The sequence below is a fragment of the Kroppenstedtia sanguinis genome, assembly GCF_050433445.1.
In the GTDB taxonomy this organism is placed as follows: domain Bacteria; phylum Bacillota; class Bacilli; order Thermoactinomycetales; family DSM-45169; genus Kroppenstedtia; species Kroppenstedtia sanguinis.
Window position 1 is genome coordinate 57,672 of sequence record NZ_JBNPXF010000011.1, and the last position, 42,196, is coordinate 99,867.

Annotated in this window: 34 protein-coding genes, 3 tRNA genes, 5 pseudogenes and 1 other annotated feature (1 of these 43 running past the window's edge); of the genes and pseudogenes, 33 read left to right on the forward strand and 9 right to left on the reverse strand. The window is 50.4% G+C overall.

Annotated elements, in window-relative coordinates; genetic code table 11:
- The 14 genes from JOD24_RS08545 to rplT form a co-directional block, all read left to right on the forward strand.
- A protein-coding gene (locus tag JOD24_RS08545; protein WP_429246745.1) for a glyceraldehyde-3-phosphate dehydrogenase crosses the window boundary here: on the forward strand, positions 1 to 70 show its final stretch. The gene continues 977 nt to the left of window position 1, outside the view; 70 of the gene's 1,047 nt are visible here — the last part of the coding sequence; its start codon lies beyond the left edge, outside the window; it ends in the stop codon at positions 68 to 70.
- Positions 71 to 232: 162 nt separating this feature from the next.
- Positions 233 to 730, forward strand: a complete 498-nt coding sequence (nrdR, locus tag JOD24_RS08550) for a transcriptional regulator NrdR (protein ID WP_380163036.1) — start codon at positions 233 to 235, stop codon at positions 728 to 730.
- Between the two features lie 92 nt (positions 731 to 822).
- Positions 823 to 2,340, forward strand: a complete 1,518-nt coding sequence (locus JOD24_RS08555) for a replication initiation and membrane attachment family protein (RefSeq protein WP_380163037.1) — start codon at positions 823 to 825, stop codon at positions 2,338 to 2,340.
- On the forward strand, positions 2,324 to 3,274 hold the full coding sequence (gene dnaI / locus JOD24_RS08560; RefSeq protein ID WP_380163038.1) for a primosomal protein DnaI: 951 nt from the start codon (positions 2,324 to 2,326) through the stop codon (positions 3,272 to 3,274). Before JOD24_RS08555 ends, dnaI begins: the two co-directional genes overlap by 17 nt.
- 59 nt (positions 3,275 to 3,333) lie before the next feature.
- Positions 3,334 to 3,409: transfer RNA gene (locus JOD24_RS08565), tRNA-Phe, on the forward strand.
- A gap of 8 nt (positions 3,410 to 3,417) precedes the next feature.
- Positions 3,418 to 3,492, forward strand: a tRNA-Gly gene (locus tag JOD24_RS08570).
- Between the two features lie 9 nt (positions 3,493 to 3,501).
- A tRNA-Leu gene (locus JOD24_RS08575) sits at positions 3,502 to 3,590 on the forward strand.
- A gap of 181 nt (positions 3,591 to 3,771) precedes the next feature.
- Complete coding sequence (locus JOD24_RS08580) at positions 3,772 to 4,461, forward strand: metal-dependent hydrolase (protein ID WP_380163039.1); 690 nt, start codon at positions 3,772 to 3,774, stop codon at positions 4,459 to 4,461.
- Positions 4,462 to 4,464: 3 nt separating this feature from the next.
- Positions 4,465 to 5,196: a thermonuclease family protein gene (locus JOD24_RS08585; protein WP_380163040.1), complete on the forward strand. Its 732-nt coding sequence runs from the start codon at positions 4,465 to 4,467 to the stop codon at positions 5,194 to 5,196.
- 164 nt (positions 5,197 to 5,360) lie between these two features.
- Positions 5,361 to 6,260: a sporulation protein YtxC gene (ytxC, locus tag JOD24_RS08590; RefSeq protein WP_429246746.1), complete on the forward strand. Its 900-nt coding sequence runs from the start codon at positions 5,361 to 5,363 to the stop codon at positions 6,258 to 6,260.
- 351 nt (positions 6,261 to 6,611) lie between these two features.
- On the forward strand, positions 6,612 to 8,543 hold the full coding sequence (gene thrS, locus JOD24_RS08595) for a threonine--tRNA ligase (RefSeq protein ID WP_380163042.1): 1,932 nt from the start codon (positions 6,612 to 6,614) through the stop codon (positions 8,541 to 8,543).
- Positions 8,544 to 8,605: 62 nt separating this feature from the next.
- Positions 8,606 to 8,722: a sequence feature (ribosomal protein L20 leader region), on the forward strand.
- A 56-nt stretch (positions 8,723 to 8,778) separates the two neighbouring features.
- On the forward strand, positions 8,779 to 9,282 hold the full coding sequence (gene infC / locus JOD24_RS08600; protein ID WP_380163097.1) for a translation initiation factor IF-3: 504 nt from the start codon (positions 8,779 to 8,781) through the stop codon (positions 9,280 to 9,282).
- Between the two features lie 21 nt (positions 9,283 to 9,303).
- Positions 9,304 to 9,501, forward strand: coding sequence for a 50S ribosomal protein L35 (gene rpmI, locus JOD24_RS08605; RefSeq protein WP_380163043.1), 198 nt, complete (start codon positions 9,304 to 9,306; stop codon positions 9,499 to 9,501).
- 47 nt (positions 9,502 to 9,548) lie between these two features.
- Positions 9,549 to 9,908, forward strand: coding sequence for a 50S ribosomal protein L20 (rplT, locus tag JOD24_RS08610; protein WP_380163044.1), 360 nt, complete (start codon positions 9,549 to 9,551; stop codon positions 9,906 to 9,908).
- Positions 9,909 to 10,000: 92 nt separating this feature from the next.
- Here rplT and JOD24_RS08615 read toward each other — a convergent pair whose 3' ends face one another.
- Positions 10,001 to 10,570, reverse strand: coding sequence for a GbsR/MarR family transcriptional regulator (locus JOD24_RS08615; RefSeq protein ID WP_380163045.1), 570 nt, complete (start codon positions 10,568 to 10,570; stop codon positions 10,001 to 10,003).
- A 431-nt stretch (positions 10,571 to 11,001) separates the two neighbouring features.
- On the opposite strand from JOD24_RS08615, the gene JOD24_RS08620 reads away from it, so the two are divergent.
- Genes JOD24_RS08620 through JOD24_RS08640 form a run of 5 tightly spaced genes read left to right on the forward strand, consistent with a single transcriptional unit; the run spans position 11,002 to position 16,245 of the window.
- The gene (locus JOD24_RS08620) at positions 11,002 to 12,138 is read left to right on the forward strand and encodes a betaine/proline/choline family ABC transporter ATP-binding protein (protein WP_429246747.1); all 1,137 of its coding nucleotides are present in this window, start codon (positions 11,002 to 11,004) and stop codon (positions 12,136 to 12,138) included.
- Between the two features lie 17 nt (positions 12,139 to 12,155).
- Positions 12,156 to 12,812 carry an ABC transporter permease gene (locus JOD24_RS08625; protein ID WP_380163047.1) on the forward strand — a complete coding sequence of 219 codons (657 nt, stop codon included), beginning with the start codon at positions 12,156 to 12,158 and terminating at the stop codon, positions 12,810 to 12,812.
- Between the two features lie 46 nt (positions 12,813 to 12,858).
- Complete coding sequence (locus JOD24_RS08630) at positions 12,859 to 13,764, forward strand: osmoprotectant ABC transporter substrate-binding protein (protein WP_380163098.1); 906 nt, start codon at positions 12,859 to 12,861, stop codon at positions 13,762 to 13,764.
- A 5-nt stretch (positions 13,765 to 13,769) separates the two neighbouring features.
- Positions 13,770 to 14,435, forward strand: coding sequence for an ABC transporter permease (locus JOD24_RS08635; protein ID WP_380163048.1), 666 nt, complete (start codon positions 13,770 to 13,772; stop codon positions 14,433 to 14,435).
- A 58-nt stretch (positions 14,436 to 14,493) separates the two neighbouring features.
- Entirely contained in the window at positions 14,494 to 16,245 is a 1,752-nt protein-coding gene (locus tag JOD24_RS08640) for a CocE/NonD family hydrolase (protein ID WP_429246748.1), read from the forward strand.
- Positions 16,246 to 16,321: 76 nt separating this feature from the next.
- On the opposite strand, the gene JOD24_RS08645 is transcribed toward JOD24_RS08640, so the two are convergent.
- A complete protein-coding gene (locus JOD24_RS08645; RefSeq protein WP_429246749.1) occupies positions 16,322 to 16,783 on the reverse strand; it encodes a pyridoxamine 5'-phosphate oxidase family protein in 462 nt (153 codons plus the stop codon).
- Between the two features lie 434 nt (positions 16,784 to 17,217).
- Between JOD24_RS08645 and JOD24_RS08650 the strand changes: the two genes are divergently transcribed.
- The gene (locus JOD24_RS08650; protein WP_380163051.1) at positions 17,218 to 17,670 is read left to right on the forward strand and encodes an Hsp20/alpha crystallin family protein; all 453 of its coding nucleotides are present in this window, start codon (positions 17,218 to 17,220) and stop codon (positions 17,668 to 17,670) included.
- Between the two features lie 196 nt (positions 17,671 to 17,866).
- On the opposite strand, the gene JOD24_RS08655 is transcribed toward JOD24_RS08650, so the two are convergent.
- From JOD24_RS08655 to JOD24_RS08680, 5 genes and pseudogenes are all read right to left on the reverse strand, one after another.
- Positions 17,867 to 19,072, reverse strand: coding sequence for a GTP-binding protein (locus JOD24_RS08655; protein WP_429246750.1), 1,206 nt, complete (start codon positions 19,070 to 19,072; stop codon positions 17,867 to 17,869).
- Between the two features lie 766 nt (positions 19,073 to 19,838).
- A complete protein-coding gene (locus JOD24_RS08660) occupies positions 19,839 to 20,987 on the reverse strand; it encodes a cytochrome P450 (RefSeq protein WP_429246756.1) in 1,149 nt (382 codons plus the stop codon).
- A gap of 135 nt (positions 20,988 to 21,122) precedes the next feature.
- A pseudogene (gene trhO / locus JOD24_RS08665) lies at positions 21,123 to 22,021 on the reverse strand (oxygen-dependent tRNA uridine(34) hydroxylase TrhO).
- Between the two features lie 221 nt (positions 22,022 to 22,242).
- Positions 22,243 to 23,872: pseudogene (locus tag JOD24_RS08675) on the reverse strand (MDR family MFS transporter).
- Between the two features lie 665 nt (positions 23,873 to 24,537).
- Positions 24,538 to 25,485 (reverse strand): bile acid:sodium symporter family protein, encoded by a 948-nt coding sequence (locus tag JOD24_RS08680; protein ID WP_429246753.1) that lies wholly within the window; start codon positions 25,483 to 25,485, stop codon positions 24,538 to 24,540.
- Positions 25,486 to 26,641: 1,156 nt separating this feature from the next.
- Here JOD24_RS08680 and ilvB point away from each other — a divergent pair.
- From ilvB to JOD24_RS08740, 12 genes and pseudogenes are all read left to right on the forward strand, one after another.
- Positions 26,642 to 28,363 carry a biosynthetic-type acetolactate synthase large subunit gene (ilvB, locus tag JOD24_RS08685; RefSeq protein WP_380163099.1) on the forward strand — a complete coding sequence of 574 codons (1,722 nt, stop codon included), beginning with the start codon at positions 26,642 to 26,644 and terminating at the stop codon, positions 28,361 to 28,363.
- On the forward strand, positions 28,360 to 28,869 hold the full coding sequence (gene ilvN / locus JOD24_RS08690; RefSeq protein WP_380163057.1) for an acetolactate synthase small subunit: 510 nt from the start codon (positions 28,360 to 28,362) through the stop codon (positions 28,867 to 28,869). The genes ilvB and ilvN overlap by 4 nt, the downstream gene beginning before the upstream one ends.
- A 130-nt stretch (positions 28,870 to 28,999) precedes the next feature.
- Entirely contained in the window at positions 29,000 to 30,007 is a 1,008-nt protein-coding gene (ilvC, locus tag JOD24_RS08695; protein ID WP_380163058.1) for a ketol-acid reductoisomerase, read from the forward strand.
- A 30-nt stretch (positions 30,008 to 30,037) separates the two neighbouring features.
- Positions 30,038 to 31,591 (forward strand): 2-isopropylmalate synthase, encoded by a 1,554-nt coding sequence (locus JOD24_RS08700; protein WP_429246754.1) that lies wholly within the window; start codon positions 30,038 to 30,040, stop codon positions 31,589 to 31,591.
- 27 nt (positions 31,592 to 31,618) lie between these two features.
- Positions 31,619 to 32,737 carry a 3-isopropylmalate dehydrogenase gene (gene leuB / locus JOD24_RS08705; RefSeq protein ID WP_380163060.1) on the forward strand — a complete coding sequence of 373 codons (1,119 nt, stop codon included), beginning with the start codon at positions 31,619 to 31,621 and terminating at the stop codon, positions 32,735 to 32,737.
- Positions 32,738 to 33,196: 459 nt separating this feature from the next.
- On the forward strand, positions 33,197 to 34,549 hold the full coding sequence (gene mgtE, locus JOD24_RS08710) for a magnesium transporter (RefSeq protein ID WP_380163061.1): 1,353 nt from the start codon (positions 33,197 to 33,199) through the stop codon (positions 34,547 to 34,549).
- Between the two features lie 335 nt (positions 34,550 to 34,884).
- A pseudogene (locus JOD24_RS08715) lies at positions 34,885 to 35,202 on the forward strand (cob(I)yrinic acid a,c-diamide adenosyltransferase); the annotation flags it as partial.
- Positions 35,203 to 35,590: 388 nt separating this feature from the next.
- Positions 35,591 to 35,839: pseudogene (locus tag JOD24_RS08720) on the forward strand (cob(I)yrinic acid a,c-diamide adenosyltransferase); the annotation flags it as partial.
- A 458-nt stretch (positions 35,840 to 36,297) separates the two neighbouring features.
- Positions 36,298 to 37,053 (forward strand): MerR family transcriptional regulator, encoded by a 756-nt coding sequence (locus tag JOD24_RS08725; RefSeq protein ID WP_380163063.1) that lies wholly within the window; start codon positions 36,298 to 36,300, stop codon positions 37,051 to 37,053.
- Positions 37,053 to 37,700 carry a GAP family protein gene (locus JOD24_RS08730; protein ID WP_380163064.1) on the forward strand — a complete coding sequence of 216 codons (648 nt, stop codon included), beginning with the start codon at positions 37,053 to 37,055 and terminating at the stop codon, positions 37,698 to 37,700. Before JOD24_RS08725 ends, JOD24_RS08730 begins: the two co-directional genes overlap by 1 nt.
- 19 nt (positions 37,701 to 37,719) lie before the next feature.
- The gene (locus JOD24_RS08735; RefSeq protein ID WP_380163065.1) at positions 37,720 to 38,031 is read left to right on the forward strand and encodes a hypothetical protein; all 312 of its coding nucleotides are present in this window, start codon (positions 37,720 to 37,722) and stop codon (positions 38,029 to 38,031) included.
- A gap of 348 nt (positions 38,032 to 38,379) precedes the next feature.
- On the forward strand, positions 38,380 to 39,159 hold the full coding sequence (locus tag JOD24_RS08740; RefSeq protein ID WP_380163066.1) for an ABC transporter ATP-binding protein: 780 nt from the start codon (positions 38,380 to 38,382) through the stop codon (positions 39,157 to 39,159).
- 91 nt (positions 39,160 to 39,250) lie between these two features.
- On the opposite strand, the pseudogene JOD24_RS08745 reads toward JOD24_RS08740, so the two are convergent.
- A pseudogene (locus JOD24_RS08745) lies at positions 39,251 to 39,535 on the reverse strand (YusW family protein); the annotation flags it as partial.
- A 154-nt stretch (positions 39,536 to 39,689) separates the two neighbouring features.
- Positions 39,690 to 40,025, reverse strand: coding sequence for a hypothetical protein (locus tag JOD24_RS08750; protein ID WP_380163067.1), 336 nt, complete (start codon positions 40,023 to 40,025; stop codon positions 39,690 to 39,692).
- A gap of 764 nt (positions 40,026 to 40,789) precedes the next feature.
- Between JOD24_RS08750 and JOD24_RS08755 the strand changes: the two genes are divergently transcribed.
- Entirely contained in the window at positions 40,790 to 41,896 is a 1,107-nt protein-coding gene (locus tag JOD24_RS08755; RefSeq protein ID WP_380163068.1) for an LCP family protein, read from the forward strand.
- Positions 41,897 to 42,196 lie beyond the last annotated feature (300 nt).

The window sequence follows — 42,196 nt, forward strand, 5'->3', positions numbered from 1 at the left end:
AGTCAAGTGGGTGGGGCGCCCTTTTTTCGATAAACAGGAAAAGGTTCAACTCCGGGAAGTGATGGTCTGATCCTGGATGATGTACAGCCGCTTTCCGGTTCTTGCCGGAGAAGCGGCTCTTATATTACGAAGGGGTGGGAAGTGCAGTTGAGGTACAAACCGGGTGGTTTGTGATATAGTTAGAAAGATTCGTTGATTCTTCAAGGAGGATCAAAGCGGGAGGAGTGCATCGATGCGCTGCCCATATTGTCATTTCATAGGAAGTCGGGTGTTGGACTCCCGCCCAGCCCACGAAGGGAAGTCCATCCGGCGTAGACGCCAGTGTGAAAGCTGCGGCAGGCGTTTTACTACATTTGAAATATTGGAAAAGAAACCCTTGATTGTCATCAAGAAAGATGGTGGCCGAGAAGAATTTAATCGGGACAAACTTCTGCGGGGGTTGATCCGCGCTTGTGAAAAGCGGTCGGTTCCGATGGAACGCTTGGAAGAACTTGTCGACGATGTGGAGCGGAGCCTGCGGGAGAGTAATGAAACGGAGGTACCCACACGGGAAATCGGCGAGTATATCATGGAACGACTCGTGGATGTCGATGAAGTGGCATATGTCCGGTTTGCCTCGGTATATCGGCAATTCAGGGATATTACCGTTTTTGTAAAAGAGTTGGAAGAGCTGTTAAATCGCTCCCGCAACGAGAGGGATAGGGAAAAGAGAAAATCGACAGAGGAATAAGCCCGATATTCGACTCGAATCCAGTTTGTGAAGGAATGTTTCTACTGGTACAATAATAGTCCCTTTGCAGAACGGATGGGAGGCGGGTGTCGATGTCGATGATCTGGAATGAATGTACCCCCCGGGATGGCTGGAGAAGTCGGAGTCGGCGTCCGATCCAACCAGTGGATCCTTTGGTGTTGGTTCATCTTTACCAACCGCTGGTGGGTGCGGTGGCAGTCAGTCTCTATCTGACCCTCTATAGTCAATTGCCCCTGCATCGGTCGGGAGTCTCCCGGCAACATTCCCACTTGGATCTGATGAAACTGTTGCAACTTCCGCTGGGAGAAGTGCTCAAGGCGCGGTACCGGTTGGAGGGAGTCGGTCTTTTGAACACATTCCGGACACAGGAGACGGGCAGACGGATGTTTTGCTATGAAGTCGTCGCCCCTCTGTCTCCGGGCTCTTTTTTTCAAAGTGATGTGTTGAGCATCTCCCTGCTGAATCGTTTGGGGAAAGATCGTTTCCGCAGTCTCTATGAAGAGATGGTGGAGACTGGAGAAACCGACTTTCCCCAGATAGACCGGGAGACAGAGGTGACACGATCTTTCCAACAAGTTTTTGGCTCCTTGTCCCCTGCGGAGATCCGCTCGGTGACTGAATTAGAAGGGGATCTTCCCTTGTCGGTGATGGCAGGGGAGGAGGGGCAGGAGGAAGGAAAGCCACCAGTGTTCTCGGCAGAAGAAGAAGGGGACGACCTATCCATGGTTAAGGCCCGCTTGCAAAACCTGTTGGACAGGGGAGCCTGGACGCAACGAGTAGAAGAACAGGTGCTGGAAATCCGCTTCCTTTATCAGTTGGATGATTGGGATTTGATCCGGGCATTGCAAAACCCTTATGTCACCCAACAGGGGAAGATTGATGTGGAACGTCTCCGTTCGTTTATTCGCAGTCAATACCGGATGCGTTTCGGCAGTTCACCGGTGGTGGTGGATCGGGAGAAGATCAAAAGGGGAGAAAACCGGAAGGAAGAGCCCTTGGCCCCAGACCCCCGAAAAAACACAGGGGAGCTATCTGAAGAAGAGCGCCATTTTCAATTGTTGGAGCGTCTTTCTCCGATTGAACTCTTATCTCGCTTTCAAAATGGCAAGCAAATCCCACGGGCGGACCTGGAATTGGTGGAGGATCTGTCTCGGAATTATGGTCTTCCTCCCGGAGTGATCAATGTACTTCTGGAATATGTACTCTACTCTCACGACTATAAATTGCCGCGACCGCTGGTGGAAAAAATCGCTGGCCATTGGGCTCGCAAACAAGTGCGTACCGTGGAAGAAGCGCGACAGATGGCGAGCCAAGACCTGAATTGGGACTGGAATAAGCAGCAAGGAACGGCATCCCGTAAAAGAACTTCCCGGTCCGGAAAACGACAAGCGCAAGAGAAAGAACAACCCCTTCCCCGAGCAGTTGCCCAGGCGATGGAACAGAAACTCAGCAGGGAAGAATACTTGCAGGAGTTGGAGACGGACCCGGAGGCAGTCGCCCAAATTCAAGCCAAACTGAGTCGCATGAATCAACGGATGAGCCAACGAATGAAGGAAAAGGAGGGTAAACCGGATGGAACGAATCGATAAGGTAGTAAATCCGCTCAAAGGCAGGATCGCCCAACGATTAAATCTGAATCCGGATCAAGAGCTGGATCGATTCCTTTCCCATCCCGCCATCCGTTCTTTTCAACAAAAACATCCCGAAGTTTCGAGGGAGCTGTATCGTCGTTCGCAGATTCATTTGCGACAGATGGTGATAGAACGGGAACAGTGTGATCGGTGTCCTGGGCTGGATCGGTGCCCCAACCTGATGAAGGGGCACCGCCCTGATTTACATCTTTATAGCGGGTACTTGGAACTGAGATTGGCCCCCTGTGAAAAGCAAATAGCCCAGGAGGAGGAGCGGAAACGGAAAGAACTGATCAAAAGCCACTACATCCCCAAGGATATCCTAAATGCAACCTTTGAATCGATTAATCCATCCCCCAAACGGATACAAGCCATTCAAGCGGCGATGGATTTTTGTGACCGATTTGCCTCATCAGGACATTCGGAAAAGGGACTTTATCTCTATGGTCCCTTCGGGGTGGGGAAGAGTCGGATCGCGGGGGCCATGGCGCAATACCTTGTCAGGTACAACATAGACTCTTTGATGGTATACGTCCCGGATTTTATTCGGGAAGTGAAGGATTCGATCCGTGATGGGACGGTGCAACAGAAGCTGGATGCACTAAAGAAAGCTACAGTTTTGATTCTGGATGATATCGGGGCGGAGAATATGACACCTTGGATCCGAGATGAGATTTTGGGAGCGATCCTGCAGTACCGGATGATGGAAAAGTTGCCGACAGTGATGACCTCCAATCTGGATTTAAACGAACTGGAAGAGCATTTGACCTATTCGGAGAAAGGGGGGGCCGAGCGGTTGAAGGCGAAACGGATCATGGAACGAATCCGGCACCTGGTGGATGTCTACTATGTGGGTGGTCCCAACCGCAGGGAGGAAAATCCCTCAAATTAATCCTTGCTTCCCGGTGTATATCATGGTATAATCTTTTTTGTCGCAAGTTAATTAGTAGTGGTTCGGTAGCTCAGTCGGTAGAGCAGAGGACTGAAAATCCTCGTGTCGGCGGTTCGATTCCGTCCCGAACCACCATCGTACGAGCGGATGTGGCTCAGTGGTAGAGCACCGCCTTGCCAAGGCGGGAGTCGCGGGTTCGAATCCCGTCGTCCGCTCCATTTTTATATGCCGGGGTGGCGGAATTGGTAGACGCACGGGACTTAAAATCCCGGGGTGGAGATCCACCGTGTCGGTTCGAGTCCGACCCTCGGTACCAAACTGATCTCGATTGATGCAAGAGACCGTAACAGGAGCGGTCTCTTTTTGTTTTCAGAAAAACCGTCGCCGGACTCGTCAGATACTTAATGTTCGTGTAAAATGGTTTTATACAGGTGAGAGGAAAATGCCGGAAACCGATCCCGAGGGCCGGTTTTTTTCTTAGCCTGGAGACCAAACATATGTTGGTAGTCATTCCGAAAGGAGGAAGTAAAGTGACGGGCAATACCCATCTGTCACTGGGATTGACAGCGGGAGCGGTGGCTGTAGGTGTCACGGGTACAGGAGGTCATGTCTTGGAAGCAGCGGGAATGGTGCTGATCGCCTCCCTAGGCTCCCTCGTGCCGGATATCGATGAGGATAACAGCATATTGAACAACCTGCTGTTCAAATCGATCCGTTACCGGTCGGCCGCCTTGGCGATTCTGGGCACTGTCTTGGCTCTATTTGCACTACTTCAGGGGATGGACTGGTGGATTTTCTTTGCAGGGGTCTATGTAGCCGGGGTGGCGTTTCTTCCCCACCGCAGTTTTACTCACTCATTAGTATCTATGGGCATTGTCACTTGGATCACTTATCTGGCTCATCCTCCCTATGCCGTGGCTATGGCTCTGGGATACTTTTCCCACCTCCTGGCAGATGCCGTCACGGTTGGAGGCGTTCCCTTCTTCTGGCCTTGGAAACAACGAATCGGTCTGAAAAATCTGGGAGTGCGGATTCGATCCGGGGATACGATTGACAAAGTGACAGGGAAAATCTCGATGTATGGAGGATGCGTTGCTCTGATCTGGTTGTTTTTTCAGGAGACTTCCTTTGATCCCTTTTTTAGCTCCTTCGATACGGTGAAGGGCTTATTCGGCTGGGGCGGATAAGAGATGATGAGAAAAAGAAACAGTCAGAAGTGGCTTCTCCTTGGGTTGTTGCTCCTGCTTCTGCTAGCGGTCGGGTGTCAGAAGGAGGAGTCGGAGGGAACCGGTGCAAGGGTGGAAGGATTAAAACCCCCGGCCCAAGCCTTGGAAGAAGGAGAAGTGGTTCGTGTCATCGACGGGGATACAGTCGTCGTCGAGACAGATGGAAAAAAGGAAAAGGTTCGGTTGATCGGTGTTAACACGCCGGAGACAAATCACCCAAAAATCGGTGTGGAATATTACGGGAAGGAAGCCTCCAAGTATACGAAGGATCGCTTACATGGAAAGGATGTCCGGCTGGAACTGGATCAGGAGAAACGGGATCGGTACGGCCGTTTGTTGGCGTATTTGTGGATGGAAGATGAACTGTTTAACGCCACGCTGGTCCAAGAAGGATATGCTCGGATTATGACTGTGCAGCCCAATGTGAAATATGAGAAAACCTTCCTTCGCTTGGAGCGAGAGGCGCGAAAGCAGGATGTGGGACTTTGGCAGAAGGAAGGTGCTAGGGTAGCGGAGAAGAACGGGCAGAGTGGAGATTGCGTGGGGAAAATCAAAGGAAATGTCAACCGGCAAGGGGATCAAATTTATCATACACGGATGAGCCCTCAATATGATGAAACGAAGCCGGAACGATGGTTTTGCACAGAGAAGGAAGCAGAGGATGCTGGTTTCCGCGCACCGGGCAACGCCTCCTGAGAAGTCCTTCTGAGGCGTATCTTGTAAGGCCATACTTCAGGCTGGATCTTGTTTTGACAAACCAGGCGGGACCGAATCATCAGGCGTACCATGGTTGGACGTATACCTTACAACCGCCTCCCATATACTAGATTTAAACGATGGACAAAGCGGGGGGCGGAGGAATGGTCGCTTATCAGATCTCGGTTCCGGGACCGCTGACATCACGGGAAGCCGGACAGATGCGCGAACTGTTGAAAAAACAGGCCGCCCGTTTGGAACGCTCCCATTCCGGTTTCAGCTGTCAATGGGAGGAAGTCGGCAAGGGGACTCGTACCGTTTTTTATATCCATAATTGGGAAGAGGATGATTCGGAGCAGACTTTGCGTCATTCTCTGGGCAGAGCGGTAGCGGATTATTATTTGACTGTAAATGAGCCAGATTTGATTCACTGGATCATCACCCAGGAATTTAAGTACCGAAACCCGGGGGAATCCAGGGAGATTGAACGTTATGCTTATCACCTGCTGGATGATTCCGAGTCGGAAGAGCCTTCTCACCAAAGAAGAAAATATCGGATGGCTCGCCAAATCGCCAGGTATTTCTTCAGCCATCAGGATTTAGCTGTCGATGGATATTTCCAATTTCGCATGAAACGGTACCGGGAGATTTTGCGAAAGTTGGTAGAGCATGCGATTGACGAGTATTTGCTTGATCAGGAGTATCGGGAGTTTATCGATCTGCTCCGCTATTTTGTCTCTATCCAGCAACCGAAAGTACAGCTGGTGCATGTCATCCATACCGACACCCGAAGATTTCGTCTTCTCGATGGGGAGGGCCGGCCTCTAGAGATGGACCAGATGGATCATACTGTGGAGGAGTTGATGGATCAGGTCTCCTCCCATGAAGATCTTATTGTCAGTACACTGTTGACAGTGGCTCCAGAACAAGTGATCCTACATACACGAAATCCGGAGGAGAATGTCATCCGCACCCTGAAACAGGTGTTTGAAGAGCGGATGGTGATCTGTAGCGGCTGTTCCGGTTGCCGGCAAGGGAAAGACGGTTTTGCTCCCGAAGGTTGACGCGAGTAGGCCTCGGCGGTATAATTACAGCAATTCACGGTCCGAGGTCGAATCGGATCTGGCGATGATGAGGATACCGTTTGCCGCTTATGGTTTTTCAGAGAACAGGGGCCACCGGCTGCAAGCTCCTGAACCCTCTGGGCGGAAGGACGACCCCCTCTGAGCTGCGCCGGGAACACCCTGGAAGGGTTAGTATCGGTTGCCGGTTCTGCACACCGTTATCGTGCCGCGAGGGCTGTGTCTCCCCCAAGAGACTACAGCTGAATCAGGGTGGAACCACGTGTGTCTATAAACACTCGTCCCTTTACAGGGATTGGGTGTTTTTTATTTTCCCGTGAGGAGTGAAGTGAAATGAGCAGGTCCATTCAACTGCCAGACGGATCGATCCGGCAATTTGATGAGGAGAGAGTGACGGTTCAGGAAGTAGCAGAATCGATCAGCCGCGGACTAGCCAAAAAAGCGATCGCCGGGCAGATCAACGGGAAGACGGTAGATCTGTCCCGGGAAGTACCCGACGGAGCCCAGGTACGCATCTTCACCCTGGAGGATGCGGAAGGGCTGGAGGTATACCGCCACAGCACGACCCACTTGATGGCTCAGGCGGTCAAGCGGCTGTTTTCTGGCGTGAAGCTGGGGATCGGTCCGGTGATCGAAGACGGATTTTACTATGATATGGATCTGCCCCAGTCGCTGACAGCAGAGGATCTGCCTAAAATTGAGGAGGAGATGCGGAGGATCGTCAAGGAAAATCTTCCGATTGTGCGGCGGGTCGTTACTCGGGAAGAAGCGCTTCGAATCTACGAGGAGGCTGGGGATGAACTGAAATTAGAGTTGATCCGTGAGCTTCCCGAGGACGAGGAGATCACCCTGTACGAACAAGGGGAGTTTTTCGACTTGTGCCGAGGTCCCCACGTTCCCTCCACGGGCAAATTGAAGAACTTCAAACTGTTGAGCGTGGCTGGGGCCTATTGGCGAGGAGACTCGGAGAGACCGATGCTGCAGCGGATCTACGGCACGATCTGGCCCAAGTCCTCCCAGCTGGAAGCCTATCTTAAACGGTTGGAAGAGGCTAAGGAGCGGGATCATCGTAAGTTGGGTAAGGAACTGAAGATCTTCGCTCTGTCCCAGGAAGTAGGCCAAGGACTCCCTCTCTGGCTTCCCAACGGGGCTACGATCCGCCGTGTAATTGAACGTTACATTACCGACAAGGAAGAGCGCTTGGGGTATCAGCATGTGTACACCCCTCACTTGGCTAGTGTGGAGCTGTATAAGATCTCTGGTCACTGGGATCATTATCACGAGGACATGTATCCTCCGATGAAAATGGACAATGAAGAGTTAGTTCTGCGACCGATGAACTGTCCTCACCATATGATGATTTACAAAAACGATCTGAAGAGTTATCGCAATCTGCCTGTCCGGATCGCTGAGCTAGGGATGATGCACCGTCACGAAATGTCCGGGGCCCTGTCCGGACTGCAGCGGGTCCGAGCGATGACCTTGAACGATGCTCATATTTTCTGCCGCCCCGATCAGATCAAATCGGAGTTTATCCGGGTGGTACAGCTGATCGAAGAGGTTTACCGCGATTTTGGGATTCAAGATTTCTGGTATCGCTTGTCTTACCGAGATCCCGAAGATAAGAAAAAATATGTGCAAAACGATGAGATGTGGGAAACCAGCCAGCGGATGCTTCGGGAAGCGATGGATGAAATGGGCGTCAACTATGTCGAAGAGGAAGGAGAAGCCGCTTTCTACGGACCTAAACTAGATGTGCAGGTGCAGACTGCTCTCGGAAAAGATGAAACCTTGTCCACAGTTCAGATGGATTTCCACCTGCCTAATCAATTTGGCCTGGAATACATCGGCGAAGATGGCCAAGCCCATCGCCCAGTGGTGATTCACCGGGGGATCGTCGGTACGATGGAGCGCTTTGTCGCTTTTCTTTTGGAGTATTACAAGGGTGCGTTTCCCCTCTGGCTCGCTCCGATCCAGGCTCGGGTGATGACTATCACCGATACCTTCCAAGACTATGCCGCCGGGGTGGTGGAGCGCTTGCAAGGGGCTGGGATTCGGGTGGAACTGGACTCCCGCAGTGAAAAGATCGGGTACAAGATCCGAGAGGCCCAGTTGCAAAAGATCCCCTACACCCTAGTCGTCGGAGAAAAGGAAGAGCAACAGGGAACTGTGGCTGTACGCCGTTACGGTCAAAAAGACCAAGGCGCCCAGAGTGTAGAGACCTTGATCCGGGAGCTACAACAAGAGATTGAAGCGAAGGTGTGATATCGCAGAGGTCTATAGCCCACCCCTTGACGGGGATCGATGGACGTGGTAAGATTCATTTGATATTCAAGCAGAAGCGCCCGCTTCTCACCTGATTGACGCCCAGGCAGTTGACAGGTCTTCAGTTCTGTAGAACGGGATGACAGGTGTGGGCGCTTTGCTCGCACCTTTTTGGTGTTTCCACATTTACACAAATCTCCTTCGGAGGTGGCAGGTTATTAGCAAAGAACAGCAGCTGGTGAACGAGGCCATTCGTGCCCGTGAGGTGCGTCTGATCGATTCCGATGGCAACCAACTGGGTATTCAACCGCTCCGGGAAGCTCTCCGTCTGGCCCAGGAGGCGAATCTGGACCTAGTCAATGTCGCGCCCAAGGCGAAACCACCGGTTTGCCGGATCATGGATTACGGAAAATACCGCTATGAACAAAGCAAGCGGGAAAAAGAGGCCCGGAAGAATCAGAAGACTATCCAGATCAAAGAGATTCGCTTCAGTCCTTCGATTGAAGAGCATGACGTCAACACCAAGCTTCGCAACGTCAAGAAGTTTTTAAGCCATGGGGACAAGGTGAAACTCACCATTCGTTTCCGAGGTCGGGAGATCACCCACCAGGATATCGGACGCAGGATTCTCAACCGCATGGCGGAGGAAGTGAAAGAGATCGGGGATGTGGAGCGCCATCCCAAGATGGAAGGCCGCCATATGATTATGATCCTGTCTCCCAAGAAGGATAATGCTTGATCAGTCAGGAGGAACCCATCGATGCCGAAAATGAAGACCCGCCGCGCAGCGGCCAAACGTTTCAACAAAACCGGTACCGGAAAAGTGAAACGGAATCACGCTTACATGAGCCACATGTTGGAACATAAGCCTCAGGGTGCAAAGCGCAAGTTGCGCAAAAGCACCACGATGAGCAAATCCGATGTAAAGCGCATCAAGCAGTTGATCGCTTACAAGTGACACATCATCTGATCTTATAAACGCGCTGAATTTGGAGGGAACTAACCATGGCACGTGTCAAAGGCGGGACGGTGACTCGCCGTCGTCGCAAAAAAGTCCTGAAACTAGCCCGGGGATACTACGGTTCGAAGCATACCCTGTTTAAAACAGCAAAACAGCAAGTCATGAAGTCGCTGAGTTATTCCTACCGCGACCGGCGTCAAAGAAAACGTGATTTCCGTCGGCTCTGGATCACCCGGATCAACGCGGCTGCCCGTATGAACGGCCTCTCTTACAACAAACTGATGTACGGCTTGAAACAGGCAGGCGTGGATATTAACCGCAAAATGTTGGCTGATCTGGCTGTCAACGACCAAAAAGCTTTCACTGAGCTGGCCGACCTGGCTAAAGGCAAAGTGAACGCCTGATTTTCACCCCCCGCTTCCATTTTGGATACGGGGGTTTTTCACTTGGGTTCAAATTCAACTTCCGACCTCGTCCGCCTCTACAACCTGTACCCTCAATCCAAATCCGAACCATTCTTTTTTTTGTCGGAGGCCTTGGGAACATGCTGAAATACTTCCCCGCTTTCGAAGAACTCCGTCAAACGGTTCAACCAATCATAATAATCCAGCCACTCCTTGGTTTCCTTTAACAATTCATTGATCTTTTGTTCCGTTTCTTCATCCAGCTCTCCGGAATCCTGCATTTCAGCCAATTTGCGGGATAAAATAAGTCCGAACTTTCTATTCTTATTAATCAGCTTCATCCATTGGGAAGTGAATAGAGAAATAAATGTCTGATAGTAATCCGACTCCACATTGTACAAATCTTTTCTGACCCCTTTTTTAAATACCTTTTCTGCGAGATTGAGGTCAGTCAGTTCCCGGATGACTTGGCTCATGCGAGCTTTGCTCATACCGATTTCTACAGATAATTCATCGAGTGTCATAGGTTGTCGGTTGATATAGATCGTTCCGAGTACCCGCCCCAATGTGGATGAAACTCCAAAGGTGTTCATATTGTCAGCAATTCTCTCCACAAACTGCTCTTCCACATGTTGAATCTCGTCAGGCCTTCCCACAAGCACCCTCCTTTACCTCCTTGCTTTGAGCTTCGAGACCAATGTAGCATATTTGTAATTGAATCCTGAAGTGAGATTTTTGGAGTATCTCCATGGAAAGCGGAGAAACTGTAACTGTAATCCATATAAACAATGTTAAATAAATATTTTATAAACGAAACACATTATATGTCCAGTATCTAAGTTTTATACATCAAACTACTTACTTTATACTGAATTATAATGAAGGTTGGTGGGGAGACAGTCACACGCACGGGTCCATCAAGATATGAAACGACCCGACAACCTCATTGGCAAATGGGATAAGTGAACATGGAATCGAAACCCCAGAGGGGAGGATCTTCGGATTTTGGAAATGAGTGTATGAAGAACATTGAGTGGAAAGGATTGAAATAACGGCTTCATCTGTCGGTAATCCGATGTGGAGGTGGCTTTATTTGCTTAAGTTTGACCATGTGACTAAAGTGTATTCCGGTGGGAAGAAAGCGGTTGAAGATTTAAATCTGGAGGTTGAACAAGGGGAGTTTATTGTTTTTATCGGGCCGAGTGGTTGCGGGAAAACAACTACTATGAAAATGATCAACCGCTTGATTGAGCCTACAGAAGGAAGTATTTATATCAAGGAAGAAAACATTCTGCAAAAAAATCAAGTGGAGCTCCGACGTTCCATCGGGTATGTCATTCAACAGATCGGCCTGTTTCCGCACATGACGATCCTGGAGAATATCTCTCTGGTCCCCCGATTGTTGAAATGGCCGGAAGACCGCCGGAGTGAGCGAGCTGAAGAGCTATTGAAGCTGGTCAATATGAGTCGCGAGTATCTATATCGCTATCCCCATGAATTGAGCGGCGGCCAACAACAGCGGATCGGGGTTTTGCGATCCTTGGCAGCGGATCCGCCCCTGATTTTAATGGATGAACCCTTTGGGGCGTTGGATCCCATTACTCGGGATTCCTTGCAGGAAGAATTTAAAAATCTGCAACAGTCCCTTGGCAAGACGATTATCTTTGTCACTCATGACATGGATGAAGCGCTGAAGTTGGCGGATCGAATCGTCATAATGCGAGAAGGGAAACTGGTTCAGGTCGGTACTCCCGATGAGATTTTGCGGAATCCTGTCAATGAGTTTGTGGAGGAGTTTATCGGGAAAGAACGCTTGATCCAAGCGAGACCCAATATTCAAACCGTGGGACAAGTCATGAATCCCAATCCGGTATCGATCACGATGGAGCAGTCTTTGTCCGCAGCGATCCAGTTGATGAAGGAGCGCAGAGTGGACACGCTGTTGGTGGTGGATGAACAGAATGTACTGCAAGGATACATCGATGTGGAAACCCTGGATCAAAACCGCAAAAAAGCACAGCAAGTTGGAAATGTGTTGAAGACTCAATTCTATGTGGTTAAAAAAGGGGATTTGCTACGGGATACCATACGGCAAATCCTGAAGAGAGGGATGAAATATGTCCCCGTGGTCGATGAGGAAAAACGTCTAGTCGGGATTGTGACCCGAGCCAACCTGGTGGATATCGTCTACGATTCCATTTGGGGTGAAGAAGATACACCTGAACAATAGGAGGGAGGAAGCAGGGCATGGAGGCTATAAAACAGTTTCTTGCTGAAAACGGGAACGAATTGTTGCTCAAAACCTGGGAACACCTATATATTTCCCTCATTGCGGTTCTGCTCGGCATCCTAGTAGCGATTCCGCTGGGGATCCTGTTAACGCGTACGCCAAAGGCAGCCGGATGGGTAATGGGAATTGTGAGTGTGATTCAGACGTTCCCCAGCCTCGCCATATTGGCTTTTTTCATTCCTATTCTCGGAGTCGGGACGGTTCCTGCGATCGTGGCATTATTTCTTTACTCGGTTTTGCCTATTTTGCGGAACACCTATACCGGGGTTCGAGGGGTGAACCAGGGACTGCTAGAGGCGGGCCAGGGAATGGGCATGACGGGTTGGCAACGGATTCGCTATGTGGAGGTTCCATTGGCGATCCCGATCATTATGGCCGGGATTCGGCTGTCAACAGTCTATCTGATCGGTTGGGCGACCTTGGCCTCTTTTATCGGGGCGGGGGGACTGGGAGATTTTATTTTTAACGGGTTGAACCTGTTCCGAACGGATTACATTGTTGCTGGAGCGATACCGGTCACGCTGTTGGCCCTTATCACCGATTTTCTCCTCGGCTCTCTGGAAAAATGGGTCACACCCAAGGGGGTCAGAGATTCAAAAGAAGCCGTCGTTTAGAGAGGAGGGAGCATCCAAGGTGCGGAAACGGATTGGAAGTTTATTGATGGTATCGGTACTATGTCTGTCACTTGTCAGCGGGTGTTCGTTGCCAGGGTTGAGTGGACCCTCTCGCAACACGGTGAAGATTGGTACATTAAACACGACGGAATCCGCTATTGTGAGCCATATTGTTCGCCTCATGATTGAAAAAGAGACGGATTTGAACGTGGAAATGATTGAGAATCTGGGATCCTCCACGGTTCAGCATCAAGCGATCACCAGTGGAGATGTGGATATTACCCCCACACGCTATACCGGGACGGATCTGACTGGAGCATTAGCGATGGAGCCGGAAAAAGATCCGAAAAAAGCACTGAAACAAGTTCAGAAGGAATTTAGCGAACGCTTTGACCAGACTTGGTTTGATTCCTATGGTTTTGCGAACTCCTATGCTTTTACCGTTACCCGGAAAAAGGCGGAAGAAGAAAACTTGAAAACCGTGTCGGATTTAGAGCGGGTGGCTTCCAAACTGAGTTTGGGGGTGGACAGCAGTTGGCTGAAACGAAAAGGAGACGGCTACGAGGGATTTACCAAGACCTATGGATTTAAATTCAGCCGCACCTTCCCCATGCAAATCGGACTGGTCTATCAGGCAGTGGGAAGTGGAAAAATGGACGTGGTCCTCGCCTACACCACCGACGGACGGTTGAAGGCTTTTGATTTGGTCGCCTTAGAAGATGAAAAACGGTTTTTTCCGCCTTATGACGCTTCACCGGTGGCCCGGAATGATGTGCTGAAAAAGCATCCCGAAATCCGAGGTATTTTGGAGAGGTTGGCAGGTAAAATCGATACCGACACCATGTTGGAGCTGAACTATGAAGCGGATGTCAATATGAAAGAGCCGGCGACGGTCGCCGAAGAGTTTCTGGAGAAACACGATTACTTCGAGCATAAGCCATCTGGGAGGTGAGATCCTTGGAAACGATCCATGGAGTGTGGACCTATTACTCCCAAAATGCAGGCTATGTGTGGGAGCAATTTTACCGGCACTTTTTGATGTCCGCATACGGGGTTATATTTGCAGCTATAGTAGCTATTCCCGTAGGAATCATGATTGCCCGTTATCATCGGTTGAGCGGCTGGGTTTTGTCCTTGGCCAATATTATCCAAACGGTTCCGGCATTGGCGATGTTGGCTATTCTGATGTTGGTGATGGGATTGGGAGCTAACACTGTGGTGGTTGCACTCTTTTTGTACTCCCTGTTGCCGATTATTAAAAATACCTACACAGGGATTCGCAATGTAGACCATACCTTATTGGAGTCAGGAGAAGCCATGGGGATGACCAAGTTCCAAATCCTGCGGATGGTGGAATTGCCCCTATCTCTGTCTGTCATCATGGCCGGTCTCCGAACCGCCCTCGTAATTGCCATCGGGATTGCCACGGTGGGAACGTTTATCGGAGGTGGGGGTCTGGGTTCGATTATCGTGCGGGGAACCAATGTGACAGACGGGACCGTCATTATCCTGGCAGGAGCGATTCCCACCGCGCTGATGGCTGTGCTAGCGGATATCATGATGGGTTGGCTGGAGCGTCGGCTGTCGCCGGTAGATACCAAAGCGATGAAGAACTCCGCTTGATCCGAAACCACTTCAACGAACAGGGTGAGGGAAATTGCAAAGACAGAGGGGGGTGCATGTGATCTCATCCAACGTGATCTTGGAGAAAAACGTTCCTTGTATCCTACGGGATCAAACCGTGCTTTACGCCGACATTTATCGACCGGACCAACCGGGAACCTTCCCGGTGTTGTTGACCCGGTTGCCGTACAGTAAAGACCTTCCTATGTTTTCACACCGTTATCTCGATCCCAACCGGCTGGTCGGAGAAGGCTATGTGGTCATCATTCAGGATGTTCGGGGTCGATATCAATCAGAAGGGGAATTTCGCCCCTTTCAAGGTGAGGCGGAAGACGGATATGACACGGTGGAATGGGCTGCTTCGTTGCCGTACGCTTCAGGAAAAGTGGGGATGTTCGGTCTTTCCTACTACGGATTCACACAGTTGATGGCAGCAACGGAGCGTCCCCCACATCTGGGCGCTATCTTTCCCGCGATGACCCTGAACGATCTGCGAAAGGGGGTCTTGTTTCACCAGGGTGCTTACGAATTGGGCCTATGGGAAACATGGATCGTGGAATCGATGCTCCCGGATCTCATCAAAAGGAAATACGGGGACACTCCAGCTTATACACAATCCATGACCCGAATGGCACAAAATTATAACCGGATCGAAGGGTGGGATCGGAACGCACCCCTGGATGCATGGCCCCTTGTCGAAGAATTGGGTGTGGAGGAATTTTTCTCGGAGTTGCTGAAGCATCATGTGGAAGACGATTTTTGGGAAAAGACTAGTTTACAAGGCAAGTACGGGCAAATCCGAGTCCCGGCTTATCATGTTGGCGGGTGGTACGATTGCCTGCTGGGTCCCACGTTGGAAAATTTCAGGGAATTGCAGGCAAAGGGCGGGGGTTTGGCGAAGCATCATCAAAAATTGCTTATCGGACCCTGGGGTCACGGCGATTTCAGTTCGGTGGTGGGTGAACGTTCTTTTGGTATCCAGGCTTCCGGCGATGGGATCGATCTTCAGGAAGATCTGAACCAGCTCCATCTTCGTTGGTTTGATTACTGGCTGAAAGGAATCGAGACCCAGGTGATGGAGGAGCCCCCGGTGAAAATCTTTGTCATGGGGATCAACCGGTGGCGAAATGAAGAGGAATGGCCTTTGGCCCGTACTCGGTATGTACCTTATTACTTTCACAGTGCAGGCAGTGCCCGCACCCGGCAGGGAGACGGAGGCCTGTCGACGGAGAAGCCCGGGGATGAGCCCTGCGACAGTTTCATATACGACCCGGGAAATCCGGTGCCAACACAAGGAGGAGCCACCTTATATGCCGGAGTAAACACGATGGGCCCGCGTGATCAAAGGGAGATCGAGGAGCGGGAGGATGTACTCGTCTATACATCGGAACCCTTAACGGAGCCCCTGGAGGTTACAGGGGATGTCCAGGTGATTCTCTGGGCGGCCACAGATGCGAAGGATACGGATTTTACCGCTAAGCTAGTGGATGTGATGCCGGATGGGAGGGCTTACAATCTGACTGACGGCATCCTTCGCGCCCGCTATCGAGAGGGAGTCCAACCCGCGGCGGACTTAAATGGGGAAGTGGTGGAGTATTCAATCGACTTGTGGGCGACCAGCAATGTGTTTCTTCCAGGTCACCGCATCCGGATCGAGATCTCTTCCAGTAACTTTCCCCGTTTTGATCCCAATCCTAATACGGGAAAAACTCTGAAAGAGAGCAAGGAGATCCGGAAGGCCAAGCAAAGGATTTATCATTCGGCAAAGACTCCTTCCCATGTTCTGCTACCTGTGATCCCAGTGCAATGATTCTGAAAGGAACCCGCCCGGCAAATGCCGGGTGGGTTCCTTTCCTTCGGGGAAGAAGCAGCATTCTTCTCTGATCTTAGGGGTGTTTTGTCATCGATGCCGGTTCATAGGATTGATCCCGGAGGACAACGGTTTCAGGTTGGATTCGGATCAGGACGTTGCTGTCATCCAGGTTTTGAAACCGGGGATCCCAGGACTCTTCATCGGGACCCAGGTAGCGAGAGAGCAAGCGGGTGGCGATCCCGGTATCGAAGGGTTCTACCGTGGCCTGTCCCCGGATGCCGGCATGAAATACTTGGCCGCTCTCCCGGTGGAATTGGACAATCCCCACAGCGCATCGTGGATCTTTCCGGATCCGGTCCGGAAAGCTGTCCGTGGATGGAATACCGATGATCCATAAATATCCCCCCTCCCAATGAAACCAGACCGGGGAATTCCGGGGACCTTCTTCACAGACTGTGGAGAGGTGAGCAAATAGCGGCTGGGCAAGGAAATTCTCTAGGTCAAAACTGTGTTTCCGATCGCGGATGATTTTCATACCTAAACTCCTCCTCTAGGAAAAGATGTTTCCCCCTTCTCCAACTCAGGAAGATTTCCTTTGAAGGAAAGTAGGTATTCTCCGGTCTGGTAAACAAGATCTATCCCGGCAGTTGGATGACAATATTTGAGGGAGAGTGGGATTGTTTCTTATTCCACCTAAATGGAAGTACCTGAGGTGCTAAGGTCGATGGAGTGGCGCCCGATTTTCTCTCCTGAAATAGGAATGATTAGTTAGCACGCCGTTTTAACTTCCGATAATAGTACGTTACCGGAAGTTAGATTATTCCCACCTGAAAGCAGAGGGTGTCTGTGTGATCATCAGATGGCGGCGACACGGGTCTACTCGGGAAGATGATCAAAAGGACGAATCATAGATTTTTCTCTGTTGATGCATAATAAAGGGGACCTTGTTGAAGAAGGGAGTTGTTGTAAATGCGTTTTTTGGAGCGACATGAGGGTCATCCCGATTCCTTGAATCGGTTTCGCCATGAGTTGGACCGTTCTTTTCAGCGGTTTTTCAATGAACCGCTGTTTCCTGGAGAAGGGTTCGGAGGACAGGGATTTTTACCGGCTCTGAACGTGGAAGAAAAGGCGGATCACTATGAGATCCAAGTGGAAATCCCGGGAATGGAACCGGATGACGTGGAGATTGAGGTGCAGGGAAACACCCTGGTCATCCGGGGTGAACGGCGGGAGGAACGGAAAGAAGAGAACCGTTACCACCTGGTGGAAAGCCGTTACGGGACCTTTCAGCGGTCTTTTACTTTACCGAACAACGCGGATATGGAAAGGATCACTGCTGACGCTGAGAACGGGGTTCTCCATGTTTATGTGCCGAAAGACCAATCAAGGGAGCCACGGAAGATCCAGATTAACAAACATTGATGAAGGACAAATGGTGGCCGTCAAATCGGAGGTGTCATCTGTTTGAAAAATTTTTTCTCACCTCCTTTTTGATGATGAATAAAAAGCCTGTACCCCCAAGGGTTCAGGCCGTTTTCATTTAAATGGTGAGGAAAAAACGATGCCGGGAGCGGGTTTGGCTCTGGCGGATTCCCGCTTTCAGAACACCGGATGATGATCACACTTCCGCTGCCGCTTCCTCCGCCCGGGGAAGAGGATCGGTGAATCGGCTCCAGTCTTGCTTCATTTCCTCCGGCGTCAATAGACAGTTATCCAACGAGGCCTCCAACTCTTGCCGGTCGATCCCGATGCCGATCCATACCAGCTGGGTCAAACGATCGCCCCAAACGGGATCCCAATCGTCCTTCACCTCGGGTTGCTCCTGAAAGATGACGGCTTTCTCCGCTTCGGGCAGGGAGGCTACCCAATAGGCGAATGGACCGATCTGGATCGAAGGCCCGGCTTGACTCACCTGGTAGGCGGCTTCGCTACCGTTGGCCACCCAGGCGATCCCTTTTGAACGGACGACCTCCTCCGGCCACTCCTCCATCCAGCGGTAGAGACGTTCGGGGTGGAAGGGGAGGCGCCGTTTGTAGACAAAGGAGGAGATGCCGTATTCCTCGGTTTCCGGTGTGTGTTCTTCCTGTTCCAGCTCTTTCAGCCATCCCGCCGACTGGCTTGCCTGTTCAAAATCAAACAAGCCAGTGTTAAGGATTTCTTCAGGCTCCACTTGTCCCTTTACCGTGTGAATAATCCGGGCCTCAGGGGCCAGTTTGCGGAATAGTTTTTCCATCTGATCCAGCTTCTCTTTTGGTACCAGATCGCATTTGTTGAGGAGGAGCACGTTACAGAACTCGATCTGATCGATCAGCAGGTCGACCACATCCCGGATATCTTCCTCGCCGGCAGCTTGCTTTCGGTCGAGGAGGGACTCGCCGGAGGAGAAGTCGTGCCAGAAGCGGTTTGCGTCCACCACGGTCACCATGGTGTCCAGACGGCAAAGGGAAGTCAGATCGATGCCGTTTTCTGTATCTATGTAAGAGAAGGTTTGCGCCACTGGAACCGGTTCACTGATCCCCGTCGATTCGATCAGGATGTAGTCAAACTGCGCCTCCTGGGCCAAGCGCTCCACTTCAATCAGCAGATCTTCACGCAAGGTGCAACAGATACAGCCGTTGGACATCTCCACCAGCTTCTCCTCTGTGCGGGAGAGGCCTCCTCCTTGTTTTACCAGGTCGGCATCGATATTCACTTCGCTCATGTCGTTGACGATGACAGCAACTCGGATCCCTTGTCGGTTGTTCAGGACATGGTTGAGTACCGTCGTCTTCCCTGCACCGAGATAACCGCTTAATACGGTAACCGGGATTTTCCCCTTTGTCATTTTTGATTCACACCTTTCTGAATTGGGTAGTACAAAACGTAATCATTACGCTTTGTAATTGGCCAACCCAGTTTATCCAATGGATCGTTTCTTGTCAACGATATTGTTTGAAATATGGATTCCAGCTCCCTTCTTGAAGAGATGAGTCTTGGGTTATATTCGTATCAGGCGTGTTGATTCACCCTATTTCAGGTAGGAACTAAGGGTCGGAATGGTGGGAGGATGAAGAGCCTTTGCGTTCTTTGCAAGAGATTGTAGCCATTCCACCATCCCTGTCTCCTCAAGCAATTTTTAGGATGGGGGCAATGGAAAGAGCGAAAAGATCGTTTCATTCCATCAGTGGTTAATGAACAGCCCTGTATTGTATCTATTACGATTTACAATAGGAGGTCAAGTGGATACTCACATGGCCCCCCTCGAAAGTCGAATCAAGAGAAGGGTCCAGACGATTCAGCTAACCGTATTCATCACCGGAGTTTGTTCCTGTCCGGCCCGGATACAATGAAAAAACGATGATCAATTGGTGACCATCGCTTTTTTAGGCGTGTTGATGAACCCTATTTTAGGCAGAAAATAAGGTCGGGATGGTGGAACGGTGAAGAGCCTTTGCGCTCTTGACAAGAGATCGTAGCCGTTCCACCATCCCCGTCCCCTCAAGCCATATTTTGTGATGAGGCAATGGGAAGAGCGAAAGGGTTGTTTCGTTCCCATCATCCACTTTAATCAACAGCCCTGTCGCTTTTTATATAATGTTCTCCGGACTGGATCATCTCCGCCTAAAGGTGACCGGCAGGTTGGGGACGCCGTAGACGATGGGACTGTGGATTCCCTCCAGCACTGTCTCTGGTCGGATTCGGATGTCGGAGAAGCGGCGGAGCAATTCCTCCAGAGAGATCACGGCCTCCAGACGGGCGAGGGGGGCACCGAGACAAAAGTGAACCCCGTGGCCGAAGGCGATGTGGCCTCTGGAATCCCGGTCGATATCGAACCGATCGCCGTCGGGGAAGTGATTATCGTCCCGGTTGGCGGAAGCGATCCAAGCAAAGACGTACTCTCCCTTTCCCAGGGTCTCACCACCCAGTTCTGTATCCGTGGTCACCCGTCGGGACATCCCTTTCACCGGAGATCGGTGGCGAAGGACTTCTTCCACCGCGTGGGGGATCGCCTTCGGCTGTTGCCGCAGCCGGTCTTCAATGGGGGGCTCCTCGTCAAAGCAGAGAAACGCATTGGCGATCAGGTTAGTCGTCGTCTCGTTGCCGGCGACAAGGAGCAGAGCGCAGAAGCCGAGTAGGTCCATGTCGGAGAGGTGTTCTCCCTCGGTTTCAACCGCCAGCAACCCGCTGATCAGGTCTTCTTGGGGATGCTGGCGGCGTTCCTCCAGCATCTGCAGAAAGTACTCGACCATCTCTTGCTGCACCTGGTTAAAGGAAAGGGCTTTTTCCTCCAACTGAGGTCCTTCTGCAGCCACCACCACATCGGACCACAGCTTGAACCTTTCCCGGTCTTTCGGCGGCACCCCCAGCAGTTCCGCGATCACAATTACGGGTAAGGGATAGGCAAAGTCCTGCACGATGTCCATCTCTTCCCCGTGGATTTTTTCCAGCAGCCCGATGGCGATTTCCCGGATCCGGGGTTCCAGGCGGCGGATCGCCCGGGGTGTGAAAGCCTGAGAGACGAGAGAGCGGAGTTGCCGGTGGCGGGGTGGATCCAGCTGGAGCATGCTGGCACCGAATACATTATCGGTGGAATCTCCGGTACAGGAGGAAAAATAGCGGTAATCCGACAGCACCCGTTTTACATCCTCATAACGGAACACATGCCAGACGCCCGTCTCCGGATCCTTCCAGACGGGTCGATGTTCACGCATCTCACGATACCAGGGAAAGGGGTTGACTTCCTTCCAGATCGTCGTCATCTTCAAAACGGTTCCCTCCTTATGATGAAGCCGGTTTAGAGGTTCACCCCATCTTACCATGAAGTAATGTGATAAATAGAAAAACCCATCCAAGGACGGGTTGAATGTATCGAATAAATCTGGAAGGCGGGGGGATCAGGCGTGCCTCTCCTCCTTCTGGATCGTCGTCTTACAGGAAGGGGAACAATAGCCCCGGTGTTCCTCTTCGCAACTCGGGCAACAGAGATGGAGCCTGTGACAGCGGTCGTTGGCGCAGTTGATATAATTCTCTGTCGGTTGGCCGCAGTGAAAACATTTGCCGACGATGGTTTCCTCCACTTGGCTGACCGGCACCGACAGGCGTTCGTCAAAAACGAAACATTTCCCGTCGAAACCGTCCCCTCCCACCTCCGGGTCCTTTCCATAGGTGACGATTCCCCCCTCCAGTTGGGAGACATCTTGGAATCTTTCTTCCAGCATGAAGGCCGTCAGTAGGTGAGGATTTTTTTGTCTTTGTATGAGGCCAGATTCTCTCGAATCCAGTCAGGAAATTCGCGGAAAAAACGGACATCGGGGCGGATGGCGTTCTTGAAATGGCCGAGATCATACTCATAATCGGTGCGACCATCCAGGATCAGCACATCCTCGGCATGCATCGCTTCCCGGAATTGCTCGGGAGTCAGACGGGTTCCCGATTTTTGGTTGGGGTCCAGATCCTTTGGGACACGGAAGGTGACCAATTCCGCTTTGTGGCGGACATGCATCTTTTTAAAAGCATGGCTGTCGTGGGGATCCACTTTAAACACCATTTCTCGGAAGCGGGGGTCTGCATGCATCGTTTCCATGTAAGTCTCTGTTGCTGAAAGGGTGCCGGATACGGTGCCGTTAATCCCCTCTGCTGCCACCAAGATCCTTCCCTTCAAGCCAAGGTCCCGGCAGAAAGCAAGATGCTCTCTCGCAAAGCTTTGTGGATCTTCGATGGGGACATACTGATAATATAATAAAACCTGATAGGCTCCTGGGAGAGCTTCGGGGTTGGTTTTTGATATGTCCATCCTCATCCTCCTTCGCAACACTTGTCATACCTCCGATTGCGCTCGGTAGGTTTTCAATCTATTGTACACCAGGATCCTGTCTGAAGGAAAAGAGATGTTTTTCTCGGAAGGGCGTTCCAAAAAAATTAGGCGTGTTGATTCGCCCTATCACTTTATGGTTCATCAACAGCCCTGAAAAAAATAACTCCTCCCTGGCAACGATGCACTGGGAGGAGAGAGGATCAGTTTTGCGGTTGGAGGTCGGTTCGGGTAGAAGTAGAATCCCGCTTGGTGTCCTCCTTCTCTTCTGAGGGGTCCTGGTTGCTGGTCCGAAGTGGGATCTCCGGAAGGAAGAGGGTAAGGAAGGCAACTAGGATCATGACACCCATTCCGGTGAGAAAGACTCCGGAGAGTCCGAAACTCATAGCCTCCCGCAGAAAATGGATGATATGGTCAAACAGTCCGCTCATCCCCGATGGAAACTGAGAGCGCAAGTGTTCCAACTTTTCCGGGGAGAGAAGGATTTGGGGATCCAATCCCTTCAATTTACCCGTCAATTCAGAAGCGTGGCTGGTGGGGGACTGAGTCAGTCCTTCCGCCAATTTGCTTTCCATCCGGGAAGACATGATACTTCCCATCACGGCAACCCCGATTGTCCCCCCCCATCTGTCGGAACAACTGAATGGAAGCGGTGGCTACCCCTAAATTGTTGTGGGAGACGGCATTTTGTACGGTGAGGTTGAAGATGGGAAAAGCCATTCCCAGGCCGAGTCCGGTGATGATGAGGTTAACGACGGCCATCCGATTGGAGGTGTCTGCATCCATGGTGCTGAGGAGGTACATCCCCATCGACATGATGAGTGCCCCTATCAGAGCCAGTTTTTTATATTTGCCGGTACGGGTGATCACTTGCCCCGTGATGATGCTGGCAAAAGTCATACTGAGAGACATGAACATCAGAACAAAACCGGATTTGGAAGCGGAGGTTCCTATCACCCCTTGGATAAAAAAGGGCATAAACATAATGACACAAAACATGCTGACGCCAATCAAGAAACCGATGACATTGGACAAGGTAAATATCTTGTTTTTAAAGAGATTCAAGGGAAGCATTGGATTTTCAGTCCGTTTTTCAATCAGGATAAAGACGGCCAGGGCGACGATGGAAAATGCAAACAGGCCCAAAATCTCGAAGGAGGTCCAAGCGTAATCCTCCCCGGCCCAAGTGAAGGCGAGCAACATCGGGATCATGGTAAAGATCAGGAAAATTGATCCGAAGTAGTCGATTCGTTTTTTTTCGCCGGTCTCTGTATTGGGGAACAGGCGCAGGATCAGGAAGAAGGCAACCACACCGACAGGCAGGAAGATCCAAAAAACCCAATGCCAGTCGAAGTGATCCACGATGTATCCTCCCAGGGTGGGCCCCAGAACACTGGAGAGACCGAAGACGGAACTCATCAAGCCTTGCCAGCGTCCCCGTTCCCGGGGAGAAAACAGGTCCCCGACAGCAGAGAAGGCCGTGGACATGATCATCCCACCGCCAAAGCCTTGAATCCCCCGATAAATGATCAGCTGAATCATAGTATTGGAAGTTCCACACAGGAAAGATCCTACCATAAAGATTCCCAATCCGGTCAAGATAAAGATCTTACGTCCGTAGATATCCGACAGTTTCCCCACCAGAATGGCGGTGACACTGGATGCCAGCATAAAGATGGTGAACACCCAGTTGAAATACTCCATCCCTCCCAAGACGGTTACGATGCGGGGTAGTGAGGTTCCCACAATCGTCTGGTTCAGACTGGCGAACAGCATAGATGCCATGATCGCCAGCATGATGATCACTTTCTTTCTCTTATTTAAATGTTCCATGCTTCTTCCACTCCTCTTTAGGCCTGCAATCTTTATATCTATATATTTAGTTACTGGATAGTTTCTGAAACCGTCGCAGGGAGGTTTCCAATTATTGTGTCGTTGTCAGGCGAGTTGATTAGCCATATTTTAGGTTGGAAATAGGGTCGGGATGGTGGGACGGTGAAGAGCCTTTGCGTTCTTTGCAAGAGATCGTAGCCGTCCCACCATCCCTGTCCCCCCTCAAGCGATATTTTACGATGGGGACCATGGGAGAGCGAAAGGATCATTTCGTTCCCATCCATTTTGTGGTTAATCAACAGCCTTGTGTCGTTGTAGGAGTTAAATCTCTGATGGGGATCCCCCACGGTAAGGATTCACTGGAAAGGAGATGCTCTACATTTTTACAAAAAAAACCACCCTGGGTCGGGTTGGCGGAAAAATTGATTCATATACCGAAATATTAATGAATCGAATTAAATTTGTCAACAGACCTGTCCCTTCCCTGAGTGAGATTTAGGATCTGGATGTACAAGTTGATCCAGTCGAGCAGAAGTAGCTAAAGCCAGGAAGGGATTTCCCATTTCGTTCCGTTGTTCTTGTAAGTCAAAGTCACTCCATGGGAAACCCGACCCTCCCCTCCAGTGTTTTTCACCCCGCTTCCCTTCATCGCCCTTTGGGAGGGTCTACGGTGTCTGTCCGGATTTTTCCCGTCCTTTGCGGGACCAGTAGGTGGCCAAGAGAGCGCCGGAAATATTATGCCAGACACTGAAAATGGCTCCAGGCAGAGCGGCGATTGGATTCAAGTGGGCCAAGGCGAGAGCGACAGCAAGGCCGGAGTTCTGCATGCCGACTTCGACGGAGACGGCCCGGCTGCGGGGCTCATCCAGCCGCAGAACCCGGGGGCACCAGTAACCCAGGAGCAGGCCGAGTCCGTTATGCAGGATGACCGCCAGGACGACGGGAAGCGCTGTTTCCCTCAGGCTGTCAGCGTTGAGTGCCACCACGGCAGCCACGATGATGACAATGGTGGTGACGGAGATCAGGGGGAGAGCTTCTGTGGACCGGTGGACGGTGACGGGGAAGAAACGGCGGGCCAGCAATCCCAGTATGATGGGCAGGATCACCACCTGGAGGATAGTCAGGACCATGGATCCGGGATCTACCGGCAACCAAGAACCGGCCAACCACCAGAGAAGGAAAGGGGTGAGTAGGGGGGCTAGCAGGGTAGAGATGCTGGTCATGGTGACTGACAGGGGAACGTCCCCTTTGGCTAGATAGACGATTACGTTGGAAGCGGTCCCGCCAGGACAAGCTCCTACCAGCATCACTCCGGCAGCCAGTTCCGGGGACAATCCCAAGGAAGTGGCGATGATCCAGGCGGTGGCGGGCATGATGATGAATTGAAGGCAGACTCCCGCCAGGACTGGTCCGGGCCGCTGGAAGACGAGTCGGAAATCCTCCCCTTTCAGAGTGAGCCCCATTCCAAACATGATGATTCCCAGAAGAAGATTGATGGCGGGGCCGATCCACCGAAAGATTTCCGGAAACATCCAGGCGATGCCGGCGAAAACCAGAACCCAGAGGGCGAAAGACTGCTGTGCAAAGCGACTGGCTCGATTCCAACGCTGCAAGAGGATCCCTCCCTTTTCTCGACGGAATAAATGAAAATCAGGGCGATTGATTAACTAGAAAATGGACGGTGGAAGGGAGTCTCATGTGCTACCAAAACGACCTTATGATACTTCCGTCTCGGCTTTGCCCCTACCCAACGGTTAGATTCGGAACGGATCGTCTCCACTTCCTTGTAGGGTGGAATCGGTGCGTGGGTGAACACGATCTCCCCATCCGGATGTATGGATAATCAACGCCTGATAAAAAACATGAATTGGATTGTGACAATGTTTAAAAAACACTATACACTGTTTCACAATCCCTTTGTCAAGTACAAACAGGAAGATTCTTATGGGCAACCTTCATCCTTGTGTTGCTGACTTCCCGGCTTTGCCCCTGCCCGATGACTAGATTCGGCGCGGACCGTGGGCGAACCCCGATCACCTCACTTAAAATATGGATAATCAACACGCCTGATTTCGCCTGGTTTCTGGGGTTTTCAGCGGGGCTATCCCCGAATCTTGAATTGCGAATAAAAAGGTGGTTGACAATGAAATCGATACCTGATTATAATAGCACCTAAATAAATTGAATCACGTCACGCACGTGTAGGAGGATGCCTAGGGTTCCACCCGTCCATGACGGGGTTTGCGACCGAGTGGCATCAACACCGGCTCTCCGGTGTACACCGTGAGGATAAAAGCCTCTGCGGCAGGTCCTGCCCGCTTCCAATGAAAACGGGTTTGATCTGTCCGGAGGTTTTGTTTATATCCGAAGTGATTTATTTCAGAAAAAAGTAATATCTTAGGACAAAGGCTATGAAGAGGCATTCGCCCCCGTTCCCGTGTCACAGAGAATTCCGGAAAGCTGAGACCGGAATCGCGGGAGGGTTGGCGATCTCACCTTGGAGCCGTGCGTCGAAAGGGGAGATCTCCTGAGTAGAACGTATCCGGTCATCGCCGTTATCCGATGGAGTGAACCCGGTTTTGCACCGGGACACTCACCAAGGCCATCCGCCGCGAGGCGGGGGCAACCATTGGGTGGTACCGCGAAACCTTTCGCCCCAATCAACCAAGGTCGTAGTCACGAAATTTGTGTCTGCACGGGTTGATAGGCGAAAGGTTTTATTTTTTCTATGAAGGAGGTTGCGGAAGTAACATGGCCCAACGGTTGGCGATGCCAGCAGAGAAAGGTGAAGAATTGACACAGTCGCAGCAGGAATACTCCGGTTCCGAAATTCTACTCCGATGTTTGATCGAAGAGGGAGTGGAAGTGATTTTTGGCTATCCAGGTGGGTCGGTGTTACCCATTTACGATTCCCTCTACCACGGAGCTGTAAAGCATCTGTTGGCCCGTCACGAACAGGGAGCGATCCATGCCGCTGAGGGATATGCGAGGGCGACAGGAAAAACGGGAGTCGTGATCGCTACCTCAGGTCCTGGAGCGACCAATCTGGTGACTGGCATTGCCAATGCCCAGATGGATTCCATCCCCTTGGTCTGTATCACCGGCAATGTGAGCCAGGACCTGATCGGAACCGATGCTTTCCAGGAAGCAGATATCACCGGGATCACCATGCCGATCACCAAACACAGCTACCTGGTCACCGATGTCCGAGATTTGCCCCGGGTGGTGAAGGAGGCTTTCCACATCGCGTCCACGGGACGACCCGGCCCGGTCCTGATTGATATCCCCAAGGATGTATGCAATGCAAAGACCGGTTATCACTATCCTGAGGGAGTGCGGATCCGAGGCTATCAGCCCAAGACGGATCCCCACCCCCTGCAGATCACCCGACTGCACCAAGCACTGGCTGAGGCGAAAAAGCCCTTGATCTTGGCGGGAGGTGGGGTGGTCACCTCTGGAGGGGAGCAAGAGTTGATCGCCATCGCTGAGACCGCCCAGGTTCCCGTGACGACAACTCTGATGGGGTTAGGGGGGTTCCCCAGTCAACATCCGCTGTGGCTGGGAATGCCGGGAATGCATGGCACCTACGCCGCCAATCATGCTCTTTTGGAATGTGATCTGTTGATCGGGATCGGGGCCCGTTTTGATGACCGGGTGACCATGGGGCGCCTCGACAAATTTGCCACCGGCGCCAAGATCGCTCATATCGATATCGATCCGGCAGAGATTGGGAAAAACGTGGATACCTATATCCCGATTGTGGGAGATGTGAAAAAATCCCTCACCGCCGTCCGAGATGGACTTCCTCGTTCCCAGTCGGAAGATTGGGTGAAGCAAGTGCAGGGTTGGTACCGAGAATATCCGTACCGATTCCAGGATTCTGATCAGGTGTTGAAACCCCAGTGGGTGATTCGCCACCTCCATGAAAGCACGCAAGGGAACGCGATCGTCACCACCGATGTGGGTCAACACCAGATGTGGGTAGCCCAGTATTTTCCCTTCGCTAAGCCCCGTTCCTTTATCACCTCAGGAGGACTGGGGACGATGGGATTCGGGTTCCCCTCTGCGATCGGGGCCCAACTGGCCCATCCGGAAGCCACGGTGATCAGTGTCACCGGAGACGGGGGATTTCAGATGACTTCTCAGGAGTTGGCAGTCATCGCCCAGGGGAACATCCCGGTCAAAGTGGCGATACTTAACAACCATTGTTTAGGAATGGTTCGGCAATGGCAGGAGGTTTTCTACAAAAAACGATATAGCGAAGTGGATCTAGCTGACAGTCCCGATTTTGTCAAACTGGCGGAAGCCTACCATGTGAAAGCTTGGCGGGCAGAGACCCAGGAGGAAGCCGTCCAGGCATGGAAGCAGGCGTTGTCCGATCCCGGACCCGCTGTCGTCGATTTTCGCATCCATCCCGAGGAGAATGTGTATCCGATGGTAGCCCCCGGAACCGGACTAGATGAAATGATCATGGGGGAGGAGGAGTCATGAGACATATCCTGTCTGTGCTAGTCAATGATCAACCTCGGGTGTTGGCTCGGGTTGCCGGACTTCTCGGGCGGCGCAATTTCAACATCGAAAGTATCAGTGTCGGGGAGTCGGAAGAACCGGGTCTATCCCGGATGGTAATTGCTACCCGAGGAGACGAACAGACCATGGAACAAGTACAGAAACAGCTTCACAAGTTGGTGGACGTGATCAAAGTTCAGGATCTTCACGATCAATCGGCAGTGGAGCGGGAATTGTTGCTGGTCAAGGTGGGTTCCGGCCCAGGGACGCGGATGGAACTGAGTGGAATCATCGAACCCTTCCGCGCTTCCATCGTCGATGTGGGATCGCACAGTTTGATTATACAGGCGACGGGGGAACGATCCAAACTGGATGCTCTGTTAGAGCTTTTGCACCCCTACGGAATCAAAGAGGTGGCTCGAACCGGGGTGACAGCACTTCCCCGCGGGGCAAACAAGGCAAGTATGGCCCTTACCGCCGGAGGTTAACTCCCTGGTGTGAATGAAAGGAAGAAGGAAAGTTTACACCCTGATCCTTCAGTACGATCCCGCTAAAAATGACGAAAGAGATCGGCGGCTTCTGTCGTCAACAATCCCTATTTTTTGAGGAGGATGAATCATGGCAAAAGTGTTTTATGGTAACGATGCAGACCTCGGATATCTGAAGGAAAAAACAGTTGCAGTGGTAGGATACGGTAGCCAAGGACACGCTCAGGCCCAAAACCTGCGGGATAGCGGGATTCATGTGGTGATCGGCCTGCGCAAGGGCCGCTCCTGGGAACAAGCGGAACAGGATGGTTTTGAAGTTTTGCCTGTGGATGAAGCGGTGAAACAGGCGGATGTGGTTCAACTCTTGATGCCTGATGAAGTGCAGGCCCAAGTTTATAAGAATCAGGTAGCCCCCCATCTAAAACCGGGATCGGCCTTGTTCTTCTCTCACGGATTCAACATCCATTTCGCTCAGATCGACCCACCGAAAGATGTGGACGTGGTTTTGATCGCCCCCAAAGGGCCAGGTCATCTTGTGCGCCGGGTGTATGTGGAAGGTTTCGGAGTGCCGGCTCTGATTGCTGTTCACCAGGACGCTTCAGGGAAGGCTCAAGCATTGGGACTCGCTTATGCTGATGGAATCGGAGCCACCCGAGCCGGCGTGATTGAGACCAGTTTCAAAGAGGAGACAGAGACGGATCTCTTCGGGGAGCAAGCCGTTCTCTGCGGCGGAGTCAGCGAGTTGGTGAAAAACGGATTTGAAACTCTAACCGAGGCGGGATATCAGCCGGAGATCGCCTACTTTGAATGTCTCCATGAACTGAAACTGATCGTGGATCTGATGTACGAAGGGGGGCTGGCGGGAATGCGTTATTCCATCAGCGACACTGCGGAGTACGGGGATTACGTAAGTGGTAAGCGGGTCGTTGGTGAGCCTTCCCGGGAGGCGATGAAAGAGGTCTTGCAGGAAATTCAGGACGGTACCTTTGCCAACAAGTGGATTCAGGAAAATAAAGAGGGAAGGACGGAGTTCAACCGCATCGCCAAAGCGGAGAAGGACCACCCGATGGAACAGGTAGGTGAGAAACTGCGGAAGACTTTTTCTTGGCTGAATGAAAAGGAAGCAGTAAAGCCCTGAAGGATTATCGAGAAAAGGGAGGTTGCGGCAATGCGAAGGGTCCAGTTTTTTGACACGACGTTGCGGGATGGGGAGCAGTCCCCAGGTGTAAATCTGAATGCAGAAGAGAAGGTGGCGATTGCCCTTCAACTGGAACGGTTGGGGATCCATGTGCTGGAAGCCGGTTTTGCCGCGGCCTCTCCGGGAGATCTGGAAGCGGTTCGCCAGGTGTCGCAAGCTGTCAAAGGGGCGACGGTAGTCTCCCTCGCTCGGGCGGTACCGGGAGATATTGAAAAGGCCCGGGAAGCCCTGCAGGGGGCGGAAAACCCAGGAATTCATATCTTTCTCGCCACTTCACCCATCCACCGCAAATACAAGCTGAATATGACCCGGGAGCAGGTGCTGGAGAAGGCGGAGAAGGCCGTCCAGATGGCTGGAAAATACTTCTCTCATGTGGAGTTTTCCATGGAAGATGGGGGGCGAACCGAGAAGGAATTTCTCTGCCAAGTAGCGGAGCGAGTAATTCCTGCTGGTGCGGATGTGATTAACATTCCCGATACGGTGGGTTATCTCACTCCTGCAGAATATGGGGAGATCTTCCGGTATATGAAGGAGCATGTCCGCGGGATCGAAAAGGTGAAACTCTCTGCCCATTGCCATGATGACCTGGGGATGGCAGTGGCCAACACCTTGGCGGCGATTGAGGCCGGAGCGGAACAGGTGGAGGGAGCGATCAACGGGATCGGCGAACGGGCAGGTAACACTGCTTTGGAAGAAGTGGCGGTGGCCTTGGCTACTCGGGAGGATCACTATCAAGTAGCAACCGGGCTTCATCTGAAGGAGATCGGAAAAACGAGTCGCCTGGTGAGCAAACTGACCGGGATGCCAGTTCCGGGAAACAAAGCAGTAGTGGGTGCCAACGCCTTTGCCCATGAGTCGGGGATCCATCAGGATGGGATGCTGAAAAACAGTTCCACCTATGAGATCTTGCGACCGGAGACGGTGGGGGTGGACTCGACTCAGCTGGTGTTGGGCAAACACTCGGGACGTCACGCTTTCCAGGATAAATTGCAGGAGATGGGTTATCGTCTTTCGGAGGAGAAAATCGATTTCCTGTTCAGCCGCTTTAAAGAGTTGGCCGATCGCAAGAAACGGGTGGAAGAGGAAGACCTGATTTCCCTGGTGGAAGAGAAGTGGGGGGGAGAAGAAGAGATCTTCACTCTGGAAACCGTTCAGATTTCTTATGGCAATCGGTCTGTTCCCACAGCATCCGTGCGAATCTGTGACCACCGCCACCCACAGGCATTGCAAGAGGCGGCCTGTGGCAACGGTTCAATCGATGCGATTTTTAAAGCGATCGACCGGGTGACGGGAGAAGTGATGCATCTGGAAGATTATAAGATCACTTCTGTCACCGACGGGAAGGATGCCCTGGGCGAGGTTTTTGTCAAGCTTCGGCAAGGGGATTACGCGGTTCAGGGACGCGGGGTCAGCACCGATATACTGGAAGCTAGCGCCCGCGCCTATATCCACGCAGTCAACCGATGGGTGAGCCGGTCGACTGCAGGGGAAGGGAAGGCGGTCTCGGTATTCTCCGGGTCCTGACCTGGGATAAAAGGAGAGGTGACAAGGATGGAAAAGAAACGAAAGATAGCCGTTCTGCCCGGGGACGGAGTCGGTCCGGAGATCGTGGAAGAAGGGGTCAAGGTGTTAAAACAGGCCGGGGAGCAGTTTGGATACCAATTCCATCTCAACTTCGGCTGGATCGGTGGCTGTGCGATCGACCGTATGAAACAACCCTTGCCCCCAGAGACGCTTCGCGTCTGCCAAGATGCGGATGCGGTCTTGTTGGGATCTGTAGGTGGGCCTCGCTGGGACTCAAATCCACCGGAACTGCGACCGGAGAAGGCGCTCCTCTCCTTGCGCAAAAAGCTGGAACTCTTCGCCAATCTACGTCCCGCCAAGCAGTTCCCCGGATTGGAAAACAGCTCCTCACTCCGGGCGGAAGTTCTGGAAGGGGTGGACCTGTTGGTGGTGCGGGAGTTGACCGGAGGGATATACTTCGGAGACAAATTTACCGAGGAGACGTCCCAGGGATTGCAAGCCACCGATACATTGGTTTACCGGGAAGATGAAGTGGAGCGAATCCTGCGGAGAGCTTTTGAGCTGGCCCAGGGCCGCCGTAACCGAGTCACTTCTGTCGATAAAGCCAATGTGCTGGAGAGCTCCCGACTGTGGCGAAAGGTGGCGGAGCGGGTGGCTAAGGAATATCCCGACGTGGAGTTGGAACATATGCTGGTAGATAACTGTGCCATGCAGATGATCCGCCAACCCGCCTCCTTTGACGTGATTGTGACTGAAAATATGTTTGGTGATATTTTGAGTGATGAAGCGGCCATCTTGACCGGATCGATCGGGATGTTACCTTCCGCCAGTCTGGGAGAAGGAAATCGCGGGCTGTATGAACCGGTACACGGTTCTGCTCCTGACATTGCCGGAGAAGGGGTTGCCAATCCTGTGGCCACCATTCTTTCCGTGGCGATGATGTTTCGCCATTCCTTCGATGACGAAGAGGCGGCTCAGGCGATCGAAACTTCCGTTACCCAAGTCTTGAACAGGGGGGGCCGGACCATGGACGTGGTTGCAGTGGGAGATCTGGCTCTTTCCACGGATCAGTTCGGGGATGAGGTCGTAGAGGAATTGAGAAAATACCCACGGGAATCCAAGACATCGGTGGAAGCCACGATGTGACGAACTCTTGTAATAGAGTGAGGATGGTACTCACCCTTGCGTTCTTTGCAAAAGATCGGAGCCGTCCCACTGTCAGCCCCCCGCTTGCTGAAAAACCAGTTGAAGGGGCGCCAGAAGCGTGGTGAAAAATCTTTCATAGGGAGAGTGGAGGTTTCATATAGAGTACTTGGGCTCGCCGAACAACGGAATGAAGGCAAAAACCCATCCTTCCCCCGCCAAGATCGATGGTAATCACAACGTTTCTAGACACTTTAGTGGTTTCTCGTCTGCCCTTGCCTGACTGAAAAATAGGTTCAAGTTGCAACCCCTGCGGAGAGAAATTTTCCGCGGGGGTTTTCTGATCTCAGCTGGGTTCCTTTACAAAGGGAAGTAATTCTCACAGTTCTGACCCATAATAAAAAGGTGAATCGACTCACCGGCCTCTTCAAACCCGAATTCCAGTGGCGGAGGAGAAACATCATGCAGACGGATTCATTACATCGAGAGATCTTGGAACTTTTACAGGGGGAAGGGAAGGAGGTGCTGATTCAGGAATGGGCTGGCTCTCTGCAGCCCTACGATCTATCGGAAATACTGAACCGACTGGAGCACGGGCAGCAGTTGCAGTTGGTGTCTAAAATACCAGAATCGCTGGTGGCAGAAACTCTGGAATACCTGGATCCGGAGCAGCAATATCGGATTCTGCACCATCTGGATGAAGGGATCACAGCCCGGTTATTGAGACAGATTCCCAGTGATGCGGTAGTCGATATGCTGTTGGCGATTCATCCTTTGCAATCCGCCCGTCTGTTGGATCTTCTTCCTAGAGACTACCGGGAGAAGATTGATACGTTAATGACCTTTCCCGAAGATACAGCCGGAAGTCTGGCTACAGTGGACTATATCTCAGCGCGGGAAGGATGGACTGTGGAGGAGGCATTACAACATATCCGCAAAGTGGGTGGAGAAGCGGAAATCATCTCCTATGTTTATGTAGTCAATAAACGGGGGGAATTGGTCCAAGTCGTCTCATTGAAGGAGATCATCCTGGCCGATCCGGGAACCCGATTGTGGGAACTAATCGCCGGGGATGTGATTTTCGTCTGGGCGGACACTCCCTCGGAAGAAGCAGCGAAAATCCTCTCACGTTATGATTTTGTCGCGTTGCCTGTGGTAGACAGACACCATCGAATGATCGGGATGGTCACGGTGGATGACCTGATGGATGTCATCCGGGAAGAGGCCACGGAAGATATGCAAAAGCTGGGGGGAAGTCAGCCGCTGAGTGAACCTTATTTTAAAACCACCGTTTGGAGTCTGTTCCGAAAGCGGATCGGTTGGCTGCTGCTCTTATTTATCGCCGAAGCTTACACGGGTACAGTGCTACGCCATTATGAGGAGACGCTGTCGGAGGTGATCGCTTTGGCTTTTTTTATCCCCTTGCTGATCGGGACCGGGGGAAACACGGGCTCCCAAACAGTTAGCACTCTGGTGAGAGCATTAGCAGTGGGAGAAGTAGAATTTAATGATCTGATTCGGGTACTGCAAAGAGAGCTGTTCGCAGGGCTGTTACTCGGATTGTCTCTCGGGGGAGTGGCGTATCTGCGGGCCCTGATGTTGGGTGTGGAATTTCAGCTGGGCCTTGTCGTGGCGCTCTCTGGCTTTTTCATCGTGATCTGGGCCTCGATGGTGGCGGCAGTCCTGCCGCTGATTCTCCATCGGCTGAAGGTGGATCCGGCGGTCGTCTCAGGACCTTTAATTACGACTCTCGTGGATGGAACCGGATTGTTCATCTATTTCACCATAGCCCGATTGATCCTGCATCTCTCCTAAAGAGGATCAACTCTATCTTGGTTATAATAAAAGTTGAGGTACCTCTAGATAAAAAGCCCCTGTTTAATTAGTTACATGTCTATAAAAAGCGCAGAGGAAACGATCATTCTTGGCAAGGGAGAAACGGCGAAAGGACATGAATATCACTATTTTTCGGTGACAAAAAGCGCTTCTTTTTCACACGTATATCACGTGCAAGGGCTCAGGGGAGAAAAAGAAGAAGGATTCTACTTGCCAAACGTTGCAGCCGGATTTATTCATCTTCATTTTGCAGCAAATACGAACATGCCACAGAGGTTTGTACAATATTGTTTGGATTATAAAGGAGGATCGGCATGGAAAAAGCAAATCGAAAAAACGGAAAAGGGTTGACTCTCGTCTATACCGGAGAAGGCAAAGGAAAGACAACAGCCGCATTGGGGCTTGGGCTCCGAAGTACAGGAAGAGGAATGAAAGTAAGAATTTTTCAGTTCATTAAATCACCGCAGCGGACATACGGGGAACAACTTGCTTTCAAAAAATTGGGCGTGGAAATGACGCAGCTTGGCGTTGGCTTCACATGGACGAAAACACCGGAAGAACATCGGGAAGCGTTGAAGGAAGGCTGGCCCAAGGCAAAGCAGGCGGTATTGAGCGGGGAATATGATGTGGTTCAGGGCTGTTGATTAACCAGAAAATGGGCAGCGGAAGGGAGTCGTGTGCTGCCAAAGCGACCTTTGCGCCATGGGCACTACAATTTGAAGTTAAGGATGCGCCACAGGCACTACAATCTCGATGGGCTGAAGCCCTGGAATAAAGGTAGCACCATAGGCACTACAATCCAAAGGAGCTGAAGCTCTAGATGAAGGTTGCCATCCTACCCAGTGGAGAATCTGGAGGGAGGGCGTTTAGGGGCAACATCTTCCCTGTGTTGCTTCCGTAAGGCTTTGCCCCTGCCCGATCGGAAGATTTGGAGCGGCCAGATTTCACTTCCTTGCCGGATGGCAACGGTCGCGTGGGTGAACATGATCTCCCCACCCAAAATATGGCTAATCAACACGCCTGGATGTGGTTATTTTAGATGAACTCAATAATGCATTGGCGATTGACAGATTTCCGATTGATGATGTTTTGCCGCTTCCGGAAGTAATAGATGTAATCAAAAATAAACCACCCCATGTTCATCTTGTCATTACAGGCCGGAATGCCAAGCCGGAAATAAAAGCATTAGCGGATCTGATATCCGTCATTGAACCGGAGAAACATTATTATGATACTGGCGTACAAGCTGTGAAGGGATTGGAATTTTAAAATTTGGACGGTTAAAATAGGCAAGGTCGGTACAAAGTGATCGACGCTGTACGGCCCTTTATTTTGGGTATTTCACCCTTTCATTTTTCACTTCTTGCTCATCCTCTGGATGAGCTTCTTTACTTTCAACGGCAGCCGTATTTTTGGGATCCGGCACAGCCCGCCATCAAAACAATGAGTAAGAAAATAAGACTCCGATCCGATATACGACTGTCCGGTTATCCTTCCTTTCCCAGAAAACAATTTCGATTCATCATTAATAAACCGCATCAACCGAAACAGGCTTGCAGCGACAATTCCATTATAGCCTCAGGATGTAGGGAAGTAAGGGCGTTTTGATTTCATGTATCCGTTTGTTTTTTCCAGAAAAGGTTCTTTTATTTAAATGATGATTTGTCTATTGAAAGTGACGTTACGTCATCTTGTATACTGAAATCAGTAACGAGGGGGGGTATAGAGTGCTTTCCATTAAAGAGGTCAAAAAACGGACCGGGGTAACGGTCCGGACGCTGCACTATTATGATCAAATCGGGTTGCTGCTTCCGGCGGACAAGACGGAAGGAGGGCACAGGCTTTATGGTGAAAAAGAACTGATCAAGCTGCAGGAGATTCAATTTTTAAAATCACTGGGCTTCAGTCTGAGCGAAATCAAAGAGATGCTCTCCAATGAAAGGGATTGGAATAAATGTTTGCAAGATCAATTGGCGTATGTATCCAATGAAAAGCAAAAGCTGGAACAAATTGAATTAACCTTGCAGGGGTTATTAAACGAAATGGCCATCGATGGCGAAGTTGATCTGTTGAAAGTTCAGCACTTGATTCAACTATATACAAAGGATCCCCATAGCAAAGAAATATACAGGAAGCAGATGTTTGACGAAACGGAAATGGAGCTTTTGAAGCGGCTTCCTAATGTCAATCGAGCGGATCCTGATACGTTGGAATGGGTTTCTTTGCTTGGCCAATTAAAGAATCATATGGATAAGGGCCCGGAGGCACCGCAGATCCAAAAAATCATCAGGCGCATGTTTGAAAAGCAGGAGGAATTGTTTTGGGAACATGATGAATTTCTTGAAAAACTCTGGGCGGTCAGAAAATCTCCGGAAGCGTCGCAAAAGGCCGGGTTTTACCCGATTGAACCAGAAGTGCTGGATTTTCTGGAAGCAGCGTCAAATATTTATTTGAGCAAAATGAAGGGGAAAGGTGATTCCTGATGAGTATAGCCTTATTGCTATCTGTAGGAGCATTGGCATTGCTGGATACACTCAGCCCGACCACTTTGGGCGTTACCGTATACATGCTGCTTTCGGAGAGAGACAAGGTTGCGGGCAGGCTGCTTGTCTATTTGACCACTGTTGCCAGTTTTTATTTTATGGTCGGTGTTTTTCTGATGTTGGGGCTGGATACGGTAACGGATGCTTTTTCCGGCCTTGGAAATAATGCTTTATTGAGCCGGATCATGACCATTCTCGGATTGGGCCTATTGATCGGCAGTTTTTTTATCCCAACAAAACAGTCCGCTCCCAAAGTGCGCAAACCAAAGAGTAAAAGCAGCTTTGCGATGGTGGCGCTCGGATTGACCACCGGTTTGGTTGAAGTGGGCACGGCATTGCCCTATTTTGCAGCCGTTGGCATCATGACGGCCGCTCACTTGCACCCGCTGGAGTGGCTCCCCATGCTGGCAGGCTATAATGTGATCATGGTCCTTCCAGCGTTGATTTTGATGTCAGGGCACTTCTTGTTTAAAGGGCGGCTCCAGGGACCATTGGAAAAAATTAGACTCTCCATTGAAAAAAATTCGGGGTCCACGCTTTCATGGATGATGACCATCGCAGGCTTGATTTTATTAATCAATGCGTGAAAAAGGGAGGCTTGTCAACGTGAAAAAGATATACATCTTTTTGTTTCTGTCCGTTTTGTTATTTTCCGGATGCACAGCGGGCGGCGGAAGCAAAGTCGAAACGGCTGATCTTAAACATACCGAAGCGATTTATATCGACCATGGCAGTACCAACGTTCACATAAAAGGCACGGATCAATCCAAATTGGAGGCATCCCATCAAAAACCGATTATCGAGATGAAGCAAGGTAAAAAAATATCCATCCATGTAAAGAAAAGTAAGTTTCATATTGGCCCAAAAATCAACTTCAATAAAAAGCTTCATGTGAACATTCCAAAGGATTATCGATGAACAGGAAAGAAGCACGGTCACCTGATAAAGTTCATTAAGAAAGGAGAGAACGATTATGAAAGGGCTCCAGCAAATGATTGACAGCATAATTATATTGGGGAAATTTAGACTACAGAAAATAATCAATCCAATAGTTGTCTTCCTAATACCTTGTAATAATACAGATCCATGTAGTATAAAAGAAATTAATTGCATCAGATCACGCGTGTTGATTAGCCATATTTTACGATGGTGGCAATAGGAAGAGCGAAAGGGTCAATTTTGTTTCCTCCACCCACTTTATGGTTAATCAACCGCCCTGGTATTAGATCATTAGAAGAAATTGTTGCTGGGGAAGGATAGATAGCATTGGACAAAATAGTAGATATGCAGCATGTTTCATGGAAAAGGCAAGGGGAAACGATTTTATCGGATATCAGTTGGGAGGTCTTAAGAGGGGAACACTGGGCAATTCTTGGATTGAATGGTTCTGGAAAAACGACATTATTAAATATGATTAACGGTTACATTTGGCCGACGACGGGAAAGGTTAGTGTATTAGCGGAACAGTTTGGAAAAACGGATATTCGGGAATTACGAAAATCGATTGGCTGGGTCAGTTCCTCCCTTCAAGAAAGAATAAAGGGGTCAGAAACCGTCGAAGATATAATCGTTAGCGGAAAATTTGCTTCCATCGGATTATACGAAAAACCTGCTAAAGCAGATTTTCGCAAGGCATATCTGCTTATGGAGCAACTGAACTGCAGCCATTTGCGAGGGAGAACCTATCAAACGTGCTCACAGGGAGAAAAACAAAAGCTCCTTATCGCACGCGGACTAATGGGAACGCCGGATTTACTTATTTTGGATGAGCCAACAAACGGTCTTGATTTTATTTCCCGTGAGGAGCTAATGTCTTCCGTCAGTCGATTAACTGTACAGGAGAAAGCACCAACAATCCTGTTTGTAACCCATCATACAGAAGAAATATTACCTGTTTTCACGCACACCCTATTATTAAAGCAGGGAACAGTCTATGCGAAAGGGAAAAGGGAGGAAATGTTAACCGGCGAGCATTTATCACGTTTTTTTGATTTGCCTGTCCAAATTGACTGGAGTAACGACCGGGCGTGGATGTTGCGAATTTAAAAGCAAAAAGGTCTTCAACAAGGAAGACCTTTTTGCTACTTTCTGTCCTCAAATTCAAGTATCGTATTATCTTTAAAGGTAATTCGACTTCCAATTGGGTGTAATCATCTGGAAGGTCAAACGCTTTTAAGACCTGACTAATTGCATGGTCTTTTTTCGTGTCTTGAGTAATTTTTTTGAAGGCCTTTTCAGTCTTTTCATAAACATTATTCACTGAATCCTCTATTTTTGCATCAATGAACGCAGAGTTGTGCTCCCGTTCAATTTCTGTCTCATATTCTTGATTCTTGCTATAGCCTATTTCCAATTCGATATCAGTATAATCCAGGTGACTCATTTTTTCAGACATGTCTGTATTGCTATCGTTGCTATTCATATCGCTTGAGGGGATGGGATGGTGGGACGGCTAAATTCGTGGAATTTTTATATCAAGATAATCGATGAGGTTAAAAATTCGGTACCACCTAAAAAAACCCGCCCATCTCACGCATCAGGCAGGGGGAAAATGAATCTCTTCCTTATTATACTGATTAACCTGCTTCCATCCCTCCCACCCCATTGCGGATCTCCCGGTGGGAAACCGACTTTTCCTTAAAGTACTGTTCCAGATCTTCTTGCACCAGAGGCAGTGGGGAGAGTGTGTTCTCTTTGCGGGCGTGGCGGGTCATCTCCAGCAAGGATTGATAAAAACGGAGATCTTCCCAAGAGTAATCAGGGACTCGCTCCAGGGAGGTGAGCAGATGAACAGCTTGCTGCAGTTCCTCTTCCACCTGGTCCACCAGGTCCATGTTCCAGTATTCGTAGTTCAGGGCCTCCAAAGCATTCCAACCGAGAAAGTGGGGGAGACGTCCATGGTTCTTTGGCAATCTGATCACCCTCCTTTTGTATAGTTATCATATCGGAAAGCGATCTATATTGATACAATTATTCGCGATATAATATATAATTTAAATTATCAATATCATTTTGGCATGAAAACTCTCCCTTGGTTTTTCCTTCCTCCAAAATCTCTCTCCTGCTCTTCATTGCGGGCGGCTCCCCAGAGGGGTTTAGATGCTATTGCAGAGCCGGAAGGAAGACCTTGAACCACAAAAATACGCCTATTCCTGTGAAGGAAAGGCGTTAAGGAGAGCGTTAGCCGCTGATATAACTGTAGATCAATCCCACGATCAAAGCCATGTACAAAAAGAGACTCCAACGCATGGGATTCAACAGAGTCCCCTCCATCCGTCCGATGTGGTTTCATCTCCATTATATCACCAGGGGCAGCTTCTGTTGAAGGGTGGAAAACAAACCCTTGAATCAGTTATTTTTCCATGGTAAGTTCAAACAGTAAAATGAAGCAGTCTGAAGTCCACAATCCACTTCCTTTGTAAGCGTGAATACTTCTTAAGATCTATACGAACTGCAAATTTTCGATGATCTCTCTCAGGCGGACAGGCTATTTCTGAAGAACAGTATTGTAAGTCGTATGTCTTCTATGGATAATGGGAATATAGAGTGAAAACGTGTGTCATATAAAATTTTCAGTTAAAACTGGCTATAAAGATAAAAGGAAGGAGGCATGAAAGCCCTTCTTCCAATTGTCTGAATCCAGAAGAGGATCCAAGCAAGGGAGGTGGGGGTGCCTGTGAACGACTCACGACTTGATAGGGTGCGAAAGCAAAAGAAGAAAAGGCGTTGGGTTTGGATTTTGATGAGCTGTTTTTCAGTTGCACTGATCAGCTCCAGCTATTTCTTTTTCCAGGTGTGGGGAGCGATGGATCACGCTTTCGATCCGCTGGAACGGAAAAAGCCTGCCAAACGGAGTCAGGAGGTTACGATGGATCAGCCTTTCACTGTCCTTTTGATGGGGGCGGATGGGAAGAAGGGTGATTGGCGAACTGACAGTCTGATGCTGGTCTCGATCCATCCCAAGAAAAAGTCGGCCAAGCTTTATAGCATTCCTCGGGACACCTATACAGAGATTGCCCATTCCAACGGGGTGAAGACCAAAATCAACGCAGCCCCTTATTACGCCCGGTTGGCTAATGTGGACCTGGAGACCAACGTAGTGGAAACCGTCGAGAATTACCTCAATATACCCGTGGACTATTTTGTGAAAATCGATTTCCATGGATTTATCGAAGTGGTAGATGCCTTGGGCGGTGTGGATGTGGATGTCCCTTTTAATTTCAATATGCGTCTCTTCTATAAATGGTATACCTTTGAAAAGGGGCCAGCTCACCTGGATGGGCATGAGGCACTAGCCTACGTCCGCATGCGCAAGTCCGATCCTCAGGGAGACGCTGGACGGACGGCACGTCAGCGAGAAGTGATGCAAAATTTGGCCGGTCAGGCCGCCAGCCTCAACTCTGTAACTAAAATCAATGAGATTATGGAAGCTTTGGGCAATAACTTGGGTCACAACCTGAAGGTATCTGAAATATATAAACTACAGGCCACCTACCGAAGCATTCCTAAAGAGAATATGGAGACTTTGAAAGATCGGGGCTATGACTCCAACGAAGAGAACTCGCGGGGAATCTGGTTTCACTATGTCAACGATGAAGAACGGTTGCGTCTCAGTCATATCTTCCGCAAACATCTGGATCTCCCATTGGAAACCCTGGATGGACAGAAGTTTGAGGGGATTAGTCCCGCAGATGAAGAGAAGCATCAAGGAAGTGAAAACAACGGCGATCCACTGGGGACATCGGATGAAACTTCCGAAGTGACAAAGGAAGCCGGTCAATAACGAATCACAATCTAGAAATCAAGCCATCGTCTCGGGATGATGGCTTTTTTTTTATCCGATTCTCCAAGCAAGGTGAAGAATCATTACACTGAACCAGTGTCTAGATGGACCAGTGAGAAGGAGATCCTTGATCTTATAAATATGGAAAATCAGGGCTGTTGATTAACCAGAAAATGGGCGGCGGAAGGGAGTCGTGTGCTGCCATAGCGACCTTTGCGCCATGGGCACTACAATTTGAAGTTAAGGATGCGCCACAGGCACTACAATCTCGATGGGCTGAAGCCCTGGAATAAAGGTAGC

Coding starts and splice junctions, on each gene's coding strand:
- leuB (WP_380163060.1), top strand. CDS start 31,619: ATGGAAAAGAAACGAAAGATAGCCGTTCTGCCCGGGGACGGAGTCGGT.
- JOD24_RS08630 (WP_380163098.1), top strand. CDS start 12,859: ATGGTATCGGTACTATGTCTGTCACTTGTCAGCGGGTGTTCGTTGCCA.
- ilvC (WP_380163058.1), top strand. CDS start 29,000: ATGGCAAAAGTGTTTTATGGTAACGATGCAGACCTCGGATATCTGAAG.
- ytxC (WP_429246746.1), top strand. CDS start 5,361: ATGGTCGCTTATCAGATCTCGGTTCCGGGACCGCTGACATCACGGGAA.
- JOD24_RS08730 (WP_380163064.1), top strand. CDS start 37,053: ATGAGTATAGCCTTATTGCTATCTGTAGGAGCATTGGCATTGCTGGAT.
- JOD24_RS08700 (WP_429246754.1), top strand. CDS start 30,038: ATGCGAAGGGTCCAGTTTTTTGACACGACGTTGCGGGATGGGGAGCAG.
- JOD24_RS08555 (WP_380163037.1), top strand. CDS start 823: ATGTCGATGATCTGGAATGAATGTACCCCCCGGGATGGCTGGAGAAGT.
- dnaI (WP_380163038.1), top strand. CDS start 2,324: ATGGAACGAATCGATAAGGTAGTAAATCCGCTCAAAGGCAGGATCGCC.
- ilvB (WP_380163099.1), top strand. CDS start 26,642: ATGCCAGCAGAGAAAGGTGAAGAATTGACACAGTCGCAGCAGGAATAC.
- JOD24_RS08585 (WP_380163040.1), top strand. CDS start 4,465: ATGATGAGAAAAAGAAACAGTCAGAAGTGGCTTCTCCTTGGGTTGTTG.
- JOD24_RS08580 (WP_380163039.1), top strand. CDS start 3,772: ATGTTGGTAGTCATTCCGAAAGGAGGAAGTAAAGTGACGGGCAATACC.
- JOD24_RS08625 (WP_380163047.1), top strand. CDS start 12,156: ATGGAGGCTATAAAACAGTTTCTTGCTGAAAACGGGAACGAATTGTTG.
- mgtE (WP_380163061.1), top strand. CDS start 33,197: ATGCAGACGGATTCATTACATCGAGAGATCTTGGAACTTTTACAGGGG.
- nrdR (WP_380163036.1), top strand. CDS start 233: ATGCGCTGCCCATATTGTCATTTCATAGGAAGTCGGGTGTTGGACTCC.
- thrS (WP_380163042.1), top strand. CDS start 6,612: ATGAGCAGGTCCATTCAACTGCCAGACGGATCGATCCGGCAATTTGAT.
- rplT (WP_380163044.1), top strand. CDS start 9,549: ATGGCACGTGTCAAAGGCGGGACGGTGACTCGCCGTCGTCGCAAAAAA.
- rpmI (WP_380163043.1), top strand. CDS start 9,304: ATGCCGAAAATGAAGACCCGCCGCGCAGCGGCCAAACGTTTCAACAAA.
- JOD24_RS08645 (WP_429246749.1), bottom strand. CDS start 16,783: ATGAAAATCATCCGCGATCGGAAACACAGTTTTGACCTAGAGAATTTC.
- JOD24_RS08655 (WP_429246750.1), bottom strand. CDS start 19,072: ATGACAAAGGGGAAAATCCCGGTTACCGTATTAAGCGGTTATCTCGGT.
- ilvN (WP_380163057.1), top strand. CDS start 28,360: ATGAGACATATCCTGTCTGTGCTAGTCAATGATCAACCTCGGGTGTTG.
- JOD24_RS08650 (WP_380163051.1), top strand. CDS start 17,218: ATGCGTTTTTTGGAGCGACATGAGGGTCATCCCGATTCCTTGAATCGG.
- JOD24_RS08660 (WP_429246756.1), bottom strand. CDS start 20,987: ATGACGACGATCTGGAAGGAAGTCAACCCCTTTCCCTGGTATCGTGAG.